Raw genomic sequence first — 57,123 nt, 5'->3', positions numbered from 1 at the left:
CAGGCCGATGGCGTTGACCTCGTCGAGCAGGCGGCCGGCATCATTCTGGAGATCGCCGACATCAAGCTTGATCAGTGAAAAAGGATCCTTCAGGTCGACACCGGTCTTGCCGGCCACCTGCCCTGCCCGCTCGGAAACAAGACCGCGATCCGGACCGTAGATGACGAAGAGGCGGTAGTTGCGCGCGGCGTTTTGAAGAAATCCGTCAAACTCGTGGGATTTGATTTCCGACATACCGCGCGCTCAAATCAGCGGCTAAGTGCGGCGGCGATGTCGGCGGCAACCATCTCGGAAACTTCGCGCGCAGCGCGGTCTTCCGAATCGCGAATGGCGCGCTGCTTGGCGAATTCCTGGGTCGGGAAGTCCACCAGCGAGGTGACCGAGCGGCTGCCGGATTTCAGCACTTTGCCATCGCTGGCATTCTTCAGCGTGAAGGATGCCGTGACCGTGGTGCGGCCGGCGCCCGAGGTTGCCGACGACGGCAGGTAGAGAACACCCGCCGTGCCGGAGCTGACGCTCAGATCGACCGTATATTTCGGTGTCTTCGTCTCGCCCGCGCCGCGACCGGCGATGAAGATCAGCTGATTGCGCACTTCCTGGCCGACGCGCGTACCCGCGTCTGAGAAGGAAACCTCGGCAAGCTTCTGGGTAACACCCGTGCTCACGGCGTAAAGCGGCCGAACCTGACAGGAGGACAAGAGACCCGTAACGGCAATCAGAGAGGCCACGCCCGCGAGGCGAGCGAGTTTGAAGAGCTTATCAGACGACAATGTTTACGATCCTCTGTGGAACGACGATGATCTTCTTTGGCGCCTGACCATTCAATGCGCTTGTAACGGCATCCAAGGCGAGTACTGCCTGCTGCACGGCATTCTGATCCGCATCGCGCGCAATTGTCAATTCGGCGCGCTTCTTACCATTGACCTGCACCGGATAGACGATCTCGTTTTCGACCACGAGCGCTTCATCATAGGTCGGCCAGGCGCTCATGGCGACGAGATGGGTGTTGTCGAGCGCTACCGAGCATTCTTCCGCCAGATGCGGTGTAATCGGCGCGACCAGCGCGATCAGAATCTCAACGGCTTCGCGAACGGCGGAGCGGTAAGCGGCATTCGTGCCGCCGGCGGTGACCTTGGCCAAGGGAGCTGCCAGCGCATTGACGAATTCGTAGATGCGCGCGACTGCTTTGTTGAAGGCAAGCTTGTCGTAATCGCCTTGAACGGCCTTCAACGTGCGGTGGGCAACTTGCGAAATGGCTAGAGCCTCGCCGTCTTTAGCCGGAGCCGAAACAACGGCTTTCAGCTCGTCGGCGGCTTCCGACACCAGGCGCCACATGCGCTGGGTGAAGCGATGCGCGCCTTCGACGCCGGCTTCCGACCATATGACGTCACGGTCCGGCGGCGAATCGGAAAGCACGAAGAAGCGGGCGGTATCGGCGCCGTAGGAGGCGATGATATCGTCGGGATCGACGACGTTCTTCTTCGACTTCGACATCTTCTCGATCGCGCCGATGGCGATGTCCTCGCCGGTCGACAGCAAGGTCGCGCGGCGCTCGCCGTCGGTTTCCTCGATACGGATATCGGTTGGCGACACCCATTCGCGCGTCAGGCCATGGCCACGGCTATAGGTCTCGTGAACCACCATGCCCTGCGTGAACAGGCCCTTGAAGGGTTCCCTGGCGTCGACATGGCCGGTCTCGCGCATGGCGCGGGTGAAAAAGCGCGAATAGAGCAGATGCAGGATCGCATGCTCGATACCGCCGATATACTGATCGACCGGCAGCCAGTGGTCGGCGGCGGCCTTGTCGGTAGGCTCCTCAGCCCAGGGGGCGGTGAAGCGGGTGTAATACCAGCTTGAATCGACGAAGGTGTCCATGGTGTCGGTTTCGCGACGGGCATCCTTACCGCATTGCGGGCAGGCGACATGGCGCCAGGTCGGATGGCGGTCGAGCGGATTGCCCGGCAGGTCGAAGGTGACGTCATCCGGCAGCTTGACCGGCAGATTCTCTTTCGGCACCGGCAAGACGCCGCAATCATCGCAATGGATAACCGGGATCGGGCAACCCCAATAGCGCTGACGGGAAATGCCCCAGTCGCGCAGGCGGAAATTCACCTTGCGTTCGGCCTGCGGCACATTGCCGAGGCTTACCGCCGACAGTTTCGTCGCCACCGTCTCAAACGCTTCTTCCGGGTTCATACCGTCGAGGAAGCGCGAATTGATCATCACGCCGTCGCCATCATAGGCGACATCGCCAATGGTAAAGCTTGCGGCGTCGCCGTCTTTCGGCATGACGACGGGAATGACCTGCAGGTCATACTTGCGGGCGAAATCCAGGTCGCGCTGATCGCCCGAAGGGCAGCCGAAGATGGCGCCCGTGCCGTAGTCCATCAGCACGAAGTTGGCGACATAGACCGGCAGTTCCCAGGATGGATCGAGTGGATGGCGAACACGGATACCCGTGTCCATGCCCTTCTTCTCGGCGGTCTCCAACGCCGCCAGCGAGGTGCCGGCGCGGCGGCACTCCTCGCAGAAGGCGTCGATGTCAGGATTGAGGGCCGAGGCTTCCCTGGCCAGCGGATGATCCGCTGAAATCGCCAGGAAGGAGGCGCCGAACAGCGTGTCCGGGCGCGTCGTATAGACGGCGATCTCGCGGTCGGCGTTTGGCGAGGTCTCGGGCACGATTTCCCAGCGGATCGTCAGCCCCTCGGAGCGGCCGATCCAGTTCTTCTGCATCAGTCGCACTTTTTCCGGCCAGTGGTCGAGCGTATCCAGCGCGTCCAGCAGTTCCTGGCTGAAATCGGTGATCTTGAAGAACCACTGCGTCAGCTCGCGCTGCTCGACCAGTGCGCCCGAGCGCCAGCCGCGACCGTCGATGACCTGCTCGTTTGCGAGCACGGTGTTGTCGACCGGATCCCAGTTGACCTTGGATTTCTTGCGGTAGATCAGTCCCTTCTGCATCATGTCGATGAAGAGCATCTGCTGGCGATGATAATATTCGACGTCGCAGGTGGCGAATTCGCGGCTCCAGTCCAGCGACAGGCCCATGGCCTTCAGCTGCGCCTTCATCGAGGCGATGTTCTGGTAGGTCCATTCCTTCGGATGTACCTTGTTATCGCGGGCGGCGTTTTCCGCCGGCATGCCGAAGGCGTCCCAGCCCATGGGATGCAGGACATTGTAGCCGCGAGCGCGCTTGTAGCGCGCGACGACGTCGCCCATGGCGTAGTTGCGCACATGGCCCATATGGATGCGGCCCGACGGATAGGGGAACATCTCTAGGACGTAATATTTCTCGCGCGGATCGGCGTTGTCGGTGAGAAAGACGTTCTCATCGTTCCATTTCTGCTGCCAGCGAGGCTCAGCATCGCGCGGATTATAACGTTCGGTAGCCATCTGATCTTGTATTCCGGAAAATCATGGGGAGTTGGCCGTGACCTTCATCACGAAACCAACCAAGCGTCAAGTTTAGCGGGTGCGGCAAGTGCTTTATCTTGCAAAGCAAAGCCGGATTCTGTGGCATTCGCCCTTGGCAAAGGCCGCTTGCCTCATTACTGCAAAGTCTTGGGAATAAGCATACATATCGAGGCGAAACGATGGAACTTCAAGAGCGGTTGAACGAGGTTCGCTCCCATATCGCGGCGACGGAACGCCAGGCCGGCCGGCCCGATGGCGCCGTGCAGCTCGTTGCCGTTTCCAAGACCTTCGATGCCGATGCGATCCGCCCGGCGATCTCGGCCGGCCAGCGGGTGTTCGGTGAGAACCGCGTGCAGGAAAGCCAGGGCAAATGGCCGGCGCTGAAAGCCGAGACGCCCAACATAGAACTGCATCTGATCGGGCCGCTGCAATCGAACAAGGCGGCCGACGCGGTGGCGCTGTTCGATGTCATCGAGACGGTCGACCGCGAAAAGATCGCTCGCGCCTTGGCCGACGAAATCAAGCGGCAGGGCAAGGCCATCAGGCTTTACGTGCAGGTCAATACCGGGCTGGAGCCGCAGAAGGCCGGGATTGCGCCCGACGATACCATCGCCTTCGTCGACCTCTGCCGCAACGAGCTTGGGCTTCCGATCGAGGGCTTGATGTGCATTCCGCCGGCGGACGAGAATCCGGGACCGCATTTCGCGCTTCTCGCCAAGCTCGCGGCCAAGGCCGGCGTAGACAAGCTCTCGATGGGCATGTCGAGCGATTACGAGATCGCGGTTGCCTTCGGCGCCACCAGCGTTCGCGTCGGTTCGGCGATTTTCGGGGCGCGATAGGCTCCGGACAGCAAAAAAAAATAAAGCCCCGGTCGGGAAACCAGGGCTTTGAAAACATGCGACCAGCCGGCTCTCAGTACTGATCGTCGTCGTCGTCCGGCGTGTTGGACTTCAGCGACTTCAGCTTGGCAAAGACGGCGTCGGCGTCGATTTCCTTTTCCTTGGGCTCGTCGCGCTCGTAGCTGTAGCCGAGCTTCTCGGTTTCCTGCGCCGGCTGCAGCGTCGCGCCGAGTTCGGCGGCGGTCGGCAGTGGACGGCCCTTGGAGGCCTTTTCAACTTCCATGTCGAGATCGATCTGGCTGCAGAGGCCGAGCGTCACCGGGTCCATCGGCGCCAGGTTCGTCGAGTTCCAGTGCGTGCGGTCGCGGATCTGCTCGATGGTCGACTTGGTGGTGCCGACGAGGCGGGAAATCTGCGCGTCCTTCAGTTCCGGATGGTTGCGCACCAGCCACAGAATGGCGTTCGGGCGGTCCTGGCGCTTGGAGACCGGCGTGTAACGTGGGCCGCGGCGCTTGGATTCCGGCACGCGGACCTTCGGCTCGGAAATCTTCAGCTTGTGGTTCGGATTGGCTTCGGCCCGCCCGATTTCGTCGCGCGACAGCTGCCCGGTGGCGATCGGGTCGAGGCCCTTGATGCCCTGGGCCGCTTCGCCATCGGCAATGGCCTTGACTTCGAGCGGATGCAGCTTGCAGAACTGCGCGATCTGGTCGAATGACAAGGCTGTATTATCGACAAGCCAGATGGCCGTTGCCTTCGGCATGAGCAATTGTTGAGCCATAGATATAGTCCTTCTGTCAGTCCGCGCCGGTGTCGCGGTCCGGGGTGTAACACCACATTTTTCCGGGAAATATGGCCCTATATAACCGCAGCGTCGTGGAATTGCAATTCTTTGCCGATGAAATGCGCTTTGTCCAATTGCTGTCGTAACTTGAGCTGCTATTGATTGCTTGGAAATGGTGCCCATAATTGCGAAAAGGGTGCCAGGATTCGAGGAGGAAACCATGTCGGAAAAGATTCATCCGGTGACGAAACCGGTCAAGGCGCGCGCTCTGATCGACGAGGCGAAATATCAGAAATGGTACAGGCAGAGCGTCGAGGATCCCGACAAGTTCTGGGGCAAGCATGGCAAGCGGATCGACTGGTTCAAGCCCTATACCAAGGTCAAGAACACGTCGTTTACCGGCAAGGTCTCGATCAAATGGTTCGAGGACGGGCTGACCAACGTCTCCTATAATTGCATCGATCGTCATCTGAAGAAGCATGGCGATCGCGTCGCCTTCATCTGGGAAGGTGACAACCCCTATATCGACAAGAAAGTCACCTATAACGAGCTTTACGAGCATGTTTGCCGGCTGGCGAATGTCCTGAAGAAGCACGGCGTCAAGAAGGGCGACCGCGTCACCATCTATATGCCGATGATCCCGGAGGCGGCTTACGCGATGCTCGCCTGCGCCCGCATCGGCGCGGTGCATTCCGTCGTCTTCGGCGGCTTCTCACCGGAGGCGCTGGGAGGGCGTATCGTCGATTGCCAGTCGACCTTCGTCATCACCTGCGACGAGGGCATTCGCGGCGGCAAGTCGATCCCGCTCAAGGAAAACACCGACAAGGCGGTCGAGATCGCCGCCAAGCAGAAGGTCAACGTCAAGAATGTCCTGGTCGTGCGCCGTACCGGCGGCAAGACTGGTTGGACGCCCGGCCGCGACCTCTGGTATCACGAGGAAACCGGCAAAGTGAAGGCTGAGTGCCCGCCAGTAAAGATGAAGGCGGAAGATCCCCTCTTCATCCTCTACACATCAGGGTCGACCGGCAAGCCGAAGGGCGTGCTGCACACCACGGGCGGCTATCTCGTCTATGCGTCGATGACGCATGAATATACCTTCGACTATCACCCCGGCGATATCTACTGGTGCACGGCCGATGTCGGCTGGGTGACCGGCCATTCCTATATCGTCTACGGGCCGCTCGCGAACGGCGCGACATCGCTGATGTTCGAGGGCGTGCCGAACTTCCCGGATCAGGGCCGCTTCTGGGAGATCATCGACAAGCACAAGGTCAATATCTTCCACACCGCGCCGACGGCGATCCGCTCGCTGATGGGGGCCGGAGATCATTTCGTCAAGCGCTCCTCGCGCTCCAGCCTGCGCCTGCTCGGCACGGTCGGCGAGCCGATCAATCCGGAAGTCTGGGAGTGGTACTACAATGTCGTCGGCGACGGCCGTTGCCCGATCGTCGATACCTGGTGGCAGACGGAAACCGGCGGCCACATGATCGCGCCGCTGCCGGGCGCCACCGATCTCAAGCCCGGTTCGGCGACGAAACCCTTCTTCGGCGTCATACCGGAGCTGGTGGATGGCGATGGCCAGGTGCTGGAAGGGGCGGCCAACGGCAATCTGGTGATTGCCGATAGCTGGCCGGGGCAGATGCGCACGGTCTATGGCGACCATGAACGTTTCATCCAGACCTATTTCTCCACCTACAAGGGCAAGTATTTCACTGGCGACGGCTGCCGGCGCGACGAGGACGGTTATTACTGGATCACCGGCCGCGTCGATGACGTGCTCAACGTCTCGGGCCACCGTCTCGGCACGGCCGAGGTCGAATCGGCGTTGGTCTCGCACCAACATGTTTCGGAGGCTGCCGTCGTCGGCTATCCGCATGCGATCAAGGGTCAGGGCATCTATTGCTATGTGACGCTGATGGTTGGTCAGGAAGGCTCGGACGCACTGCGTCAGGAGCTTGTGAAACATGTGCGCGCGGAAATCGGCCCGATCGCGTCGCCGGACAAGATCCAGTTTACGCCCGGCTTGCCGAAAACCCGCTCCGGCAAGATCATGCGCCGTATCCTGCGCAAGATCGCCGAAGACGATTTTGGCGCACTCGGCGATACCTCGACATTGGCCGATCCGGCCGTGGTCGAGGATCTCATCGTCAATCGGCAGAACAAGGCCGATGCGGCTTAGGTTGAAGATTGGATGAGTCGCAGAATGTAAGGAGCGGCAATCCGGATGAGACGATCTCATCCTTGATTGCCGCTCCGCTTCACTCTTCAATTTAGCTGAAGGTCACTTCGCGGGTCACTCTGGAATCCCATGGGCACCAATGGTTGCCGGGGAGAAAGGCGCCGCCGGCCTCGTCGAGATGATCCTCGACATACATCATATTTGCGTCGCAGACTTCGATTGCCATGGCGAAGAAGCGTATCGTCGTCGGGTCCAGGTAGAAGCTAAACTTCGGATTGTATGGCACGGTTCTCTTTATGATTCTGCCATGAACATGAATCTCCGTCTGTTCCTCGCCGGAAATGATCCGCAAGGCATGATTGATCGTATTTTCATCTGTGAGCTCGATTATGAACTCCACACCTGGAGACGATGGTTGTTCAAAGGCAAAATAACGAGGCATGGTGCTTGCTTCCTATCGAGTTGAAATCATGTGGTTTGTTTCATGGAAACTCCCGTGAATTAGTGTTTACTAATTTTAAGTCAAGTCATTGATCCCCAGCATATTTATGGGTATCAGGCAATTTTTTTAAATTGAAATCGCGTCCGAGTTCCGCCGCGCGCTGCTTCGGCGAAAAGGCACAAATGGCCTTTGCCCGCGTAATTAGGTGCGAGTTTTTTTGTGAAGCCGAGCGCGACATTCATTGGGTGGAGCGATAGCATCCACGTCGCCACCGCAGGGGGTATCAGCGACCAGAGATATTGGCGTCAAAGGGCCAGTGGCTGGCTCTTTCCTTCATGACAAACCGGATAGGCACGTCCAGACATCGATCTCAAAAATCGATCGTCCGGCCGTTGATCTCCCAATCGCCGAAGCGTGAGGGGTCGGCGCCGCCGCGGCCGCCGATTTCGGGGGGGAGGTCGGGTTGAATCTCAGCCTTGCGACGCTCTTCCGCTTCGGCAAGTGCGCGCCTGGCGGCGGGCGAGAGCGGTTTGCGGGGCACTTCGCCGGCTTCGATGTCGGTTTTATTGTCGTTATCTGCTGTCTGCATGGCTTGGAGCGGCCTGGAGCTGTTGAAATAGCCGGGTGAATAGCCAAATCATAGTGCGTCCGGCCGCAAAGAGAAAGGTTCGGACTGTCGATCGTGTTGGAGACCCGAATGAATATCATGCGTACCGCCATGCTGCTTGCCTTCATGACCGCCCTGTTCATGGGCGTTGGCTATCTGATCGGCGGGCAATCCGGCATGATGATCGCGTTGGTCGTGGCCGCCGGCATGAATTTCTTTTCCTACTGGAATTCCGATCGCATGGTGCTCTCCACCTATGGCGCACAGGAAGTCGATGAGCGCAGCGCGCCGGAATTCTATGGCATCGTTCGCGATCTCGCCCGCAATGCCGGGCTGCCGATGCCGAAGGTCTATCTCTATGACAATCCGCAGCCGAACGCCTTTGCCACCGGCCGCAATCCGCAAAATGCCGCCGTCGCTGCCTCGACCGGTCTTCTGCATGCCCTGACGCCGGAGGAAGTGGCGGGTGTCATGGCACATGAGCTGGCGCATGTGCAGAACCGCGACACGTTGACCATGACGATCACGGCGACGCTTGCCGGCGCCATCTCCATGCTCGGTAATTTCGCCTTCTTCTTCGGCGGCCGCCGCGACAGCAACAATCCGCTCGGCGCCATCGGCGTGCTGGCGGCAATGATCGTCGCGCCTTTGGCTGCCATGCTGGTGCAGATGGCGATCAGCCGGACGCGCGAATATTCGGCCGACCGCCGCGGCGCGGAGATCTGCGGCAATCCGCTGTCGCTCGCCTCGGCGCTCGGCAAGATCGCCCGTGGTGCGGCACATATCCCGAACGAGGAAGCCGAGGGACATCCGGCGACGGCGCATATGTTCATCATCAATCCACTTTCCGGCGCGCGCATGGACAATCTGTTTTCGACGCACCCGAATACGGAAAACCGCATCGCCGCGCTGCACGACATGGCGCGGCATGGCGGCGGCGGCGCCGGCCCTTCCGCCGGCATGTCGACCCGCTCCGGCTCGACGGGACCGGCCATGACTGCTAATCCGGTGCGCAAATCGCGCTCCGTGCCGAATACGGGTCGCGGTGGTTCGCAACCGCCGAAGGGACCCTGGTCTTGAGTTCTGATAATAAAAACAAGCATTTCAACAAAGACGGAAAGCAAGCAGGCAACCGCTCCGGACAGGGGCGGCCGCGTGATTCGGTTTCCTCCAAGCCCGGATTTGCGGCGCGTGCCGCAGCAACCAAGATTCTTTCGGCCGTGATCGACCGCAAGACGCCGCTCGACGGCATGCTGGATGCCGAAGGCGGAAACCCCGCCTACAAGGCGCTTGGCGACAACGACCGGGCGCTGGTGCGCGCCATCCTCAATTCGGCCTTGCGGCATCTGCCGCGCATCGAGGCGGCGATCGCTTCGCTCTTGGATTCGCCACTGCCGGAAGGTGCGCGGGCCCTGCATCATGTGCTGGTGGTGGGTGCGGCGCAGATGCTCTATCTCGACGTGCCGGATCACTCCGCCGTCGATATCGCCGTCGAACAGGCCAACCAGGACCCGCGCAATCGTCGCTTCGCCAAGCTGGTCAATGCCATCCTCCGGCGGATTGGGCGCGAGAAGCAGGAGATTTTGGACCAGGGTGCCGATGTGCCGGCCATGCCCAAATGGTTCCTGACCCGTCTCGAGGCTGCCTATGGCAGGCAAGCGGCGCTGAAGATTTCGGATACGCAGCTGGAGCCAGCGGCGATCGATGTCACGGTGAAATCGGATGCCGAGGGCTGGGCGAAGCGCCTGAACGGTGTGGTTCTGCCGACCGGCGGCGTGCGTCTTGCCGCTTTTGAAGGCTCCATCCCGTCTCTGGATGGATTTACGGACGGCGAATGGTGGGTGCAGGACGCCGCCGCCAGCATTCCGGCAAAGCTGTTCGGCTCGCTTGCCGGCCAGCGGGTCGTCGATCTCTGTGCCGCGCCCGGCGGCAAGACGGCGCAGCTTATTCTGGCCGGCGGCAAGGTGACTGCGCTCGACCAATCCGCCAATCGTCTGAAGCGGCTGTCCGGCAATCTGGCGCGGCTTGGGCTGGAGGCAGAAACCGTTGTTGCCGACATGGCGAAGTTCCAGCCCGACGAACTCTTCGACGCCGCCCTTCTCGATGCTCCCTGCTCGTCCACGGGCACGACCCGCCGTCATCCCGATGTACTCTGGACCAAGGGTCCGGAGGATATCGCCAAGCTGGCCGCCTTGCAGGAGCGCCTGCTTCGCCATGCCCTGACCCTGGTCAGGCCCGGCGGGCTGGTGGTCTTTTCCAACTGCTCGCTCGATCCTGAAGAGGGCGAGGATCTTGTCGCGCGCGTCCTGGCTGAGACCGATACGGTCGAGCGCGTGCCGATCAGCCCCGAGGATTGGCCGGGTCTCGAAGCGGCGATCTCTCCGCTCGGCGCCTTCCGCACCACGCCCGACATGCTGCCGCTCTCCGGTGGTTTTGCCTCCGGCCTCGATGGGTTTTTCGCCGTGGTGCTTCGTCGCACGCAATAGTGGCGGAGCTTGAACGATTACCCCCATCTTGATGAAAAACTGGGCATAATGTCTCGATTTGGCATACTCCTAACCTCTTCTTAACCACCGAGCGTTGAGAGTAAGCACAAGCAAATATGCAGTTCTGCGGCAGGATTTAGTGAAGTTACACATGCGGGAAGCATGGCGGCGGATGTCTCGCCGCGCGGCGTTGGCGCGATTGCGTCTCACCCGCCACACGATGCGTGTGCCGGAACGGCTGATCGTGGCTCCGACGGATCTGCGCAGCATCGATCCCTTTTTCGCGGAAGAGCTGATCAATGGCCGCATCCTGCTGGCGGGCCGCGTGCTGGAAACCGAAGGCGGGTCGCCCTTTGCCCTGGAGTTTCCATCGCAAGTCTTTGCCGCGCGGCTGCACAATTTCCGTTGGCTGCGGCATTTGCGGGCGGAAAAAAGCGATCAGGCGTCGGCGCTGGCGCGCTCCATTCTCAATGACTGGATGGCCGTCCACGGCCGCCGGCTGCAGGGCATCGCCTGGGCGCCCGATACCGCCGCCCAGCGGCTGATCGCCTGGCTGTCGCATTCGCCGGTTCTCCTACAGGGCACGGATAGCGGCTTTTACCGCCGTTTCATGCGTATGCTCGTCCTGCATGTGCGCTATCTCCGCCGGGTTGCGGCAACGACGCGAGACGGAACGACACGATTCCGGGTGCGGATTGCGCTTGCCATGTCCTCGGTCGCCATGCCGAACGGTGCCTCGGCGCTGAAGCGTGCCGGCCAGGCGCTCAATCGGGAAATCGACCGGCAAATCCTGTCCGATGGCGGCCATATCTCACGCAATCCGCGCATAGCGTTGGAGCTGCTTCTTGATCTGCTGCCGCTGCGTCAGACCTATGTCAATCTCGGCCACGATGTCCCGTCGCGGCTGATCCCCGGCATTGACCGCATGTATCCGGCCCTGCGCTTCTTCCGGCATCAGGATGGCGATCTCGCTCTGTTCAATGGCGCGACCTCGACGCTTGCCAACGAGCTGATGTCGGTGCTGCGCTATGATGAAACCGCCGGCCAGACGTTCAAGGCGCTGCCGCACGCGAAATACCATCGACTGGCCGCCGGCCAGGCCGTCATCATCGTCGATACCGGCTGTCCCGCCTCCGCCGACCTCAGCCGCACGGCCCATGCCGGCTGCCTGTCTTTCGAGATGTCCTCGGGCAAGGCCCGCTTCATCGTCAATTCCGGCGCACCGGAATTCGCCGACGATCGCTACCTGCAGGCAGCCCGGGCGACGGCGGCGCATTCGACCGTAACGCTCAACGACACCTCGTCCTGTCAATTTTCCAAGTCGAAGACCCTTGGCCCCATTATGGTCGGGGGAGTGAAAAAGGTCATCGTCGAGCGCGCCGAGACTGAAGACGGCCGCGATTATGTGAGAGCCGCGCATGACGGCTATCTCTCCACCTTCGGCTATGTCCACGAGCGTGAGATCAGCCTCAATGCGGCCGGCACCATCCTTGCCGGCCGCGACCGTTTCTTCGTTCCCGAAGGCAAGAAGCATACGCCGAGGGGCGAAAACATGGCCTCCGCTCGTTTCCATGTCCATCCCTCCATCAGCCTGTTGCAAACCGAGACGGACAGTGCCCTGCTAATCGCGCCGGATGGGGAGACCTGGGTCTTCTCCTCGCCGGGCAACGAGGTGCTGGTGGCCGAGGATATCTTTTTCGCCGATGCCTCCGGTATGCGCTCCTCCGACCAGCTCGAGATTGTTTTCCCGATCGCCGAAAAGCCGGAAATCCGCTGGTTTTTGTCCCAACGGCCATAGGCTAACAGCGTCAGCTATGCTAACGGGGCGGGCATATCGTCCCGCGCCGTTTTCGCCGGACATCTCCTCATGCCAGAGCGGTTCCCGCTCTGTTTTTGTTATCTCGCAATTCCGGACGGAAAACCGCTGCACACTTTTCCTGGAATTGCTTCAGACCGGAGAAAGCCCATGGCCGTCGTTTCCAAGAAAATTCCCGCTCCCGACAAAGTTCAGGTGAAAACCGCGCTTCTGTCCGTTTTCGACAAGACTGGTATCGTCGAGCTAGCCCGCGCGCTCAGCGAACAAGGCGTGCGGCTGCTGTCGACAGGCGGCACGCACAAGGCGATTGCGGCTGCGGGCCTTGCCGTGACCGACGTCTCCGAGGTCACTGAGTTTCCGGAGATCATGGACGGCCGCGTCAAGACGCTGCATCCGAAGGTGCATGGCGGCCTGCTTGCCATCCGTGACGATGCCGAGCATCAGGCGGCGATGAAGGAACACGGCATCGAAGGCATCGACCTCGCCGTCATCAACCTCTATCCCTTCGAAGACGTGCGCAAGGCTGGCGGCGATTATCCGACGACGGTGGAGAATATCGATATCGGCGGCCCGGCGATGATCCGCGCCTCGGCAAAGAACCATGCCTATGTGATCACCCTGACGGATCCGGCCGACTATCCCGAGCTGCTGGAGCAGCTTTCCACGGATGCCGGACAGACGAGTTACGACTTCCGCAAGCGCATGGCCGCGAAGGCTTTTGCCCGCACCGCTGCCTATGATGCGATGATCTCCAACTGGTTTGCAGAAGCCCTCGATATCGCCACGCCGCGTCATCGCGTCATCGGCGGCGTATTGCGTGAAGAGATGCGTTATGGCGAAAATCCGCATCAGAAGGCGGCTTTCTACGTCACCGGCGAAAACCGTCCCGGCGTCTCGACCGCAACGCTGATCCAGGGCAAGCAGCTGTCCTACAACAACATCAACGACACCGACGCGGCCTATGAACTCGTGGCCGAGTTTCTGCCGGAAAATGGTCCGGCCTGCGCGATCATCAAGCATGCCAATCCCTGCGGCGTTGCCACGGGCCCGAGCCTGGTCGAAGCCTACAAGCGGGCGCTCGCCTGCGATTCCGTTTCGGCCTTCGGCGGCATCATCGCGCTGAACAGCCTGCTCGATGCGGCAACGGCAGAGGAAATCGTCAAGCTCTTCACCGAGGTCATCATCGCGCCCGACGTGACCGAGGAAGCCAAGGCGATCATCGCCCGCAAGCCGAACCTCCGGCTTCTCTCGGTCGGCGCCCTGCCCGATCCGCGTGTAGCCGGCCTGACCGCCAAGACCGTCTCCGGCGGCCTGCTCGTTCAGAGCCGCGATAATGCGCTCGTCGAGGACATGGAGCTGAAGGTCGTCACCAAGCGTGCGCCGACAGCGCAGGAGCTGGAGGACATGAAGTTCGCCTTCCGCGTTGCCAAGCATGTGAAGTCGAATGCTGTGGTTTATGCCAAGGACGGCCAGACGGCCGGCATCGGCGCCGGCCAGATGAGCCGCGTCGATTCGGCCCGCATCGCCGCGATCAAAGCGGAAGACGCCGCCAAGGCCATGGGGCTTGCCGAACCGCTGACGCGGGGTTCCGCCGTTGCCTCCGAAGCCTTCCTGCCCTTCGCTGATGGCTTGCTGTCGGCGATTGCCGCTGGTGCTACGGCTGTCATCCAGCCGGGTGGCTCGATGCGTGACCAGGAAGTCATTGACGCCGCCAACGAGCACAATGTCGCGATGGTCTTCACCGGCATCCGCCATTTCCGCCATTAATGGGCGGATATACCAGATCCTAATTTTAGATATCCCGGTTGGCCAGCCCAGCCGGGATTTTCTTTTGCCTATCTCGCCTTGTCGGCGGGATAAGGTGTCCGCAGCAGGAGAAGCAGGCCGCCGGCGAGGAAGACGACCAATGTCGCCATGCCGAGGCGGGCCGAACCGCTCCAATAGGTCATCAGCGAGAAGAACAGTGTCGCCATGAAGCTGGTGGCGCGGCCAGAGAGCGCGTAGATGCCGAAATAACGGCCCGCCTCCGCGACACTAACACTGCGGGCGAGATAGGAGCGCGAGGAGGCCTGCACCGGGCCGAAGGCGATACCGATCAGCAGGCCATAGCCGATATAGGCCTTCTCGGCCGCCGTCCCGAACAGGCCGCCGGAATCGGCGATGGAAAGCGGCACGAAGCCGAAGAGCGTGAAGCCCGGTCCTGTGGAGACGATGCCGAGCGTGGCGACGAGCAGTAGCGTGAGGCTGATGACGACGGTTATCTTTGAGCCCAGCCAGCGGTCGACATAGCCGGCGATGAAGCAGCCGAAAATGGCGATGATGTTGAGGATGATGCCATAGATGCCGATTTCGATGGTCGCCCAGCCGAACATGCCCGCCGCGAAGGTGCCCCCGAGGATCAGCAGGCCGTTGACGCCGTCCTGATAGATCATGCGGGCGATCAGGAAAAGGCTGATGCCCCGCCGGCGCTTCAGCTCGCCGAGCGTCGTTTTCAGTTCACGCAGGCCGGAGCGAACAGCAGCGGCCAGCGGTAGGCCGCGCGCGGCATCCGGCGTGAAGAAGAACATTGGCAGGATGAAGAGGAAATACCAGACGGCGGCGATCGGCCCGGTGATACGGGCGTCCTCGCCGAGCGCTGCGTCGAGACCGAAGAGTGGTGTCAGGCCGAGAATGGTTTTGCCGGTCTGCGGATTGCCGGCCAAAAGCGCCACGACGGCGATCAGCACGATCATGCCACCGAGATAGCCGAGCCCCCAGGCAGCATTCGAGACGCGGCCGACATCGTCCTTGCTGACAAGCCGGGGCATCATCGAATCGTTGAAGACGATCGAAAACTCCGCCGAGATTGAGGCGAGGATCATGAAGATGACGGGATAGATGATTGGCGAGCCGGGGGCAGCACCCCAGAGGCAGAAGAGGCTGGCGATCTTGATGACGGCGAAGAAGGCGATCCAGGGTTTGCGCCTGCCCGACTGGTCAGCGATCGAACCGAGGACCGGCGACAGCACGGCGATAATCACCGAGGAGATCGTCGCTATGTTGCTCCATGTCGTCTGTGCGGCCACCGGATCGGCGGTCAGCCGCGCGACGAAATAGGGACCGAAGATGAAGGTGGTGACGACGGTGAAGAACGGTTGCGCCGCCCAGTCGAAGAACATCCATCCCCAGATGCCTCGCGCCGGCACTTTTGCCGGCGCTTCGTCCCTTATCTCGGTGGCCACCAAATTCCTGTTCCCGATTCCGCCGGTCGGCTATTGAGTCGGGCGGACTGTCTCACCTCACCCGGTCATGCGCAAGGTCGGTCAGGAGGCCGGCGGCAACCGTGATACGCGCCAGGTTCGGATCGCCGCTTTCGCTGAGGCTCGCAAGCTCCTCAGCAATGCGGTTGATGCGGATTCGATCCCCGGCATGCCATGCCTGCACCGGCTGCTTGTCCTTCGGATGGTTCGATAGCGCCGAGATGACGATATCGCGGCGGGCGCCGGCGATCTGGTCGAGGCTGCGTGCCAGGGCCAGGCTCTCATAGTGATCGCCGGTGAGAATGCGGCTGCCGGCCAGCAGCAGACGACCGACGCGGAAGGTCTGCGACACGGTGAAGTAGCTTTCGGCGGCGCGGTTGAGCGTGTCGCCGGTGCGCTCGGCGATCTGCATGATCTCCGGCACGAGAACGAGCGCGTAGATCATGGCGATCTCGCCGGCGAGTTTTTCCGGCAGACCGGCGGCCTGATAGTCCGTCTGGCGAGCGGCGATCTCGGCGGCGAAATCCGCCGGGATATGGCTGAGGAAGAGCGGACGCAGCTTTTTCAATGCTGCCTGAAGCCGGCTAATTGTTTCCTCGATGTTGCCCTTGGCCGCGCCGGTTTTCAGCAGCAGGCGGGTGAGCGCCGTATAGACCTCGGTGATCTCGCCGTAGACGCGGTTCTGCATCTGTCCGCCGACCTTGCCATCCAGCGCATCGGTTTCATTCCAGAGCCGGTCGAGATCGAAGCCGTCGCGAGCGAGCACGGCAGCCTTGACCACTTCGGCGGCCGACGCCGCCGTCGCATCCATCATGCTGACGGCAAAGCCCGGTCCGCCACGGTTGATGACTTCGTTCGCCAATACGGTCGCGACGATTTCACGCTTCAGCCGGTGGCCGGTGATATCTCCGGCATTCGAGCGCTGCATCTTCCCCGGGAAATAGTGGCTGAGCGTCGCGGCGAAATAGGGATCGTCCGGCAGGTCGCTTGCCGCCAGCGCGTCAAAGAGGACGATCTTGGCGTAGGAGAGTAGAACGCCGATTTCGGCGCGCGTCAGCGGCCGGCTATTGGCATAGCGCTCAGTGAAGGTCTGGTCGTCCGGCAGCGTCTCCACCTTGCGGTTGAGCTGCTTGGCGGCTTCCAGAACGCTCATGAAGCGGCTGAGCTCCAGGGCGTTGCCGGTGCCCTTGCGTTCCGTCAGCGAGATCGCCAGCGATTGCAGGTAGTTGTTGCGCAGCACCAAGGTGCCCACTTCGTCGGTCATCGACGCGAGCAGTGTATCGCGTTTCGCCCGCGTCAGGCGGCCGTCATGCATGGCAGATGCTAGCGCGATCTTGATGTTGACCTCGACGTCGGAGGTGTTGACGCCGGCCGAATTGTCGATCGCATCCGAGTTGCAGCGTCCGCCCTTGAGACCGTAGGCGATGCGGCCCTTCTGGGTAACGCCGAGATTGGCGCCCTCGCCGATCACCTTGGCGCGAACTTCTTCGGCCGTGATACGGATCGGATCATTGGCGCGGTCGCCGACTTCCGAATCCGTTTCGGACGGAGCCTTCACATAGGTGCCGATGCCGCCGAACCACAGCAGGTCGACGGGAGCCTTCAGGATCGCCGTGATAATTTCGAATGGCGTTGCCACCGTCTTATCGATGCCGATCGCGGCGGCGGCTTCAGCCGTCAGCGTCACCGATTTCGCCGAGCGCGAGATAATCATCGCGCCCTTCGACAGGACGGACTTGTTGAAATCCTGCCAGCTCGAGCGCGGCAGGTCGAAGAGGCGCTGCCGTTCGGCCAGCGTCTTTGCCATGTCCGGATCGGGATCGATGACGATGTCGCGATGGTCGAAGGCGGCGATGAGGCGGATTTTTGGTGACAGCAGCATGCCGTTGCCGAAGACGTCACCGGACATGTCGCCGACGCCGACGACAGTGAAGGGCGTTGTCTGGATGTCGATATCCATTTCGCGGAAGTGCCGCTTGACGGTCTCCCAGGCGCCGCGGGCGGTGATGCCCATCTTCTTGTGGTCGTAGCCGGCCGAGCCGCCGGAGGCGAAGGCGTCGTCCAGCCAGAAGCCAGCTTCCTGCGCCAGCGCGTTGGCGGTGTCGGAGAAGGTCGCGGTGCCCTTGTCGGCGGCGACGACGAAATAGGGGTCGTCGCCGTCCAGCCGCACCGTGTCCGGCGGCGCGATAATATCGGCGCCGGAGATGTTGTCGGTGATCGACAGCAGCGTGCGGATATAAGTCTTGTAGGCCTCGCGGCCGGCATTGAAGATCTCGTCGCGGCTGCCGCCGACCGGCAGCTTCTTCGGATAGAAGCCGCCCTTGGCTCCAACAGGCACGATGACGGCGTTCTTCACCTGCTGCGCCTTGACGAGGCCGAGCACTTCGGTGCGGTAATCCTCGGCACGGTCAGACCAGCGCAGACCGCCGCGCGCCACCTTGCCGAAGCGCAGGTGCACGCCCTCGACTTCGACGCCATAGACGAAGATTTCTCGGAAGGGCCGCGGTTCCGGCAGGCCGTCCAACAGTTTCGGGTCGAGCTTGAAGGCGAGCATGGCCTTCGGCGTGCCATCGGGGTTTTTCTGGAAATAGTTGGTGCGCAGCGTTGCGTCGATGGCGTTGACGTAGCGGCGAAGAATGCGGTCGTCGTCGAGGCTTGGAACGTCGGCCAGCTCGGTCTCGATGGTCGCATGCAGCTCGGAAAGCTTCTTTACGCGGTTCTTGTCGCTGAGCTTGGGGTTCAGCGTCTCGTAGAACAGCCGGAAGATCGCGGCGGCAATGCGCGGATATTTGTCCAGCGTCGCGGCGATATAATCCTGCGAATAGGCGATGCCGGCCTGGCGGAGATAGCGGGCATAGGCGCGCAGCACATTCGTTTCGCGGGCGGAGAGATCGGCGGAGACGATCAGCCGGTTGAAGCCGTCATTGTCGATCGTGCCGCCGAAGGCGGCAAGGAAGGCTTCCTCTAACGCCGCGCCATGGTGGGCGAGATCGATCGCCGTGCCGCTGCGGGCTTCCAGCTCCATGTCATGGAGCACCACATGACGGCCGGTCGTATCATCCTTGGTCGTGACATAGATGTCGAAAGTCCGCTCGCTGATGACGTTGAAGCCGAGATTTTCGAGCAACGGCACGCGACGCGACAGCGCCAGATTGCCATCGCCATGGAAGATCTTCAGCGACAGGATATCGGTGCCCTCATCCTTGCGGACATAGAAGGCGATGCGGATCGGCTCGGCTCCGGCGGTGGCCGTGATATCCGGCAGGTCGGCGACGGCGTCTTCCGGGGTGAAAGCTTCCTGGAAGGCCTGGCTGACGGAGATGCGTGGTGCTTTCGGCCCGGCCAGCATGACGAAACGCTCGTCCCAACGGGCGGTGATGGCGCGGATCGCCTCTTCGAGCTTGACTTGGGGAATATGCGGCGTCTTGCCACCACTGCGGCCGATGATGAAGTGCACGCGCGCCACGCCGCCTTCCGGGAAGGCCGGATAATAGGCGGAAACACGACCGTCATAGACGGTCTTCAGGTAATTGCCGATCTTTTCGCGCACGAGAGAATCGTATTCCTCGCGCGGCACATAGACGATGACCGAGACGAAGCGGTCGAAATGGTCGATGCGCGGCAGCGCACGGACATGCGGCCGGTCGGTGAGGTCGTTGATCTGTTCCGCGAAGCTCGCGAGCAACGCCGTGTCGATCTGGAAGAGATCGTCGCGCGGATAGGATTCGAGCGTGTTTTCCAGCAGGCGGCCGGAATGGCTGGCTGGGTCGAAGCCGAAGTAATCCTTGACCTTCTGCACCTTCGAGCGCAGCAGCGGCACGTCGACGGCGGCACTGGTATAGGCGGTCGAGGTGAAGAGGCCGACGATGCGCAACTCGCCCGTCACGTTGCCATCGGTATCGAAGCGCTTGACGCCGACATAGTCCATGTAGGCGCGACGGTGGACGATCGACTTGACGTTGGCCTTGGTGACGATCAGGAAATCCGGCCCGTTGAGGAAGGCGAGGATCTCCGGCGTGGTGGTGACGGCGTCCTTGCCCTGGCGGAGAACGAGGACATCCGGATTGGAGAGGATGCCGAGGCCGGTGCCACGATCGCGCTCCACCTTGGCGCTGGCGCCCTTGCCGGAATAGACATATTCGCGCATGCCGAGGAAGGTGAAATTGCCGTCGCGCAGCCAGGAGAGGAAAGCCAGCGCCTCGTCGCGGTCCGCCTTACGGCGGCCGGTCGCCTCATAGATGGAAAGCTCAGAGATCACCGTATCGAGCCGCGCTTGCATCGACTTCCAATCGGAAACAGTCAGATGCGTCTGGTCGAGCACGGTCTGGACGCGCTTAATCAGGTCCGTTGCCTGTGCTGCGGTCAGCGGTGCCAGATGCAGTTGGATATGGCTGACGCGATGGGCCGGATCGCTCGGATGATCGGCGGAATAAAGGCTTGGCTGTTTGCCATCCTCGATGATCAGGATCGGGTGCACGGCCATATGGAGGTCGCGGTAGCTGCTCGTCACCTCGCCCATGACCGATTCATAGAGGAAGGGCATGTTGTGGTCGGTGATCGACAGGATCGAGACGGGCACGCCATCGGGATCGATATCAGCCACCTGCTCGATCGAAACGCGGGGGGACGTGCCGCTCCAGGCTGCGAGCTCCCTTGCTGCGTGTACGGCGGCAAGGGCAAGCATTTCCGGGCTGTAGCGCTCCATGTCGTCATTGCTCGCCCGGCCGAACAGGATCTCCGGATCGAGATGCGTCTCGCCGGTCGCGGCAGCGATCTTTCGCGCCGCCTCGATCTGTTTTTCCCGTTTCGGATTGGTCCTGGACGCCATGAATTTCCTCCAAATTTCAAGATTTTGACCACAGTATCAGAAGATTTATCGAAAAAACTGGCAAAATGAATGCGGATCTGATCGCTTTTCGACGGATTTTGTCTCAAATCGTGAAGAATCTTGCCGAACGTCGTGATCCCGTTGCAAAGCGCATGATAGGGGCGCTGAATTGTCACCATAAGCTCCGCAACAGACGTTTTCATGACTCTGTGAAGCGCGGTTGACAGAGTGACGATAAAGGGATCATCACAACCCCATCGAAGTCGGAAGATCATAACCGGAAGCAAGCATCATGTCGGACAATTCGGCGGGCGCCGTTATCGTCATCTCCAGCCATGTCGTCAGAGGCTCCGTCGGCAATCGTGCCGCCGTCTTCGCGCTGGAAACCCTCGGTCATCCCGTCTGGGCGCTGCCAACCATCGTTCTTCCCTGGCATCCAGGCCATGGTCGTTCGACGCGGCTGACCTTCAATGAAGCTGATTTCGACCATGCGATCGACGATCTTATCGCCGCACCCTGGCTGTCCGAGGTAAAGGCGGTGCTGTCGGGTTATTTCGGCAATGCCGCGCAGGCACATTCCGTGGCACGGCTGGTACGGGCGCTCAGGGAAAAGAACCCCGATCTCTTTTATGCCTGCGATCCGGTCATCGGCGATGCCGGCGGTCTCTATGTGCCCGAGGCGACGGCGGAAGCGATTCGCGATCAGCTGATCCCGCTGGCGTCATTGGCGACACCGAACCGCTACGAGCTTGCCTGGCTCGCCGGAGCGCCGCTGGAGGACAATAACGCCGTGATGGAGGCAGCGCTCGCGCTCGGACCGTCGCGCATGCTGGTGACCTCGGCCGTGCCGATGATGGCCGGTGGCATCGGCAATCTCTATCTCAGTGGCCGCAACGCGCTGCTTGCCGAACATCGCAGCATCGACAATGCCCCGAACGGGCTCGGCGACCTGCTCTCGGCGGTGTTCCTGTCACGGCTCCTGTCCGGCATGGACGAGGAACGAGCCCTGCAAATGACGACGGCGAGTGTCTACGAGGTGCTGGCAAGGGCGGTCAAGCGCGGCAGCGACGAACTGACGCTGGCCGCCGATGCCTCCAGCCTGTCAACGCCGATGGCGATGGTGCAGATGCGCCGGCTGATGCATCCGGCGCAGCGGAAGAAGTAGCGATCGAGCCTGTCAGGAGCTTTTTGCAGTGCAATAGTTGCCATCGGCAGCGGCGCGCTGTAATTCAATCTGCATGGACAGCTTTCCTACTTCCCTTCTGAGCGGCTACCGCAACTTCATGAGCGGGCGTTATGTCGATGAGCGTGAGCGCTATCGCAGTCTCGCCGAGGGCGGCCAGAGCCCATCGACCCTTGTGATTGCCTGCAGCGACTCCCGCGCGGCGCCGGAGATTATCTTCGACGCCGGCCCCGGAGAGCTTTTCGTCATCCGCAATGTTGCCAATATGGTGCCGCCCTATGAGCCGGACGGGCATTTCCATGCGACGTCGGCAGCACTTGAATTCGCGGTGCAGTCGCTGAAGGTCTCCGACATCGTCGTCATGGGCCATGGCCGCTGTGGCGGTATCCGCGCGGCGCTCGATCCCAATGCCGAGCCGCTGTCGCCGGGCGATTTCATCGGCCGATGGATGGGGCTGCTGAAGCCCGCCGCCGAGCAGATCCAGAGCAACGACATCATGACGCAGGCCGAGCGGCAGACGGCGCTGGAGCGCATCTCGATCCGCAATTCGCTCGACAATCTGCGCAGCTTTCCGGATATCAAGGCGCTGGAAGAAGAAGGAAAGTTGAACCTGCACGGCGCCTGGTTCGATATCTCGACCGGCGAGCTGTGGGTGATGGACGCAAAGACCCGCGACTTTATTCGTCCCGAAGCCTGAAAACGCGATAGATCAAACAAAAAAGCGCTCCTGACCATGTGGTCGGAGCGCTTTTTGATGCGTTATTGTGATTATTCGCCGTCGATTTTCTTAGCCATATAGGCAAGAGCCTGCTGATAGACGCTTGAGTCGTTCCAGCCGCCAATCGCCGCGAAATTCGGTTCGCCCGGTTGGTAACCGGCACCGGGGCGCCAGCCATGACCTTTCAGCAAATTGGCTGCGGACGCCAACGCGTCAGCACGCGAGCCAATCAAATCAACCTTGCCATCGCCATCGGCATCGACGCCATACAATACGACGTTCTTCGGCATGAATTGCGTCTGGCCGATTTCGCCATGGGCTGCACCTTTTGCAGACGGGCTGAGATAACCTTCACCGACGAGCTTGAGAGCGGCATAGAGCTGTTCGGTAAACATTGCGCTGCGGCGGCAATCATAGGACAACGTTGCCAATGCCGAGAGCGTATGTTGATTGCCTGTGAAACTACCGAAACCGGTTTCCATACCCCAGATGGCGAGGACCATGCCTGGCGGTACGCCGTAGCGCTGTTCGATACGCCCGAGCAATGCCCTGTTGGCGGCTTTCCTGCTCTTTGCCTGGGCGATGATTGATTGCGCGCCACGCTTCTGTATGAATTCATCGAAGGAAAGCTTGAAGCTCTTCTGACCGCGGTCGGCGCGGATGGTCGGCTGATTGTAGTGGACGTTGGCGAAGGCGCGATCGAGTGTGGATTGGCTGATGCCCTGGCCCTGCGCTTCCTGCTTGAATTCGCGCACCCAGTTGTCAAAACCGGCTGATGTGTTGCTACAGGATGCCGCGTTTGCCGCAAGCGGTGTCACCAACAACAACCCGCCCGCCACGAGAGCTGCCATTCCAGACTTAGTGATGCGCATTCAGAGTCCCCGAATCTCACCGCGCAAACGCGGTAACGTTTTTGAATAGCGCGGCGCCCCCCAATTTCCGGGCCCTTGCGCGGTCTTGTCGTCACCGGACCATGCCAGTATCCGACGGTTCTGTCATTACTACATTTTAGCGATCGATGTTTTTCACTTCACGTGAAACATGCTCGCTCAAGTATATTTTGCAAAAGCCCCGCCTTTCAGTGCGAAATGGCGAGGCTTTTCCTCAAATCCTGCTTAGATGAACAAGGTTTATAAACCGTAAATTGGTTTACAGACGCTTATGCAGCCTGCTTGCGCGGCTTGATCAGGCCACGGTTGATCAGCAGTTCGGCGATCTGGATGGCGTTCAGCGCGGCACCCTTGCGCAGATTGTCGGAGACGACCCAGATGTTGAGGCCATTTTCGACCGTAGCGTCCTCACGAATGCGGGAAATGTAGGTCGCGTCTTCGCCGGCGCACTCATAGGGCGTGATGTAGCCGCCCGGTTCGTGCTTGTCGATGACAAGGCAACCCGGCGCTTCACGCAGGATGTCACGGGCTTGGTCGGCGGAGATCTCGTTTTCGAACTCGATATTGACCGATTCCGAATGGCCGATGAAGACCGGCACGCGCACGGCGGTGCAGGTGACCTTGATCTTCGGGTCGAGGATCTTCTTGGTTTCGGCCAGCACCTTCCATTCTTCCTTGGTGTAGCCGTCTTCCATGAAGGTATCGATGTGCGGGATGACGTTGAAGGCGATGCGCTTCGGGAACTTCTTGTTCTCCATCGGATCGGCGACGAAGACGGCGCGGGTCTGGTTGAAGAGCTCGTCCATGCCATCCTTGCCGGCGCCGGAGACGGACTGGTAGGTGGAGACGACGACGCGCTTGATCTTGGCGAAGTCATGCAGAGGCTTCAGGGCCACGACGAGCTGCGCGGTCGAGCAATTCGGATTGGCGATGATGTTGCGCTTGGTGAACTGCGTGATGGCATCCGGGTTCACTTCCGGCACGATCAGCGGCACGTCGGCGTCATAGCGCCATGCCGAGGAGTTATCGATGACGACGCAGCCCTGGGCGCCGATCTTCGGCGAGTACTTCTTCGAAGTCTCCCCGCCGGCCGACATCAGGCAAATGTCGGTGTCGGAGAAATTGTAGTTCTCCAGGTTCGAAACCTTCAGCGTCCGGTCGCCAAAGGAAACTTCGGTACCCTGCGAGCGGGCCGATGCCAATGCCACGACTTCGTCAGCGGGAAAACCGCGTTCGGACAGGATGTTGAGTATTTCGCGGCCGACATTTCCGGTCGCGCCCACCACTGCAACTTTGAAACCCATTTCACAAGCTCTCTTTCTCTTCTCTCCTCTTGGACGAGGGGGGAACCGCGGTCATAACGACCGGTTCCTGTCCCCAGCCGAGCCGGGGAGAGAGCGGCAGGCCAGAGACGTCAGACGGTTTTCGTCGTCGTTTTGGCCTTGGTTTTGGAAGAAACCGGAAAATAGACATCCCGCCCGGCAGATTGCGCCAGGTGAGCGAAGCTATCGATCTGTTCGAAGCGAAGCATGGAGGTCTTCCTTTTCCGTCGCCGGTTCTAAGAGGTTTTCCACAGGAGTCAAGGATTTTGCGCTCCCACCCCAGTGGGAACGCGGAAATCGGAGCGAAGTTTCAACGATTGGTGTCGCGCGTGGATTCGAACAGGAACCAGGTGCGGCGCTCCGTCTCGTAGAGAATTTAGCGGCGGAACCGGCTGCGATGATCTGCGGAAAGGCCGAACAGGATAATATGAAGACGGGAAAGGTTTGGCAATTGCTCGCTAATATAGCGGATCGGCACTGGGAACATGCGCAATGATGCCGCCTCCCTCGCGGGAGGGAAGCGGCCGGAGGGATGGCGGTTACTTCAGGCCGCCGCCGGCATAGAGGGTTTCGCCGGTGAGCCAGGCGGAATCCTTCGATGCGAGGAAAACGGCGACCGGGGCGATGTCCGTCGGCTGGCCGAGGCGGCCGAGCGGCGTTTGTGAAACCAGATGCTTTTCGAAATCGCTGCCGATGACGCCGGCCGCATGCACGCCTTCGGTCTCGACGCCGCCCGGCGAGATGGTGTTGACGCGGATGTTGCGGGGGCCGAGTTCCTTGGCGAGGATCTGGGTGATGGTGGTAACGGCCGCCTTGGTTGCCGTATAGACGGCGGTGGTCGGCAGGTTCAGGGTGACGGCGTTCGAGGCGATGTTGATGATATTGCCGCCTTCCGGGCCGAAATATTTCACCGCTTCCTGCGTCGTCAGCAATGTGCCGAGGACATTGATGTTGAACTCACGATGGAATTCCTCCTCGGTGATCTCTTCCAGCGCCGCGAATTTGTAGACGCCGGCATTGTTGACGAGGATGTCGACGCCGCCGAAAGCCTCCTTCGCTTCAGCGAAAAGGCGCTTCACGTCGGCGGATTTAGAGACGTCGCCATGCGCGGCGATCGCCTTGCCGCCCTTGGATTTGATCTCGGCCACGACCCGGTCGGCGCCTTCGCGGCTGGATGCGTAGTTGACCACGACGGCGGCACCCGCCTCGCCAAATGCCTTGGCGATGCCGGCGCCGATGCCCTTGGATGCTCCGGTCACGATTGCGACCTTGCCTTCTAGCTTGCTCATGTCATCTCCTGTCGAGATATTGTTAGATGATTTTACAACTATCGAATTGTTGGCGCGAACAAGGCCCCGAAGCGGCAACCGTCATCCCGTCACTTTGATATTTAGATAATCATCTAACTGATACAAGAGCAGACGCATGTGACATGCAAAGAATTGTCAGATGTTGGCGAGCTCGGCCATATAGGAATTGAGCACGTCGCGCCGGAGCAGCAGGTTTGCAAACTTGCCGTCCCGCAGAATTTCGATGAGACCGGCGTTCTCGAGTTCCTTGAGATGATGCGAAATCGTGGCGGCGCTGACAGCGTGACATTGGGTCAGCACGCTGCAAGGCATGGGATCGGCGGTACCGCCGATCTCCTTCAGTATCTGCACGCGACGCGGCTCGGCAAGCGCCCGGGCAATCAATCCCATCTGCCTCTCGCTCAATCGTGTCTGCCCGGCATCCGTCATCGTCTTTACCACATCGCAAGCGGGATGGATTTCCCGCGGATTCACCGCCCCAGATATATGAATGCGAGGGATGCTTGGCAACATGCGGGGTGGGGCGGATGGGGGCAAAATCCCCTACTTCCCCTTCAGCAGCGGTAGTCTCGGCACCGGCCAGCCGGTTTCGCCGATGCGGAAGAGCAGGCCGTAGCGGGAATAGACGATCGCCATCATGAAGGAGAACCAGCCGCCGAGCGCCAGGCCGGCGATGACGTCGCTCGGATAATGTGCGCCGATCATCACGCGCGTTGCGGCGAGCCAGAGGGCACAGGCGATGAAGATGTAGCGATAGCGCGGGAAAAGGAAGGCCAGCGCCACGAAGAAAGCGCCGATGGTGGTCGCATGGCCGGACGGGAAGCTTTCAAAGCCAGCATGGCCATTGAAAGGCGAGAAGCCGAAAGGACCCCAATCCTGGAAATGCGTGGGGCGGGCACGGCCGATGGCGCGTTTCAGCAGATTGGCAAGGATGCCTGAAAGCGCGATCGTCGTCAGCAGATAGCCGCCGATCTGACAGATGCGCAGTGCCTGGCAACGACAGCGCGGCGATTGCAACAGCCGGCTACCGGCCCAGCCCTCGAAAAATAGAAAGGCGCTGATCAGGATGAGCCAGCCGGATTCGCCGAAGTTGGTAAGCATTTTGCCGAAGAAATGGATCGGCGGCGCCATGTTCCTGATGTTGGCGCCCACCGGCCAGTCGAAGAGCAGGGCCGCGAGCAGGACGATATTGGCGGTCAGGAACAGGCAGATTTTCCAATGCGACGGCGCGAAGCCGCTTCTGTTCCGTCGCCAACGCCTGTCGAGAGACGTCAAGATCGCCTGCATGCCCCACCGCCTGTCGCCGATATGTTTGATCCCAATCCGGAATCAGGCGTAGCAGGCTCCTGCTACAGTTTTTTTACGGATTTGAGACGGTCGACAGGCAAATCGAATCGCGGGCGCGGCAGGGGCCAGCCGGTTTGTGTGGCGGAGAAAATTAGGCCGAAGCGGGAGAATAAGATCGCGATAGCAAAGGCGATCCAGGCGCCAAGCGCCAGGCCGGCGGCGACATCGCTTGGGTAATGCACGCCAATGATGATGCGGGTTACCCCGAGCCAGAGACCGATGCCGACAAACAGCAGCCGGAAGCGCGGAAAAAGCAGAGCGAGTGCGGCAAAGAGCGCGCCCACATGCGCTGAATGGGCCGAAGGAAAGCTTTGGAACAGGAAATCGCCGCGAAACGGTTCGAAGCCGAAAATGCCGTACTCACCGTAAAGCGGCGGCCGCGCCCGGCCGATCGCATATTTCAATATATGCACGACGATGCTGGCGGAAAGAACGGAAAAGCCGACATAGGTCACCTTCCGGATGAGATGGGCGGCATGATAGCGGCCCTGCATTCGTGAAAATCGCCGCGTAAGCGGGAGACCGATGGCAAGCGCTACGATGGCGGCGGCAAGAATCCAGACGAGCCTACCGATGTCGGTGACGGCGCCCGCAACCGCGATCAGTCGTGGCGAAAGGTTCTTTGCCGTCTCGCCGAGCGGCGCATCGAAAACCAGGAAAGCAAGAACGACGACATTGACGGTGGTCAGCGCATAGCCGAGCCAGGGAAGGCGTCGATGCCGGCCGCGGCGAAGCTCATAGCGCCGCGCCAGTCTCCGCCATGGCGATGATTGCCTTCGGATCGTGTTCGGCGGCGGGGTGATTTCCGTGCTCATGCGACCGGACATAGGAGGCGATGGTGTTGAGTTCAACAAAAAGCCCCCGCTCCGTGGGTCGGGAGCGAGGGCTTTCATGTTTCACGGGAAATATAGCCGGCGATTTATGCCGAAAGTGCCTTGAATTCGGCGAGGATGGCGTCGCCCATTTCGGTGGTGCCGACCTGGCGGCTGCCCGCCGACATGATGTCGCCGGTGCGGATGCCGCTGTCGAGCACGTTGGCGATCGCCTTTTCCAGCGCGTCGGCTTCGGTGACGAGGCCGAAGGAGTAGCGCAGGCACATGGCGAAGGAGGCGATCATGGCGATCGGGTTGGCGATGCCCTTACCGGCGATATCGGGAGCTGAGCCGTGCACCGGCTCATAGAGCGCCTTGCGCTTGCCGGTCTTGGCGTCGGGCGCGCCGAGCGAGGCTGATGGCAGCATGCCGAGCGAGCCGGTCAGCATGGCGGCGACGTCGGAGAGCATGTCGCCGAAGAGGTTGTCGGTGACGATGACGTCGAACTGCTTCGGCTGGCGCACGAGCTGCATGCCGCCGGCGTCCGCCAGCATATGCTCGAGCTGGACGTCGGCATATTTTTCCTTGTGCGTCGCGGTGACCACCTGGTTCCAGAGCACGCCCGACTTCATGACGTTGCGCTTTTCCATCGAGCAGACGCGATTGCCGCGAGTGCGCGCCAGTTCGAAGGCGACGCCGGAAATGCGTTCGATCTCATAGGTATCGTAAACCTGCGTGTCGATGCCGCGCTTCTGACCGTTGCCGAGGTCGATGATCTCCTTCGGCTCGCCGAAATAGACGCCGCCGGTGAGTTCGCGCACGATCAGAATATCAAGGCCTTCGACCAGCTCGGGCTTCAGCGAGGAGGCCGACGCCAGTGCCGGGTAGCAGATGGCCGGGCGCAGGTTGGCGAAAAGCTGAAGATCCTTGCGCAGGCGCAGCAGGCCGGCTTCGGGGCGGACCTCGTAAGGCACATCATCCCACTTCGGGCCGCCGACGGCGCCGAAAAGAACGGCGTCGGCCGCCATCGCCTTGGCCATATCGGCATCGGAGATCGCCGCGCCGTGCGCGTCATAGGCGCTGCCGCCGACCAGACCCTCGTCGGTAACGAAACCGGCACCCTTCGCCTCGTTCATATAAGTGATGATCTTGCGGACTTCGCCCATGGCTTCAGGGCCGATGCCGTCACCCGGCAGAAGGAAGAGATTGCGCACTGTCATGGGGAAGAGCCTCCGCAAAAGAAACAAGTTGCGCGGTTCTTAGACCTGCAAATGCGGCTTTTCAAGCGAGGAAGGGCGGGAAACGGTACGGTTTTGCGGCTTTTGCGGCCAATCACCCGCATCCCGGCCTTTCCGTGATGCTTACTCAGCCAGACCCAGCGAAGCCAGATAAGCAGCCGATGCCGGGATCTTCGACTTGTCCTTGATCTCGATGACCAGGCGCGGATTGCTGTCGAGCTTGGCAAGGGCGGCAAAGACGGCACGCCAGTGGATGTTGCCTTCGCCGAGGCTCCAGTGGCGGTCGGCATAGCCGTCGGCATCCTGCAGGTGGACGTGCTGCAGGCGATTGCCGGCGGCGTGGACGTAGTAGTCGACCGGCGGTGCGCCGGTGTAGCCGTGAGCATAATGGGCATGGCCGGTATCGATCGATACGGCAACGGCGGGCGAATTGAAGCTGTCGGCGAGGCCGACGCGGATATGCGGGTCCTTGTCCTCGATGTTTTCGATGACCATGGTGAGCCCGATATCCTCGGCGCGCTTGACGGCCTCTTTCAGCGTCTGATGCGTGTATTCGATGATCTTTTCGCGCTCGCCCTTGTTGTTGTCGAGGTTGTTGTAGGACCAGGACGTATAGGGGCTATGGATGACCATCTGCGTGGCGCCGATATTGGCGCAGACGTCGAGCGCCTGCAGGAGGCGCCTGGAAACGACGGCGCGGATATCGGGGTCCTGCGAGGCGATGATGAAACCCCAGAACGGGCCGTGTATGCCGAGACGACCCTGATGACCGTCGAGCAGTTTTCTGGCGCGCTCGGCGAGCGGCGCCCAGTCGCCGTTCAGGATTTCGGCGTCGACGAAGCTCTGCAGTTCCAGGTCGCGCGGCTTTTCGAGTAGCCAGCCACGATGAGTTTCGACGTCGGAAAGCGTCATGGCGGCGCCGACAATAGGAAGGGAGGTCATGGAATGCTCCGATAGGGAGGAGGGGAATTGTTGAGGGCGGGAGAGGCCCGAAGGGCTCCGCTGAATCTGTATGACCCCCGTTTTTGACGGGCATATTACAGCCGGCCGGATCGCATGACCTTTATACGTAGCGGCATAAGAAAAAGCCGGGCTTTTCAGCCCGGCTTCGACACGCAAATGTGATGATGAAATCGATCAGGCAGCCCAGGGATGAGCGGCGGCGTTCGACTTTTCGAACGTGTCGATCGCGGATGCCTTTTCCAGCGTCAGGCCGATATCGTCGAGACCGTTCAGCAGGCAGTGGCGCTTGAATTCGTCGAGTTCGAACTTGAGCGAGCCGCCGTCCGGGCCGGTGATCTCGAGGTTTTCCAGATCGATCGTCAGGATGGCGTTGGAGCCGCGCGAGGCGTCGTCCATCAGCTTGTCGAGATCTTCCTGGCTGACCTTGATCGGCAGAATGCCATTCTTGAAGCAGTTGTTGTAGAAGATGTCGGCAAAGCTGGTCGAGATGACGCAGCGGATACCGAAGTCGAGCAGTGCCCAGGGAGCGTGTTCGCGCGAGGAACCGCAGCCGAAATTGTCGCCGGCGACGAGGATCTTGGCGTTCTGATAGGCCGGCTTGTTCAGCACGAAATCCTGGTTCAGCGAGCCATCTTCATGGTAGCGGGCTTCGGCGAACAATCCCGTTCCGAGACCGGTGCGCTTGATGGTCTTCAGATAATCCTTCGGGATGATCATGTCGGTGTCGACGTTGACGACCGGGAGGGGTGCCGCGACACCGGTCAACTTCACGAACTTGTCCATAGGTCCTGCCTTCAATTTTCGTCTATGCGCGATTATCCTGCCAATAGCGCAAATCCGGCCCAAAATGAAGGGGAATCTTGGACATGCTCCGCAGGTGGGCGCATCCGTCGCGGTGCTGCAATTTAAGGATTGCGCGCACACACCCGCATCGGGAGCGGCAAGTGCCGCCCTGCCCGATATCAGAGGTCGATGATCGTGCCGCGACCGTCGTTCCAGACGCGCATCTCGCGCTGACCGTTGTTCGCCCTGGCGCGCACCGGAACAGGCTTCATCCGCAGCGAAATCGCGCGGCCCACCATAAGCGCGGTGAGAATGCCGCCGACGGTGAGCGTCAGCGAAACGGTAAACAGCGCCATTGCCGCAAACACGGTGATGCCGGCAAGCGCGATGAACAGGGAACGAATGTTTTTCATGGTCGAGACCTCTCTACTCATGGAAATGTGGTCCTCTCTTCTCTCATCTGCAAGAGGAGCGTGGCTTTTTGTTGTCGCGCCATTGTCATCTTGCCTGAAGATCGAAAGCGCGGCAAAACTGGAAGATGAGTAGAGTTGCCCCTCCCCGTTCCGTCTGCCTGCGCCGTTCGGTGCTGAGCGTTCCCGCGATCAACCTTCGCGCGCTTGAAAAGATTGCCAGCCTCGATTGCGATGCGGTCATCTTCGATCTCGAAGATTCCGTGGCGCCGGAGAAGAAGGCGGAGGCGCGCGAGAATCTGCGGCGCTTTTTCGCCGGCCCACCGCTTATCGGCAAGGAACGGATCATCCGCATCAATACGCTGTCATCCGGCCTTGGTGCCGATGACCTGGATCTGGTGCTGGCGCTCGAACCCGATGCCGTTCTCCTGCCCAAGGTCGACGAGCCGCAGGATGTGACTGTTGTCAGCGACAGGCTTGCCGAGGCGGATGCGCCGGAGAGCCTACGCATTTGGGCGATGATCGAGACGCCGCGCGGCATCCTGAATGCCGCTGCCATCGCCGAGGCCGGACGCACGCCGGGAAGCCGGCTCGATTGCTTCGTCGTCGGCCTCAACGACCTGCGCAAGGAGACCGGCGTGCTGCCGCAGCCGGGCCGCGCCTATCTCGTGCCCTGGCTGATGCAGGTGGTTTTGGCCGTCAGCGCCTACGGGCTCGACGCCATCGACAGCGTCTTCAACGATTTCAAGGATATAGAGGCGCTGGACACCGAATGCGGCGAAGGCCGCGCCATGGGCTTTGCCGGCAAGATGCTGATCCACCCGAACCAGATCGAGGCCGCCAACCGGCATTTCGGGTCGGACGAGACGGCAATTGCCGAGGCGGAGGCGATCATCACGGCCTTTGCCGATCCGGCCGCCGCCAGCCTCAATGTCGTCAATCTCGGCGGCCGCATGGTCGAGCGGCTGCATCTTGTCCAGGCAGAAAGACTGGTTCATAAAGCTCGCCTGATTGCAAAACGCCATCGCCCTTCGACAAGCGAAGGGTGAGGCCGATATCTTACGAAAGACGCTTCGATGAAACTCTATCGCCTCCTCACCGGACCGGACGACGCTTCCTTCTGCCACAAGGTCACCGCCGCGCTGAACAAGGGCTGGGATCTCTCGGGCTCGCCGACCTATAGCTTCAATGCCGCAACCGGCGTGATGCAGTGCGGCCAGGCCGTCGTCAAAGAGGTTGTTGGCAAGGATTATGATCCGGAGATGAAGCTTTCCGAGCAGTAAGCGTGCGGCAATAGGACCGCTTTTCTAGCGGTCCGTCGCTTCTTCCGCGCTTTCCTCGATGCGCTCCATGTCCTCGTCGCTCAGGCCGAAATGATGGCCGATCTCGTGGATCAGGACATGGGTGATGATATCGCCGAGGGTTTCCTCGTTTTCCGCCCAGTAATCGATGATCGGCCGGCGGTAGAGGCGGATCTTGTTCGGCATCTCCCCGGTCTGGGCGGTGAAGCGCTCGGATATGCCGCGGCCTTCGAACAGGCCAAGCAGATCGAAGGGCGTTTCCAGCGCCATGTCCTCGAAGATGTCGTCGTCGGGAAAATCCTCGATCAGAATGATGAGATTGCCAGTGAGCGAGCGGAATTCATCCGGCAGGTGGCTGTAAGCCTCCGTGGCCAGCGATTCAAACGTGCTGATTGAGGGCGCGTGGCGGTCCCGCCAATCCTCGCTCTGGTCAATGCGGGCCATGAATGCTTCCTTCCGTAGCTGGTCATATAGAGCCTTTGTTCGGGTTTTTCGAGAGCCGATTGTGGCAGAGGAATATTTTCTCATAGAATCATGTTGACTCTTTCCTCGACCTCTGGAATCCATAAGAACATAACAGGAACATAATTGATCTGGAGCTAACGTCATGGCCGAGACCGCCGTGGCGCGGGAAACGCTTTTTGCCCTGCGTGAAACCATCGCCCGACTTGAAGGCAGGCCGATACCGGCGCTGGCGGCGGCGGCGCATGAGACGCAGGCGGTGGAGCCTGATGCCGGTTCGGCGGATGCTGCCCAGTCGCTGCTTGCGACCGGGGTTTCCGACCTTGACGAGGCGCTGCAGGGCGGCGTGCCGCTCGACGCGCTGACGGAGATCCGCTCGCTGGCCTTGCGCGATGCCGGCGCGGCCAGCGCTTTCACGCTTGCTCTTGCCGCGCGGCTTGGAGCTTTTGCAGGGCGGCTTGGGGCGCAAGCCGCCGGCAAGACCGCGATCGTGTCACCGGTTCTATGGATCGGCGACACGGTCGCGGCGATGGAGGCGGGTCTGCCCTACCCCATCGGTCTCAGGGATTTCGGATTGGAGCCGGCCGGATTTCTGCAGGCCTCGCCGCGCAAGCTGGACGAGGCGCTGTGGCTGGCGGAGACGGCGCTTGCAAGTGCTGCCTTTGCGGTCGTCATCCTGGAAGTGCGCGGCAATCCGGCCCGCTTCGGCCTGACCGAAAGCCGGCGGCTGGCGCTTCGGGCCAAGGCGGCGGGGCGGCCTTTGTTTTTATTGCGGCAGGGGGGCGAGGAGGAGGCAAGCAGCGCCCTCTTCCGCCTCTCCGTCGAACCCGCGCCGGCTTTGGCGCGGCCTCTACCGGACGGATCGATGCTTGGCGGTAGCATCGGTCATCCGGCCTTTCGTCTCACCCTGGAAAAGAGCCGCAACCCGGTGCCTTTTTCCATAACCCTGGAATGGAATGCACATGACCGCCAGTTTTCCCCTGTCCCCGACGCTCAGCGCCCTGCCTTTCCCGGCGAACACGCAGCGCATTCTGGCGTTGACCTTCCCGCATCTGCCGACCGACCGGATCGCCCGCAAGCGCTGGGGCCTATCCTGGCGTACAGCCGGCCGGTTTGAAGCGCCGCCGCTTGCCTGCGCCGGCAAGCTCAGCAATGCCATGCGGCTGACCGCGCTCAACGAGCGGGCAGAGATGCTCGGCCTGAAACTCGGCCTGGGCGTTGCCGAGGCGAAGGCGATCTGTCCCGCTCTCGACGTCGTCGAGGAGGATCTAGGGGCGAACCGTAAGCTGCTGGAGGCGATTGCCGACTGGTGCGATCGTTATACGCCGCTGGTGGCGATCGACGGCAAGGATGGGCTTTTCCTCGACATTACCGGCTGTGCTCATCTCTTCGGCGGCGAAGAGGCGCTGCTCGAGGACATACTGATCCGCATTTCCGGGCTGGGGCTCGATGTCCGCGGCGCCATCTCCTCAGCACCTGGCCTGTCCTGGGCGATTGCCCGTTTTGAGGACAGCCGCGTCGTGCCGCCGGACACCATGGAAGAGGCGCTGGCGCCACTGCCGGTCGCTTCGCTGAGGCTCGGCGAGGAAACCGTCGCCGCCTTGCAGAAACTGGGGTTGAAGCAGGTGGGCGATCTCCTCGCCGCACCGCGGGCGCCGCTCACCCGCCGTTTTGGCGCGCAATTGCTTTTGCGGCTCGATCAGGCCATTGGCCTCGCCGAAGAGCCGATCTCGCCGCGCCGGCCGGTGGCGCAATTGTCAGCCGAGCGGCGGCTTGCCGAGCCGGTGCAGGCGGAGGCCGATATCCTGCAGCTTGCCCGCGAGCTTGCCGAAACCCTGAAGCCGGGGCTGGAAGCGCGGGGCGTCGGCGGCCGCCTGTTCGAGCTCCTGCTGTTTCGGGTCGACGGCGCGGTGTTCCGCATTGCCGCCGGCGCATCGCAGCCGCTGCGGGAGCCAAGGCGGATCGCCGGCCTGTTTACCGAGCGCTTTACCGCCATTCATGACGATCTCGATGTCGGATACGGCTTCGAAATCGTCCGTCTCAATGTTTTGCAGCATGCGCCCTTCGACGCGATGCAGGGCGATTTCGTCGAGGAAGACCGGCAGGGCACGTCGCTCGCCGCCTTCGCCGACCGGGTCGCGGCGCGGCTGGGGCCGGACTGCCTGCAGGGTTTCGAACTGCGGCAAAGCCATATCCCCGAACGGGCCGTCCGACCGGTGCCTGTGATGAACATCCTCGCTACTCGCAGGCGAACAGGCAGCGAATATGCCAGCCACGGCTTTTTCCGAGGCGAACGGCCGCTCCGGCTGTTTCGCATGCCGGAGCCGATCGAAGCCTTTGCCGCTGAAGTGCCTGACGGCCCGCCCCGGCAGTTTCGCTGGCGGCGGATGATGCACCGGGTCCTGCGGGCCGAAGGGCCGGAGCGGCTGGCGGCGGAATGGTGGGTCGAGGAAGAGGAAGATGTCCCGGAGCGCGATTATTTCCGCATCGAAGACGAAGGCGGTCATCGCTACTGGCTGTTTCGCAAGGGACTCTATGGCCGAGGTGAGACGGCGCCGAACTGGTATATGCACGGGGTCTTCGCGTGAGCGGCCAACCGTCCTTTTCCGGGTCGATCCCCTTTTTCGAGATCGGGGCACGGTCGAACTTCTCCTTTCTCGAGGGTGCCTCGCATCCGGAGGAGATGGTGTTGGGCGCGAAGATCGCCGGCCTTGCCGGCCTCGGCCTTGCCGATCGCAACAGCGTCGCCGGCGTGGTCAAGGCGCATGTCATTGCCAAGCAGCATGGCTACCGCTTTCAGCCCGGCGCGCGTCTGATTTTTTCGGACGGCACGCCCGACATTCTTGCCTATCCGCAGAACCGACGGGGCTGGGCGCATCTCTGCCGGCTGCTGAGTGCCGGTAATTTGCGCGGCGAGAAGGGCATTTGCATCCTGAACGAAAGCGATTTGCTGGAATGGGGCGACGAGATGATGCTCGCGCTCGTTCCGAATGCGGTAAGCGTGGAGACGCCGGAAGGGCAGGCAAAGCTGGAGGAATGCCTTGCGCGGCTATGGATGCGCTTCGGCAGGAAGCTCCATATGGTCTTGTCGCCCGCCTATGACGGGCGGGATCGACTGGTCTTTGCGAGTCTTTCCATTCTAGCGCTTCGAAACGGCGTGCGGCTGATCGCCAGCAATGAGCCGCTTTATCACGCAACCGAACGCAAACCGCTTGCCGATATCGTCGTTTCGATCCGCGAGCATGTGCCGATCGCCGAGGCCGGCTTCAAGCTTGCCGCCAATGCCGAACGCTATCTGAAGGGCGGGGGCGAGATGGCGCGTCTTTTCAGGGACTATCCGAAGGCTATCGCCAATACGCAGAAGTTTTTCAGCCGGCTGTCTTTCTCGCTGGATGAGCTGAAGCACAATTATCCTGATGAAAGCGTTCCGGGCGAGACCGTATCGGAAACGCTGGATCGGCTGGCACGGGAAGGCGCGAAACGGCGCTATCCCGATAAGATTCCCGAAAAGGTCGCCAGGCAGATCGATTATGAACTCGAGCTCATCCGAGAACGGCAATACGAGCCTTATTTCCTGACGGTGCATCGCATCATGGACTATGCCCGCAGTCGGAATATTCTGTGCCAGGGTCGCGGTTCCGCCGCCAATTCCACGGTCTGCTATTGCCTTGGGATTACCGAGGTCAATCCGGAGATCACGACGCTCTTGTTCGAGCGCTTCATTTCCACGGAGCGCGAGGAGCCGCCGGATATCGACGTCGATTTCGAGCATGAGAAGCGCGAAGAGGTCATCCAGTTCATCTATGAGCATTATTCCAAGGAGCATGCCGGCCTGACGGCGGCGGTTACCAGCTATCGGGCGCGCTCGGCCGGCCGCGAGGTGGCGAAGGCCTTCGGCCTGTCGGAGGATGTGCAATCGGCCCTGGCGAGCGGCGTCTGGGGCTGGTCGACGGAGGAACTGTCCGAGCGCGAGGCACGGCTTGCCGGCCTCGATCTCAAGGACAAGACGACGAAACGCGTGCTCTCCCATGCCTCGACATTGATGGGGTTCCCGCGCCATCTGACCCAGCATGTCGGCGGTTTCGTCATCACCCGGGATCGGCTGGATGAGGTGGTGCCGATCATGCATACGGCGATGAAAGATCGCTATATGATCGAGTGGAACAAGGACGATCTCGACAGTCTCAATATCCTGAAGATCGACGTTCTGGCACTGGGCATGCTGACCTGCCTTGCCAAGGCTTTCGACCTGCTTCTGCTACACTATGATGTGAAGAAGGCGCTCGCCGATCTTGGAAGTGGCGAGTATCCCGACCGCATACCGGTCTATGACATGATCTGCCGCGCCGATACGATCGGCGTCTTCCAGATCGAAAGCCGGGCGCAGATGAGCATGCTGCCGCGTCTTCGGCCTCGCAAATTCTACGATCTCGTCATCGAGGTGGCGATCGTCCGGCCCGGCCCGATCCAGGGCAATATGGTGCATCCCTATCTCAAGCGGCGGGAGGCCGATCGGGCGGGAAAGGATCTCGACTATCCGAGTCCTGAGCTGAAGGAGGTTCTGAAGCGAACGCTGGGTGTCCCGCTGTTTCAGGAACAGGCTATGCAGATCGCCATTACGGCCGCAGGCTTTACCCCTGCGGAGGCTGACAAGTTGCGCCGGGCGATGGCGACGTTCAAGCGAACCGGAACTATCCACACCTTCGAGAAGAAGATGATCGAAGGCATGGTCGCGAAGGGATACGAGCGCGAATTCGCCAAGAACTGCTTCGAGCAGATCAAGGGCTTCGGCGAATATGGTTTTCCCGAAAGCCACGCGGCGTCCTTCGGCTTGCTTGTCTATGCCTCCTCCTGGCTCAAGACTTACTACCCCGATGTCTTTTGCGCGGCGATCCTCAATGCCCAGCCGATGGGTTTTTATGCGCCGGCGCAGCTCGTGCGTGATGCGCGCGAACATGGCGTCGAGGTGCGGCCGGTGGATGTCAACAGCTCGCAATGGGATTCGCTTCTGGAAGAGGCGCGCTTCGACAGGAATACGATCGAGCCGCGCCATGCGTCGATGCGGGAAGTGATCCGGACGAACCGGGCCGTCCGTCTCGGCTTCCGGCAGGTCAAGGGGCTGTCGGAAACTGATATGGGTGAACTCGTTGCCCGTCGCGGCCTTGGCTATGTCTCCGTGCGCGATCTCTGGCTGCGCTCCGGTCTTGCCAAGTCCGTCATCGAGCGGCTGGCCGATGCCGATGCCTTTCGCTCGATCGGGCTTGAGCGCCGCGAGGCGCTGTGGGCCGTCAGGGCGCTGGATGCGCAAAGTGCCGCCGAAAAGCTTCCCCTCTTCGATCTGGTAGATCGCGCCGACCTGCAGGTCGAGCCCAGCGTGTCCCTGCCGGATATGCTACCCGGCGAGCATGTGATTGAGGATTATCGTTATCTCTCGCTCTCCCTGAAGGCGCATCCGGTTTCCTTCCTGCGTGGGGATTTCGCCCGCATGGGCATCGTAGAGAACCGGGATCTGCCCACCATAGCCAATGGACGGATGGTGACTGTGGCGGGATTGGTGCTGGTGCGCCAGCGGCCAGGCTCGGCGAATGGGGTGATCTTCATGACGCTGGAGGACGAGACCGGTGTTGCCAATGCAATCGTCTGGCCGAAAATGTTCGAAAAATACCGTGCCATCGTCATGGGCGCCCGGCTGGTCAAGATCCGTGGCCGCCTGCAGAGCGAGAGCGGCGTCATCCATGTGGTGGTCGATTACATCGAGGACATGACCCCGGCGCTTGGCATCCTGCAACGCGAAGCCCGGCGTTTCGGCGTCAGCGACCGGTCGGACGAGGCTCTGCGCCCGACCATGGACCATCGGCAAGGCAAGCGGCGTGCAAGCCCGGATCAGGGGCAGGCTGATACCGCGACGGATGGCCGCGGTGATGTCGCCGGGACGGCCCGAGTCATGCCGCGAGGCCGTAATTTTCATTGAAACCCGGAGAAAAACGGGATGCCGCCCTCTCGCCGGGCGATATCCTCGGCTTTGCCCAATGAAAAATGAATCGATTCTTTACTTGACAAGAACCGTCTTCTTTCGCAGATAAACAGGATAGCAAATGTCATGTTTGACGGACTGAGCGAAGAATGCTGGTTTGTAGCTGTAATTACATCACCGACAAGGAAATCCGGGACGTCATCAACGAGTTCCTGGATGAGGACTGTTGGCAGCTCATCGTCCCCGCCAAGGTGTATCACGCCATGTCGAAGCGCGGCCGTTGCTGCGGCTGTTTCCCGAATGTCGTTGATATCATTATACAGACAACCGAAGACTATCATGCCCGTCGCCACTCGACGGAAGCCGAAATATTTGATTTCATGTCCCGCCTGAAAAAATTCCATGAAGAAAACAGGAGAGCGGACATTGAAAGGCGACAAAAAAGTCATCGAGCGGCTTAACGAGGCTCTGTTCCTCGAGCTCGGCGCAGTCAACCAATATTGGGTTCATTACAGGCTTCTCGAAGATTGGGGCTACACCAAGCTTGCCAAGAAGGAGCGTGCGGAATCCATCGAGGAGATGCAGCACGCCGACCGTCTCGTCGCCCGTATCATCTTCCTTGAAGGCCATCCGAACCTGCAGACGCTGGCACCGCTGCGCATCGGCCAGAATGTCAAGGAAGTGCTGGAAGCGGATCTCGCCGGCGAATACGACGCCCGCACCGCCTACAAGAAGTCGCGCGACATCTGTCATGACGCCGGCGACTATGTGTCGATGAAGCTGTTCGAACAGCTGCTGATCGACGAGGAAGGTCACATCGACTTCCTGGAAACCCAGCTCGAACTGCTCGGCAAGATCGGCGAAGCCAAATACGGCCAGCTCAACGCCGATTCGGCTGACACCGCCGAATAATCGCATTCAGATCCGGCCGCTTTTCGAGGCGGCCGGATCTGAACTTGCGTCAGTCTTCGGCCTTCAGACCCGCCAGGTGCTGAAATTCAGCCACTACTTGGTCATAGACCGGGCGCTTGAAGGCGACGATCAGGCCGGGCAGTTCCACCATCGGCTTCCATTCCCAGGCGTCGAATTCCGGCTCGTGGCCACCCGGCGGCGGGTTGATGGCGATTTCGCTCTCGTCGCCATCGAAGCGGAAAGCGAACCAGCGCTGGGTCTGGCCGCGAAATTTCCCCCTGAGGCCGATGCCGATCAGTTGCGGCGGCAGATCGTAGTTGATCCAGTCTTTTGCCTCGGCGAGCAGCGTCACCGTCTTCATGCCGGTCTCCTCATAGAGCTCGCGATAGGCGGCCTCCAGCGGATCCTCGCCTTTATCGATGCCGCCCTGCGGCATCTGCCAGAGCTGCGGCGAGCCGTCATATTCGGAGTTGCCGATCGGAATGCGCTTGCCGGCCCAGACCAGCCCCTCGCGATTCAGCACCATAATGCCGACGCAGGGACGATAGGGCAGGTCTTCGGCTTTGACGGGTGAGTGAGGCTTGCTCATCTTCGTTCTCCAGCGGTCAGGGATATCTACTGCGCAATTCCGGACGGAAAACCGCTAACGCACTTTTCCTGGAGTTGCTTTAGGGTCGTCAGCCAGCGCCGAGATGGCGACGATCTCGATGCCACGCATGGATGCCTCCTGGCTCCATTTGCTGATGGCGTCGATGCTTTCGTCGAAGGCGGAGGCCACGCCGATCGCCGTGCCATTGCGGCGTGCGACGCGCTCCAGCTCGTCGAGCTTCTTCATGATCGCATCTTGCTGCAATTCGCCATCAAGCTGCATGTCGGCGAAAGCATGCGGCGTTTCCAGTGCCTTGGCGACAGTGCCGGACTTGGACTGCGCGGACGATCCGTCGTCGAGGAACAGCAGGCCGCGCTTGCCTATATCGCGCATGACGGGCTGGATAGCGTCGGTGTTCGACAGAAAACGCCCGCCGAGATAGTTCATCACGCCGGTATAGTTGGTGATTTTGCCCATCGCCTTGTGCAGGTTCTCGATGTTCCTGGCGGCGGGCTGCGAGGTCAGAAGCGTCTCAGGCCCGGGGTTGTTGCCGGGATAATCGAAAGGCTCGAAGGGCACCTGGATCAGGATCTCGTGGCCGCCGCGCCGAGCCTCCTGCATCCAGCGCTGCAGGCTGTTGCCGCTGGCGGCAAAGGCAAGCGTGATCTCTTCCGGCAGCTTCTCGATGGCGCGCTGCGTGCCCGTCTGGCTGAGACCGAGGCCGCTGACGACGATGGCGACCCGCGTACCACGGGCGCCAGACCAGGGCCGCGCATATTGGTCCATTGGTCTCAGCCCACTCGGTGCCGTGATCGGCAGCTTGCCGAAGGGCGAATCCTCCAGCAGGCTTTCGTTCGGCGTTGCCGCCATGCGCGGATCTTGGCCGATCTGGTTGGCATTGATCAGTACCGGACCGCTGCCGTCGCGCGCGGTTGGGCTGAACATGGTCACGACCGAGCCATCACTGGTGACGATGCGCGAGGTATTGGCGCCGGATTGCGGATCGACTTCGGTCAGGCTCGGCTGATCGGTTGCGGTGGGCTTGCCGTCGGCTGGCGGCGCGGGCGCCGTCTTCTCGGCTGTCTCGACCGGCGGCGGCGTTTTCTGGAGAGTGTCGCGCAGCAGCGCCGAATAGAGGGAAAAGCTGGCGATCGCGATCAGACAGAAGCTGGCAAGGAGGCGCCCGAAGGGCGGCCGCCGCCGCTTGCGGTCCTGTCCGCGGTTCTGGCCGAGCGGTGCATGCAAATCCGTTCCCAAAGTCCGTATCCACCCCAAGCGGGAAACTGTCTGCCCCAGACTCAAAACACGAAAGCATGATCCGAATAGATTTCGAATGAGATCGCGCTCATTCAGGCGGCGAGAGCGAGATGAGATCAGTCACCTCGCTCCGGATATGAAAAGCGCCGGGTCTGTTTCCAGCCCGGCGCTGTTTCCTTATTTGGAGGAAACCGCCTTTTCCGGATTCGGCGGGAAGGCCGGATCGGTCTTGGCGCCGCGCAGAAGGTCAAGCGCGTAGTTGAGCTGGAGATCGTCCTTCGGATCCGGCGGCACATAGGCGGCCGAGCCGGAGCCCTGGTCGGTCTCGCTCTGGCCCTTGATGTGGCCCGGCAGGCTGGATTCGCCTTCGGTCACCAGCTTGCCCTTCAGCTCGTCCGGCAGCGGTTGGTCGACCTTGATGTCCGGCGTGATGCCGGTACCCTGGATCGAACGGCCCGACGGCGTGTAGTAAAGCGCCGTCGTCAGGCGCAGCGCGCCGTTGCCATCGCCAAGCGGGATAATCGTCTGCACGGAGCCCTTGCCGAAGGACTGGGTGCCAACGACGGTGGCGCGGCGCAGATCCTGCAGGGCGCCGGCGACGATTTCAGAAGCAGAAGCCGAGCCGCCGTTGATCAGCACGATGATCGGCTTGCCGTCGGTGATGTCGCCCGGACCGGCATTGAAGCGGCGGGTTTCGTCCGGATTGCGGCCGCGGGTGGACACGACTTCGCCGCGCTCCAGAACATCGTCGGCAACATTGATCGCCTGGTCGAGCAGACCGCCCGGGTTGAGGCGCAGGTCGAGGACATAGCCCTTCAGCTTGTCGGCCGGGATATCCTTCTTGATCTTGGCAATCGCGGCCTCGAGATCCGGCGTGGTCTTTTCGGTGAAGGAGATGATGCGGAGATAGCCGACATCGCCCTCTTCGCGCGACTTCACGGCGGCAACGGCGATCACGTCACGGATGATGGTGAGTTCGATCGGCTTGTCGGCGCCCTTGCGCATCAGCGTCAGCTTGATTGGTGTCTTGACCGCGCCGCGCATCTTTTCGACGGCGTCTTCCAGCTTCAGGCCACGCACGGACTGGCCATCGATGGCGGTGATATAGTCGCCGGCGAGAACACCGGCCTTGGCGGCGGGCGTGTCGTCGATGGGGGTGATGACCTTGACCAGATCGTTGTCCATCGTCACTTCGATGCCGAGACCGCCGAATTCACCCTTGGTCTGGGTGCGCATGTCGTCGGCATCCTTGGCATTCATGTAGCTCGAATGCGGGTCCAGCGAGGTCAGCATGCCGTTGATGGCGGCTTCGATCAGCTTGTCTTCCTGGGGCGGCGTCACATACTGCGCGCGCACACGTTCAAAGACATCGCCGAAAATCGACAATTCCTTGTACGTGGAAGAACCAGCGGCTTCCGCCGGCACTACCGCCGTGTAGATAACGCTCATCGCGGTCGCACCCATCAATGCGCCAACGAGAACAAGAGAAGCCCTACGTATCATTGCGTGCCTTTCCAGTATCCTTTGAGGTCCACCAGGGTCGAGAATCGACCGGCTTCCCATCTTTTCGAAATTCAATGTAAAGCGTTGGCCGATCTGTTTCCAGCGCCAATGCAGTCGCACTCGCGACTCTTTTTTGGCCCATCACCGCGAGCGGCTCGCCGGCGAAAACAAATTTGCCCAGACGCGTCTTGATCGCGTCCATACCCGACAGCACCATATGGTAGCCGTCGCCCGTGTCTAGAATGACCATCTGGCCGTAGCTGCGAAACGCGCCGGCGTAAACGACTGTCCCATCGGCAGGAGCGGTGACGAGTGCATCGGGGCCGGTTGCGAGCGTGACGCCCATCGCCGTATGTCCCGTACCGTCGTCGTCGCCGAACTGGCGGAGAATATCGCCCGCCACAGGCAGCTCCAATTTCCGTTTAAGATCGGAGAACGGATATGCGGGCGCAATGCGGTTTTTATCGGGCACTCCGCTTTCGGCCAGGGCCTTGGCCTGCTCGCGCTGCTGATCGGTCAATTGTTCCCGGCGGGCCTGTTCCGCCCGCGCCGCGGCGGCGGCGTCGCGCACCGAGCCGATCTGGCTTTCCAGCGAGGCGACGAGGCCTTCGAGGCTGGTCGCCTGGCCCGCCAGTTCCTCCGAGCGCTTGCGCTCTGTATCGAGTTTTGTGGCGTTCTCGTGGCTCAGCTTGTCGTTCTCGCTGAGCAGCAGGTCCATGCGCCGCTCCTCCTCCAGACTGTTGGTCATGGTGGTGGTGAGGTCGGTCTTCTCGGTGACGGTGGCGGCGTGCAGCTTGCTAAGATCGGTCAGGTCGGCGATGAGCTTGTCCGTCTCCTTGCGCATGCCGGGAACGACGGCGCCGAGCAGGATGGCGCTGCGCACCGAGGCAAGCGCATCGTCGGGCGTGACCAGCAGCGCCGGCGGCGGGTTGCGGCCCATGCGCTCCAGTGCTCCCAGAACCTCGGCCAGCAGCGCGCGGCGGTCATGCAGCGACTTGCGGATCTTGTCTTCCTTGACCGCGAGATCGGTCAGCGTCTTTTCGCTCCGCTGAATCTTGCGGTCCAGATCCCTGCGACGGGTGGCGCTGTCGATCAGTGCCTGGCGCAGGCTGGTGGTGCTCTTGTCGAGCGCGGCGATGCTGTCTGTCAGGGCTTTCGTCTTGTCGGAGGAAAGGTTGATCGTCTTCGACAGATCCTCCAGTGCCGCGCGGGTCTCGTCGCGCTTGCGGGAAAGCTCGGCGGCCGGATCCGGCGCCTGTTCCGCTGGTGGTGGAGCGGCGGCAGGCTGGTCGATCGTCGCCTGCGAGCCGCCGTCTTCTTGTGCCAGTGCCATGTCCCGGAACTGAAATGGCCCCGCCACATAGGCACCGACGCCAAAGCACACCGCCAGGGACGGCAGCAGCAGGCGGGAAAACGTGGGCGGGGTTTTTCTCATCCAGTCGGTTCGGGCTTGGTCCCTTTAGATCGCGTGAAATTAAGCTGATTTGCCGCGATTACCTAGGAAGCATCATCATTTTTCCGGCGGGAATCAAAACACGCCTGTGTGAGCGTTCCGTTAACGCAAAACGGCGGAAAGCCAAACTGTTTTCGAGGAGCCGGATCTGCGGCGGCGGACGGTCAAACCCGGTGGTAGGGGTGTCCCGACAGAATGGTGACGGCGCGGTAGAGCTGTTCGGCGATGAGAATGCGCACGAGCTGGTGCGGCCAGGTCATCTTGCCAAGGCAGATGGTGGCGTCGGCTTTGTCGTAAAGAGAGGGATCGAGGCCGTCGGCGCCGCCGATGGCGATCGTCAGGTCGCGCTTGCCCTGATCGCGGAAGGTGCCGAGCAAAGCGGCGAAGGCTTCGCTGTCGAGCGCCTTGCCCCGCTCGTCGAGGAGAATGAGGATACCGCCGTCCGGATGCGCTTTTTGCAGCAGAACCGCCTCTTCGCGCTTGCGTGTCTCGCCGTTGGAGGCACGACTTTCGCCGACCTCGGTCATCCGTGCCAATTCCAGGCCGATCGCCGGACCGGCCTTGGCGAAACGGTCGAGATAACGGGCCGCAAGATCCTTTTCAGGGCCGGTTTTCAACCGTCCCACGGCAAAAAGACCTATTCGCATTCCCACTCCCAAGCATATCCGCCGTTATGGCGGCACGCATATAGACTGTTGCCGGACAATCATGTCCGGCGCTTCAAAATAGCCTGCCGGGACCGGGAAATGCTTCCGGGAACCGGTTAGTGCAACGTGCCCTCGTCAAGGTCAGGCGCGGCCCACATCTTTTCGATGTTGTAGAACTCGCGGATCTCGGGACGGAACACATGGATGATGATGTCACCGGTGTCGATCAACACCCAGTCACCGCCTTCGAGGCCTTCGACGCGGGGAGAGCCCAGGCCTTCGTCCTTGATGTCGGTGGTCAGGTGGTCGGCAATCGCCAGGACATGGCGGCTCGAACGTCCGGAGACAACAACCATGTGGTCTCCAAGCGCGGATTTGCCAGCAATGTCGATGGTGACGATATTTTCGGCCTTGGAGTCCTCGAGGCTAACGAGGACGGCTTGCAGGGCTCGGGCGGCGGCATCGACGCCACGTTCCGGGCTCTTCGGGATAACGACTGGCGTTCTTCCCTTGGCGTGTACTGTTGTCAGTGCTTTTCCTTCCTTGAGTAACAGAACATGCACACAGGTGATCTGAGTCGATCACACTACAAAGATAGGCATCAAAGCATAAAGGTTTCAAGACGCCGGCTGGTATCTATTGGCCGTGAGGGCAAGCTTTTGTGTCAAAGGCCGCTTCTTTCGCACCATATATGGGCAATTGTTCGCTCAAGGAGCCGATTAAAGCTTCCAGTGATGTAATATCCGTCGAATTTGCGTGGCATGTACAGGCGCGCGAAGGCCGCGTATACACGAGAGCAGACCGAAACGCTCCGATGCCATGACCAAAGCTCCGCAACCATCTCTGAAGCCTATCCTCCGTGTCCATTTTTCGGGGCAGGACAGGCTTGGGCGCGGCAAGATGGAACTTCTTGAGCATATTCGCGAAACCGGCTCGATCTCGGCCGCCGGCCGCGCCATGGACATGTCCTATCGCCGCGCCTGGCTGCTCATCAGCGAATTGAATCACATGTTCCGGCAGCCGGTGGTCGAATCGCAGCGTGGCGGCCAGAAGGGCGGCGGCGCGGTGCTGACGCCGTTCGGCGAGGAGCTGTTGCAGCGGTTCCGCTCCATGGAAGGCGCGGTGCGCGCGGCAATCGCCGGCGATCTCGCATGGCTGGAGGCCAATCGCAGCGATGGCGACGAGGCTTCGGAGCCCTGATCGATCTTACGATTCGAGCGCCACGGTCTTGATGACCACATGGATGGGCAGTCCAACACGCAGATTCATGCGTTCGGCGGAAAATTGGGTGATGCGGGCGAGTACGATGTCGCCGCCGCAATCGACCTTCACCTCCACCGTGCCGTCGGCGGCAGCGCCCATCGCCAGCATGTAACCGTCGAGAATGTTGAGGGCGCTCAGGCCCTCCGGCCTGGCTGTCGCCAGCATGACGTCGCGGGCGGGAATATGGACGCGGACGGTCTTGCCGATACCGGCCGCTTCGCCGGGCACGAAGAGCTTTGCCGCCTTCAGCGCCACGATGGTCAGGCGATGCTGGTGGTCGATATGCTCGACGCGGCCTTCGAGCAGGACACCGGCGTCACGACGATCGCTCGCCTGCGGGCCGGAAAGCTCACTGAAGATCTCGACCGCCGGTCCCATCGCCTCCACCTTGCCGTCGCGCATGACGACGACGCGGTTGGCAAGCCGCGCCACCTCGGAGATCGAGTGGCTGACATAGATGATCGGCACCCTGGTTTCGTCGCGCAGACGCTCAAGATAGGGCAGGATCTCGGCCTTGCGGGCTTCGTCGAGTGCAGCCAGCGGCTCGTCCATCAACAGCAGCCGTGGCGACGATAAAAGCGCGCGACCGATGGCGACGCGCTGTTTCTCGCCGCCGGAGAGCTTTCCCGGCCGCCGATCGAGAAGCGCTTCGATGCCCAAGAGATCGACGACACCGTCGAAGCTTTCGCCGCGTTCCTTCTTCGGCGCGAACCAGCGGCCGTAATTCAGGTTCTGCCGTACGGATAAATGTGGGAACAGTCGTGCCTCCTGGAAGACATAGCCGAAGCGGCGGCGATGGCGCGGCACGAAGAGATGCTTGTCGCTATCGGCGAGTACGTCGCCGTCGAGTCTGACGCGGCCATGGTCGGGGCGGATGAGGCCGGCGATGATGCGGATCATCGAGGTCTTGCCGGAACCGGACCGGCCGAACAGCGCCGTAACACCGCCGTCAGTCGTGAAGGTGGCGTCGAGCGAGAAGGCACCCAACCGGTGGCGGATATCGACGGAGAGCGTCATTCGAAATCCACCCTCTTGCCGGCGAGATAGGCGAGGAATTCCGAGGCGAGCAGCGCCGCCATGGAGATGATGATGGCTATGATCGTCAGCCGCATCGCGCCGGCATCGCCGCCTGGCACCTGCGTGAAGGTGTAGATCGCCGAGGACAAGGTCTGCGTTTCGCCGGGAATATTGGAGACGAAAGTGATGGTGGCGCCGAATTCGCCCATGGCCTTGGCGAAGGACAGGATCATGCCGGCGATGATGCCGGGCAGGATCAGCGGCAGGGTGACGGTGAGGAAGATCCAGAGCGGGCTGGCGCCGAGCGTCCCGGCCGCCTCTTCCAACTTGCGGTCGACTGCCTCGATCGACAGGCGGATGCTCCTGACCATCAGTGGAAAACCCATGATGCCGCAGGCAAGGGCGGCGCCCGTCCAGCGGAAGGACAGCACGATACCGAGATACTGATCGAGCAATGAACCGATCGGGCCTTTGCGGCCGAAGAGGATGAGCAGGATGAAGCCGGTGACAACAGGCGGCAGGATCAGCGGCAGATGGATGAGGCCGTTGAGGATCGACTTGCCCCAGAATCTGCCACGGGCGAGCAGCAATGCTGCGACGATGCCGAAGGGCAGGCTCACCAGCATGGCGACGGTCGAGACGCGCAGGCTGAGCTCGATCGCCGTCCATTCGTCATTGCTCAAACTAAATGCGTCCAAGTCCCGCCTCGTAAAAACATGTCAGGCTCGCCCTCAGTTGGCGAGCCTGTGGTGATAAGCTCTTTGCCTATGGTCGAACGATGAGGCTCATCGCTTTAGGACTGTGAAGCCTTCATGCTCGAAGAACGGAACAGCCTTAGCCGATTTCAGATAGTCGACATAGGCCTGCGTATCCGGGTTGGTGCTGGTGGCCGTGATGGCGATCGGATAGACGATCGGCGGATGGCTGTCTTCCGGAAAGGTGCCGACGACGGCGACGCCCGGATCGGCGGCAACGTCGGTCTGGTAGACGATGCCATAGGGGGCTTCGCCGCGCGACACTAGGGAGAGGGCGGCGCGTACGCTTTCAGCGCCGGCGACCTTCTTTTCGACGGACGGCCAGATGCCGAGCTTTTCGAGCGCGGCCTTGCCATACTTGCCTGCGGGCACCGATTCCGGCTGCCCGATCGCCAGGCGTCCGTCGCCGAGAAGGCCGGCAAGGTCCAAGCCCTTTTTGATTTCGACCGGTGTGGCCTTGTCCTTGGCGGCCACGAGAACGAGCTTGTTGCCGAGCAGGTCGACGCGGCTGTCATCCTTGATCAGCTTTTTCTCGGCGACATAGTCCATCCAGTTCTTGTCGGCGGAAATGAACACGTCGGCGGGAGCGCCGTTCTCAAGCTGCTTGGCCAACGGTCCGCTTGCCGCGTAGGAGACGGTGACCTGCTTGCCGGTTTCCTTGGTGAAGGCGGCGTCGAGGTTATCGAGCGCATTTTTCATGCTGGCGGCGGCAAAGACGGTGATCTTGTCGGCGGCGAGCGCCGGTGCCGAAATGGCCGACAGGCCGAGCCAGGCGGCAGAGAGGGCGGCAGTTGCAAGTTTAAACCATTGGCGGCGACCGGTGGCCATCATATTTCTCCCAGAGATTGTCGAAATATCTTGAGAGATATAACGGCCGATGAAGCTTGGCTAGGGGATATATTCATAAAAATATAGCGCTACTGCGAGCTGTAACCACACGAATTTTATGGGTTTTCTCCGCAAGGTGCATATTGAGGGCACTTGCCCTTGCGCAAATGCATGGCTAGAATTGCCCAAGACGATAGCGAACGCTCACACCGTAAGACATATCGTAATGAATCGTGCAATTTCGCCATTATTTGCGAAGGCATGATTCTTGGAAAACGGCTGACTGTATGTGTGAATGATGTAAAATAAGCGTTTTTTGGGCAGGAATTTTTCATAGCTATGATCTAGGTGCATTGCTGCATTGCGCTATCGGCGATTTATCTTTCGGTCAAATCTGCTAGAACTTAAGCATCGGAACGGCGATCTCCTCCTCCCAATGCCTTCCGATATGGGTCAGCAACTCTCCTCCTCCCTGTTGCTGATCAGGTTTGAAAGCCCGACGGATCTCCTCCCCCGTCGGGCTTTTCATTTTTGGAGGTTTTTCCCGAAATCCTGCTTGATGCTGTGCCGATGCCGTTATTGCGCGGCGCGCAGGGCCGTCGAGCTTAGCGTCGAACGCCGACCGTGGATGAAGGTCCAGGCCGGTGCCCGCTTTTTCCAGAGCACGCGGGCATCGTCTTCGTCGACACGGGCATATTGAAACGTCTTGGCCATCTTCGCGGAGAGGTAGGAGAGGGTCGATCCCGGCCGGTCGATGACGGCGATCGGGAAGGTGCGGGCGATTTCTTGCCATTTCTGCCAGCGATGAAATGTGTTGAGGCTGTCGGCGCCCATGATCCAGATGAAATGAATATGGGTGTTGCGCGCCTTGATGTAGGCGAGCGTGTTGGCCGTGTAGCTCATGCCCAATGTCTGCTCGAAAGCCGTCACCTTGATGCGTGGATCATGGGTGATCGCCTCGCTGAGCGCGATGCGCTCGGCAAGCGGCGCCAGGTGATTGCGGCTCTTCAGCGGATTGCCCGGCGTTACCATCCACCAGAGCTGGTCGAGACCAAGCCGACGGATGGCGACTTCGGCCACCAGCGCATGGCCCTGATGCGGCGGGTTGAAGGAGCCACCGAAAAGACCGACCACCATGCCGCGTTCGGCATGCGGCATGCGCAGATGGCGGTAATCGATCTCTTCTTTCAGCACGTCAGGACCGTATCTGTCCGGTGCCGCGCACGCGGTATTTGAAGGAAGTCAGCTGCTCGACGCCAACAGGCCCGCGCGCATGCATCTTGCCCGTGGCGATGCCGATTTCCGCGCCCATGCCGAACTCGCCGCCATCGGCGAACTGGGTCGAGGCATTGTGCAGCAGGATTGCCGAATCGATCTCCGTAAAAAAGCGCTCGACCACGGCAGGGTCCTCGGCAATGACAGCTTCGGTATGATTGGACGAATATTTGGCGATATGGGCAATCGCGCCGTCAATGCCGTCGACGATGGCGACGGAGATGATGGCGTCGAGATATTCCGTCGACCAGTCCTCTTCCGTCGCAGCTTTCAGGCCCGGCACCAGCCGGAGCACCTCGGCGGAGCCGCGGATTTCGCAACTGGCTTCAGTCAGCCCATCGAGCAGGGGCTTCAGATGCGTTGCCACGACCTTGGAATCCACCAGCAGCGTCTCGGCCGCGCCGCAAATGCCGGTGCGGCGCATCTTGGCGTTGACGACGATCGCCTTTGCCATGTCGAGATCGGCGGAGGCGTCGATATAGACGTGGCAGAGGCCCTCGAGATGGGCGAAGACCGGTACGCGCGCTTCGTTCTGCACGCGCGCCACCAGGCTCTTGCCACCGCGCGGCACGATGACGTCGATCGTGCCTTCCAGTCCACGCAGCATGGCGCCGACGGCGGCGCGGTCGGTGACGGGCACCAGCTGGATCGCATGTTCCGGCAGGCCGGCGACCTTCAAGCCTTCGACCAGGCATTCGAGGATCGCCTGCGACGAGCGGCGCGAATCGCTGCCGCAGCGAAGAATCACGGCATTGCCAGCCTTCAGGCACAGTGCGCCGGCATCGGCGGTGACGTTCGGGCGGCTTTCGAAGATGACGCCGATGACACCGAGCGGTGTGCGGACGCGCTCGATCTTCAGCCCGTTCGGCCGATCCCAGGCGGCGATGACTTCGCCGACCGGATCCGCCAGCGCGGCAATGGCGCGGATGCCCTCGGCCATCTCGGCGACGCGCTTGTCGTTGAGCGTCAGGCGGTCGACGAAGGAGGCGAGAATGTCAGTGCCTTCGATATCCTTCAGATCCTTGGCGTTCTCGGCGAGGATATGATCCTTGCGGGCGAGGATGGCGTCGGCCATGGCATTCAAAGCCCGGTTCTTGCTCTCCGTCGAAGCAAAGCCTAACGGTCGCGACGCAGCCCGGGCCTTGCGGCCGATATCGTTCATCAGCGCGTCGATGTCGGGGCTTTGTGCGACGGTATCAAGCATGAGCTTCATCCTTCTTCAGTTTTTCGGCCTTCGTCTTGACGGACGCGGTCATGACGAGGTCGTCGCGGTGCACCATGGCGGCGCGGCCGGCATAGCCGAGAATTGCCTCGATCTCCGCCGATTTGCGGCCGGTAATCTGGCGGGCTTCCTCGGCATCGTAGCCGACGAGGCCACGGGCGATTTCCCGGCCGGAGGGACCGATGACGGCAATGGTGTCGCCACGGCCGAAATGACCGGTGACCTTGCGCACGCCGGCGGGCAACAGGCTCTTGCCGGCGCCGAGCGCGGTGACGGCACCCTCGTCGACATGCAGTTCGCCCGCCGGCTGTAGCTGCCCGGCAATCCAGGTCTTGCGGGCGGTAACGGGCGTGCCCGATGGCGCAAACCAGGAGGAGCGCGCGCCATTTGCAATGGCGTTCAACGGGCGCTCGGTCTTGCCCGACGCGATGATCATCGCGCAACCGGCACCCGTGGCGATCTTGCCGGCATCGATCTTGGTGCGCATGCCGCCACGCGACAGTTCCGAGGCGGCACCGCCGGCCATCGCCTCGATTTCGGGCGTGATGTCGGCGATCGTTTCGAGGAATTTCGCCTGGGGATCGAGATGCGGCGGGGCGGTGTAGAGGCCGTCGATGTCCGACAGCAAGATCAGCAGGTCGGCGCCAGTCATGGTGGCGACGCGGGCGGCGAGGCGATCATTGTCGCCATAGCGGATTTCGCTGGTGGCGACCGTGTCGTTCTCGTTGATGATCGGCACGGCGCCGATCTTCAACAACTGGTTGATGGTGGCGCGCGCGTTGAGGTAGCGGCGGCGCTCCTCGGTGTCGCCGAGCGTCAGCAAGATCTGGCCGGCGACGATATCGTCATGCGACAGACTTTCCGACCAGGCGCGCGCCAGCGAAATCTGGCCGACGGCCGCAGCCGCCTGGCTTTCTTCCAGCTTCAAGGCGCCGGAGGGAAGGTCAAGCACCGAGCGCCCAAGCGCGATGGCGCCGGAGGAGACGACGAGGACATCGACGCCCTTGGCCTTCAGCCCGGCGATATCGGCGCACATGCCATCGAGCCAGGTCTTCTTCAGGCCGGTCTTGCGGTCGACGAGAAGCGCCGAGCCGATCTTGATGACGATGCGGCGGTAGCGATCGAGCGACTTGCGGGCAGTCATCCCTGCTGCTCCCCGCCGTCACTACGGCGCTCGTGATCGCCGTCACGATCGTCATTGTCCTCACTTTCGTCTTCATTGCCGGAGGACGGCATATCGCGATGGCGCACCTTCAGCGCTTTCATCGGCGCTTCCTGCCCGGTATCGCCATTGGCTTCGACGATGATGTCGCGCAGAGCACGCAGCACTTCGGTCATGCCGCTGCCGGTAATGGCGGAGATGCAGAACGGCGTCTTGCCGCAGGCCCGCGCCAGTTCGCGCGTCTTCTTCTTCAGCGTTTCCGCGTCCACCACGTCGATCTGCGACAGCGCCACGATCTCCGGCTTGTCGGGGATGTCGTTGCCATAGGCCTCGAGCTCGTGCTTGACGGTCTTGTAGGCCTTGCCGACCTTCTCTTCCTGGGCGGAGACCAGATGCAGCAGCACGCGGGTGCGCTCGACATGGCCGAGGAAGCGGTCGCCGATGCCGACGCCCTCATGCGCGCCCTCGATCAGGCCGGGAATGTCGGCTAGCACGAATTCCTGGCCGTCGATGGTGGCGACGCCGAGATTGGGGTGCAGCGTGGTGAAGGGATAGTTGGCGATCTTCGGTCGGGCGCGGGTGACGGCGGCAAGGAACGTGGACTTGCCGGCATTCGGCAGGCCGACGAGACCGGCATCGGCGATCAGCTTCAGCCGCAGCCAGATGGTCTTCTCTTCACCCGGCAGGCCGGGATTTGCCCAATCCGGCGCCTGGTTGACCGAGGACTTGAAATAGGCGTTGCCGAAGCCGCCATTGCCGCCGGCGGCGACGCGGTAGCGCTGGCCCTCCCGCGTCAGGTCGCAGATCAAGGTTTCCTCGTCTTCCTCGAAGATTTGCGTGCCGACCGGAACCTTCAGCGTCACATCGGCGCCCTTGGCGCCGGCGCGGTTGCGGCCCATGCCGTGCGTGCCGATGGTGGCCTTGAAATGCTGCTGAAAGCGGAAATCGATCAGCGTGTTCAGCCCGTTGACGGCCTCGACCCAGACGTCGCCGCCGCGGCCGCCATCGCCGCCATCGGGGCCGCCGAACTCGATGAATTTCTCGCGCCGGAAGGAGACGCTGCCCGCGCCGCCGTCACCAGACTTGATATAGACTTTTGCTTGGTCGAGAAATTTCATGTTGCGTCCGTCACTCGGTATCGGCGCATGACTTTCCCGGATCGAACGGGATTGGGGAAAGCCTACGCGCGCTTTTCAATTGTTACCGCACCCTTTGCATATTCATCAGCATATGCAGCGCGGTCATTTGCCCGTCATGTCGCCTTCGATATAGGCGGTTCAGCCGGAGGTCAAAGATTATCGTGCGGTCGATGACCCATAACATCAAGGATCAAGCGATCAATTCTGTCGATGCTTCCGATCTTACATCCCGCGGATCAAGATTGAAGGCCGACAACGTCATCGCCGGCGGAACCGGCGATGACTGATTTTGAGGCTTCACATTGTCCGTGAGAGCCGCAGCGCGCCTGGTTTCAGCACGGTTTCGATATGCGGAACCATGGTGTTGCGGGCGAAGCTGTAGACCTCCGAGCAGCCGATGATCTCGAAGCCAAGCTTCTGTTGCAGCTTCAACGAGGCCGGGTTGTCGGCAAAGATGCCGGAAAACACCGCAACGTCGGGCATGCGTCGGGCAAAACGCTCGAGGGTGGCCCCGACCGCCTCGCCCATGACGCCGCGCCGCCAGTAGTAGCGGTTCAGCCAGTAGCCGAGATGCCAGCGGCCATGCCTGAGATCGATGCCGACCATGCCGATATGGACATCGTCTTTCTCGGTGACGGCTAAGTCCCATCCGGTGTCGAGGCCGGCTGTGTGCTGGACCAGCCAGTCCAGCGCATCCTGCCGGTCATAGGGCGTCGGCACGCGGGCGAGCATCCGCGTCACGGCGAAATCGGAGAGCGTTTCCGTCATGGAGTCGGCATCGCTCAGGCGGTGCGGCCGCAATGTCAGCCGTCCCGTCTGGATGACCGGTGTCGGTCCGGGCGTCGGCATCCTGGTGTCGCGGCGGTTGAGGGCGAGGGCGTTCATCTCAGACCTCCCCAGCTACGCAGCGATATCCAGGTCTTGCGGTCGAGCCGGTACCATTCGACCGATACCGTGCTGCCGAGCGCCAGCGACGCGGCCAGGCCGGATCCCTGGAACTGGAAGCCGCACTTCTGCACGACCCGTCTCGAGGCGACGTTCATGACCCGGCAACGGGCATCGATCTGGGCGATGTTTTCGCGCGTGCGGAAGACCATGTCGATCAGGGCATGGGCGGCTTCCGTCGTATAACCCTGGTTCCAGTGGGGTTCGCCCAGCCAGTAACCGATCTCGACGGTCTCCGGGTCGGCCGTTGGCTCGACGCCGCAGCAACCGAGAAAGGCGCCGTTTTCGGCTTTGGTAATCGCATAGACGCACTTGCCAATCTCGCCAAGTTTCGTGCGTCGCACGAAATCGGCGGCATCATTGGTCGTATACGGATGCGGCATACGCGATACCATAGTGGCGACGTTGGCATTGTTGGCAAGATGGGCAAGGGCGTCGATGTCTTCTTCGTGGGGCGCGCGCAGAACGAGCCTTTCCGATAACAAGACAGGGCAATCGGTCCTTAACCGCTCCGGCCTCAGCCGTTCTTCGGGAGACCTTGATTGGTCTTCCCTTAACAATTCGCCTTGCATGGTGCAGTCCTCCTTGAGGGTAAAGAAAAAGGGGAGATGGTGTCCCATCTCCCCTTTTCTTGACTGAACCTGATGCGTCAGCCGGGTCAATGAGACACCGGCTGTTTTCGAGCGCTACCGGTTATTCCGCTGCTTCCGCTTTCGGCATGACAGACACGTACACGCGGCCATTGGCCTTGGTACGGTAGTTCACATTGCCGGCCGTAAGCGCAAAAATGGTGTGATCCTTGCCGAGACCGACATTGGTGCCCGGATGCCACTCGGTACCGCGCTGACGCACGATAATGTTGCCCGCGATGACGTTCTCGCCACCGAACTTCTTCACGCCAAGGCGCTTGGATTGCGAATCGCGACCGTTGCGCGACGAACCGCCAGCTTTTTTGTGTGCCATTGGAGTTCTCCTTTAAACCTTGTCCCGTGATCTTACTTGGCAGCCACGATGTCCGTGATGCGGACAACCGTGTGATGCTGGCGATGGCCGCGCGAACGCTTCGAGTTCTGACGACGGCGCTTCTTGAAGGCAATAACCTTCTTGCCGCGGTTGTGCTCGACCACTTCGGCCTTGACGGAAGCGCCCTTAACGAAGGGAGCACCGATCGCAGCGTCGGCGCCTTCGCCGATAACGAGGACTTCGGTGAATTCTACGGTGTCGCCGGCGACAACTTCCAGCTTTTCGATGGTCAGCACGTCGTTGGCTGCCACACGGTACTGTTTACCGCCGGTCTTGATGACTGCGAACATTTTTTATCCTTTCATGTTCGTTCCGGCTCTCTTGCCCCAAGGGACAAATGGCCGTCTTTTTATCAGTCGAAACTTGGCAGGAATTTCAAAGGCTTGCGGCCTCAGGAAAGATCTGCCGGTGAAGCCCCGCACAAATCGGGGCGGCCAAGGCACGGACTTATCCACACCTATTGCGTTGCGGGGATACATAAGGGCCTCATATCTGTCAAGGCAAAAGGATGAAAAGCCTGAATATTCACCCTTGCCATCCCCCCCGTCTCTCGCTATGTAGCCCTCCGCGCTCAACGGCGCCGACCAGCATAACCGGAGAGGTGGCAGAGTGGTCGAATGCACCGCACTCGAAATGCGGCATGCCTGCAAGGGCATCGTGGGTTCAAATCCCACCCTCTCCGCCATAAACATGTGTATTATCATATATTTACGATGTTTATGCTTGCGATAGGTGTCGCGGGTTTTGGCTGGCTGCGATCACAATCGATCACAGGGCCACGCTGAAGGCGCT

At 61.2% G+C, this 57,123-nt stretch carries 51 protein-coding genes, 1 tRNA gene and 1 pseudogene (1 of these 53 only partly in view); 17 read left to right on the top strand and 36 right to left on the bottom strand.

Annotated elements, in window-relative coordinates:
* The 3 genes in view from holA to leuS are tightly spaced (at most 14 nt apart) and all read right to left on the bottom strand, a layout consistent with a single transcriptional unit that may run on beyond the window.
* Window positions 1-234: the 5' end (the start) of a DNA polymerase III subunit delta gene (gene holA / locus EX00_RS02520; RefSeq protein ID WP_047453816.1), read on the bottom strand. 804 nt of this gene lie to the left of the window's left edge; the window shows 234 of its 1,038 coding nt (coding positions 1-234); its start codon is at window positions 232-234; its stop codon lies off the left edge, out of view.
* A 14-nt stretch (window positions 235-248) separates the two neighbouring features.
* Entirely contained in the window at window positions 249-770 is a 522-nt protein-coding gene (lptE, locus tag EX00_RS02515; protein ID WP_047453814.1) for an LPS assembly lipoprotein LptE, read from the bottom strand.
* Window positions 760-3,390 (bottom strand): leucine--tRNA ligase, encoded by a 2,631-nt coding sequence (gene leuS, locus EX00_RS02510; RefSeq protein ID WP_047453812.1) that lies wholly within the window; start codon window positions 3,388-3,390, stop codon window positions 760-762. Before leuS ends, lptE begins: the two co-directional genes overlap by 11 nt.
* A 200-nt stretch (window positions 3,391-3,590) precedes the next feature.
* Between leuS and EX00_RS02505 the strand changes: the two genes are divergently transcribed.
* Window positions 3,591-4,250 (top strand): YggS family pyridoxal phosphate-dependent enzyme, encoded by a 660-nt coding sequence (locus tag EX00_RS02505; protein WP_047453810.1) that lies wholly within the window; start codon window positions 3,591-3,593, stop codon window positions 4,248-4,250.
* A 73-nt stretch (window positions 4,251-4,323) separates the two neighbouring features.
* Here the strand turns inward: EX00_RS02505 and EX00_RS02500 are convergent, their stop codons facing one another.
* Complete coding sequence (locus EX00_RS02500) at window positions 4,324-5,028, bottom strand: DUF1013 domain-containing protein (RefSeq protein WP_047453808.1); 705 nt, start codon at window positions 5,026-5,028, stop codon at window positions 4,324-4,326.
* A 223-nt stretch (window positions 5,029-5,251) separates the two neighbouring features.
* On the opposite strand from EX00_RS02500, the gene acs reads away from it, so the two are divergent.
* Entirely contained in the window at window positions 5,252-7,210 is a 1,959-nt protein-coding gene (gene acs, locus EX00_RS02495) for an acetate--CoA ligase (RefSeq protein ID WP_047453806.1), read from the top strand.
* Between the two features lie 91 nt (window positions 7,211-7,301).
* Here acs and EX00_RS02490 read toward each other — a convergent pair whose 3' ends face one another.
* Both EX00_RS02490 and EX00_RS02485 read right to left on the bottom strand, forming a co-directional pair.
* Window positions 7,302-7,652: a BP74-related protein gene (locus EX00_RS02490; protein ID WP_047453804.1), complete on the bottom strand. Its 351-nt coding sequence runs from the start codon at window positions 7,650-7,652 to the stop codon at window positions 7,302-7,304.
* A 370-nt stretch (window positions 7,653-8,022) separates the two neighbouring features.
* The gene (locus EX00_RS02485) at window positions 8,023-8,241 is read right to left on the bottom strand and encodes a DUF1674 domain-containing protein (RefSeq protein WP_047453802.1); all 219 of its coding nucleotides are present in this window, start codon (window positions 8,239-8,241) and stop codon (window positions 8,023-8,025) included.
* A gap of 108 nt (window positions 8,242-8,349) precedes the next feature.
* Here EX00_RS02485 and htpX point away from each other — a divergent pair, with 108 nt between their 5' ends.
* The 4 genes from htpX (at window position 8,350) to purH (ending at window position 14,328) form a co-directional block, all read left to right on the top strand.
* Window positions 8,350-9,339: a zinc metalloprotease HtpX gene (htpX, locus tag EX00_RS02480; protein WP_047453800.1), complete on the top strand. Its 990-nt coding sequence runs from the start codon at window positions 8,350-8,352 to the stop codon at window positions 9,337-9,339.
* Complete coding sequence (locus EX00_RS02475; RefSeq protein ID WP_404944003.1) at window positions 9,330-10,745, top strand: RsmB/NOP family class I SAM-dependent RNA methyltransferase; 1,416 nt, start codon at window positions 9,330-9,332, stop codon at window positions 10,743-10,745. Before htpX ends, EX00_RS02475 begins: the two co-directional genes overlap by 10 nt.
* Window positions 10,746-10,896: 151 nt before the next feature.
* Complete coding sequence (locus EX00_RS02470) at window positions 10,897-12,543, top strand: heparinase II/III family protein (protein ID WP_047453796.1); 1,647 nt, start codon at window positions 10,897-10,899, stop codon at window positions 12,541-12,543.
* A 168-nt stretch (window positions 12,544-12,711) separates the two neighbouring features.
* Window positions 12,712-14,328 (top strand): bifunctional phosphoribosylaminoimidazolecarboxamide formyltransferase/IMP cyclohydrolase, encoded by a 1,617-nt coding sequence (purH, locus tag EX00_RS02465; RefSeq protein WP_047453795.1) that lies wholly within the window; start codon window positions 12,712-12,714, stop codon window positions 14,326-14,328.
* A 68-nt stretch (window positions 14,329-14,396) separates the two neighbouring features.
* Here the strand turns inward: purH and EX00_RS02460 are convergent, their stop codons facing one another.
* Window positions 14,397-15,785: an MFS transporter gene (locus EX00_RS02460; RefSeq protein ID WP_052210639.1), complete on the bottom strand. Its 1,389-nt coding sequence runs from the start codon at window positions 15,783-15,785 to the stop codon at window positions 14,397-14,399.
* Window positions 15,786-15,834: 49 nt separating this feature from the next.
* Window positions 15,835-20,628, bottom strand: a complete 4,794-nt coding sequence (locus tag EX00_RS02455) for an NAD-glutamate dehydrogenase (protein ID WP_047453793.1) — start codon at window positions 20,626-20,628, stop codon at window positions 15,835-15,837.
* Window positions 20,629-20,920: 292 nt separating this feature from the next.
* On the opposite strand from EX00_RS02455, the gene pdxY reads away from it, so the two are divergent.
* Window positions 20,921-21,793, top strand: a complete 873-nt coding sequence (gene pdxY / locus EX00_RS02450) for a pyridoxal kinase PdxY (RefSeq protein ID WP_047453791.1) — start codon at window positions 20,921-20,923, stop codon at window positions 21,791-21,793.
* A 73-nt stretch (window positions 21,794-21,866) separates the two neighbouring features.
* Window positions 21,867-22,508 (top strand): carbonic anhydrase, encoded by a 642-nt coding sequence (locus EX00_RS02445; protein WP_047453789.1) that lies wholly within the window; start codon window positions 21,867-21,869, stop codon window positions 22,506-22,508.
* A 71-nt stretch (window positions 22,509-22,579) separates the two neighbouring features.
* On the opposite strand, the gene EX00_RS02440 is transcribed toward EX00_RS02445, so the two are convergent.
* The 10 genes from EX00_RS02440 to EX00_RS02395 all read right to left on the bottom strand — a co-directional run bounded on the left by EX00_RS02440 (window position 22,580) and on the right by EX00_RS02395 (window position 31,607).
* The gene (locus EX00_RS02440; RefSeq protein ID WP_047453786.1) at window positions 22,580-23,401 is read right to left on the bottom strand and encodes a lytic murein transglycosylase; all 822 of its coding nucleotides are present in this window, start codon (window positions 23,399-23,401) and stop codon (window positions 22,580-22,582) included.
* Between the two features lie 287 nt (window positions 23,402-23,688).
* Window positions 23,689-24,723, bottom strand: coding sequence for an aspartate-semialdehyde dehydrogenase (locus tag EX00_RS02435; RefSeq protein ID WP_047453785.1), 1,035 nt, complete (start codon window positions 24,721-24,723; stop codon window positions 23,689-23,691).
* 557 nt (window positions 24,724-25,280) lie between these two features.
* A complete protein-coding gene (locus EX00_RS02430; RefSeq protein WP_047453784.1) occupies window positions 25,281-26,030 on the bottom strand; it encodes a glucose 1-dehydrogenase in 750 nt (249 codons plus the stop codon).
* Between the two features lie 156 nt (window positions 26,031-26,186).
* Window positions 26,187-26,441, bottom strand: coding sequence for an ArsR/SmtB family transcription factor (locus tag EX00_RS02425; RefSeq protein ID WP_234708955.1), 255 nt, complete (start codon window positions 26,439-26,441; stop codon window positions 26,187-26,189).
* Between the two features lie 153 nt (window positions 26,442-26,594).
* Window positions 26,595-27,338, bottom strand: coding sequence for a lipid A 1-phosphatase LpxE (gene lpxE / locus EX00_RS02420; protein WP_047453778.1), 744 nt, complete (start codon window positions 27,336-27,338; stop codon window positions 26,595-26,597).
* Between the two features lie 62 nt (window positions 27,339-27,400).
* Window positions 27,401-28,213, bottom strand: a complete 813-nt coding sequence (locus tag EX00_RS02415) for a phosphatase PAP2 family protein (protein WP_052210640.1) — start codon at window positions 28,211-28,213, stop codon at window positions 27,401-27,403.
* A gap of 104 nt (window positions 28,214-28,317) precedes the next feature.
* Window positions 28,318-29,430, bottom strand: a complete 1,113-nt coding sequence (leuB, locus tag EX00_RS02410) for a 3-isopropylmalate dehydrogenase (protein ID WP_047453776.1) — start codon at window positions 29,428-29,430, stop codon at window positions 28,318-28,320.
* A gap of 141 nt (window positions 29,431-29,571) precedes the next feature.
* Window positions 29,572-30,390: a sugar phosphate isomerase/epimerase family protein gene (locus EX00_RS02405; protein ID WP_047453774.1), complete on the bottom strand. Its 819-nt coding sequence runs from the start codon at window positions 30,388-30,390 to the stop codon at window positions 29,572-29,574.
* 195 nt (window positions 30,391-30,585) lie between these two features.
* Window positions 30,586-31,194, bottom strand: coding sequence for a 3-isopropylmalate dehydratase small subunit (gene leuD, locus EX00_RS02400; protein WP_047453772.1), 609 nt, complete (start codon window positions 31,192-31,194; stop codon window positions 30,586-30,588).
* A gap of 179 nt (window positions 31,195-31,373) precedes the next feature.
* Complete coding sequence (locus tag EX00_RS02395) at window positions 31,374-31,607, bottom strand: hypothetical protein (RefSeq protein WP_047453770.1); 234 nt, start codon at window positions 31,605-31,607, stop codon at window positions 31,374-31,376.
* A 125-nt stretch (window positions 31,608-31,732) separates the two neighbouring features.
* On the opposite strand from EX00_RS02395, the gene EX00_RS02390 reads away from it, so the two are divergent.
* Window positions 31,733-32,653: an HpcH/HpaI aldolase/citrate lyase family protein gene (locus EX00_RS02390; protein ID WP_047453768.1), complete on the top strand. Its 921-nt coding sequence runs from the start codon at window positions 31,733-31,735 to the stop codon at window positions 32,651-32,653.
* A 27-nt stretch (window positions 32,654-32,680) separates the two neighbouring features.
* A complete protein-coding gene (locus tag EX00_RS02385) occupies window positions 32,681-32,887 on the top strand; it encodes a DUF1737 domain-containing protein (RefSeq protein WP_047453766.1) in 207 nt (68 codons plus the stop codon).
* A 24-nt stretch (window positions 32,888-32,911) separates the two neighbouring features.
* On the opposite strand, the gene EX00_RS02380 is transcribed toward EX00_RS02385, so the two are convergent.
* Window positions 32,912-33,349: a metallopeptidase family protein gene (locus tag EX00_RS02380; RefSeq protein ID WP_047453764.1), complete on the bottom strand. Its 438-nt coding sequence runs from the start codon at window positions 33,347-33,349 to the stop codon at window positions 32,912-32,914.
* Between the two features lie 163 nt (window positions 33,350-33,512).
* Between EX00_RS02380 and EX00_RS31900 the strand changes: the two genes are divergently transcribed.
* The 5 genes from EX00_RS31900 (at window position 33,513) to bfr (ending at window position 40,253) form a co-directional block, all read left to right on the top strand.
* Entirely contained in the window at window positions 33,513-34,484 is a 972-nt protein-coding gene (locus EX00_RS31900) for an ImuA family protein (protein WP_047453763.1), read from the top strand.
* Between the two features lie 40 nt (window positions 34,485-34,524).
* Window positions 34,525-35,955: a Y-family DNA polymerase gene (locus EX00_RS02370; protein ID WP_047453937.1), complete on the top strand. Its 1,431-nt coding sequence runs from the start codon at window positions 34,525-34,527 to the stop codon at window positions 35,953-35,955.
* Window positions 35,952-39,338 (top strand): error-prone DNA polymerase, encoded by a 3,387-nt coding sequence (locus EX00_RS02365; RefSeq protein ID WP_080761191.1) that lies wholly within the window; start codon window positions 35,952-35,954, stop codon window positions 39,336-39,338. Before EX00_RS02370 ends, EX00_RS02365 begins: the two co-directional genes overlap by 4 nt.
* Window positions 39,339-39,490: 152 nt before the next feature.
* Window positions 39,491-39,802, top strand: coding sequence for a (2Fe-2S)-binding protein (locus tag EX00_RS30915; RefSeq protein ID WP_007698781.1), 312 nt, complete (start codon window positions 39,491-39,493; stop codon window positions 39,800-39,802).
* On the top strand, window positions 39,768-40,253 hold the full coding sequence (bfr, locus tag EX00_RS02355) for a bacterioferritin (RefSeq protein ID WP_007698784.1): 486 nt from the start codon (window positions 39,768-39,770) through the stop codon (window positions 40,251-40,253). The genes EX00_RS30915 and bfr overlap by 35 nt, the downstream gene beginning before the upstream one ends.
* Window positions 40,254-40,302: 49 nt before the next feature.
* On the opposite strand, the gene EX00_RS02350 is transcribed toward bfr, so the two are convergent.
* From EX00_RS02350 to rsfS, 6 genes and pseudogenes are all read right to left on the bottom strand, one after another.
* The gene (locus EX00_RS02350) at window positions 40,303-40,842 is read right to left on the bottom strand and encodes an RNA pyrophosphohydrolase (RefSeq protein WP_047453760.1); all 540 of its coding nucleotides are present in this window, start codon (window positions 40,840-40,842) and stop codon (window positions 40,303-40,305) included.
* A gap of 54 nt (window positions 40,843-40,896) precedes the next feature.
* Entirely contained in the window at window positions 40,897-42,099 is a 1,203-nt protein-coding gene (locus tag EX00_RS02345) for a divergent polysaccharide deacetylase family protein (RefSeq protein WP_047453758.1), read from the bottom strand.
* A gap of 177 nt (window positions 42,100-42,276) precedes the next feature.
* Complete coding sequence (locus tag EX00_RS02340) at window positions 42,277-43,602, bottom strand: S41 family peptidase (protein ID WP_047453756.1); 1,326 nt, start codon at window positions 43,600-43,602, stop codon at window positions 42,277-42,279.
* Entirely contained in the window at window positions 43,592-45,007 is a 1,416-nt protein-coding gene (locus EX00_RS02335; RefSeq protein WP_047453932.1) for a murein hydrolase activator EnvC family protein, read from the bottom strand. Before EX00_RS02335 ends, EX00_RS02340 begins: the two co-directional genes overlap by 11 nt.
* Window positions 45,008-45,219: 212 nt before the next feature.
* Window positions 45,220-45,702, bottom strand: a complete 483-nt coding sequence (rlmH, locus tag EX00_RS02330) for a 23S rRNA (pseudouridine(1915)-N(3))-methyltransferase RlmH (protein ID WP_047453753.1) — start codon at window positions 45,700-45,702, stop codon at window positions 45,220-45,222.
* A gap of 116 nt (window positions 45,703-45,818) precedes the next feature.
* Window positions 45,819-46,261, bottom strand: a pseudogene (gene rsfS, locus EX00_RS02325) (ribosome silencing factor).
* A 260-nt stretch (window positions 46,262-46,521) separates the two neighbouring features.
* Here rsfS and EX00_RS02320 point away from each other — a divergent pair.
* On the top strand, window positions 46,522-46,902 hold the full coding sequence (locus tag EX00_RS02320; protein WP_047453749.1) for a winged helix-turn-helix domain-containing protein: 381 nt from the start codon (window positions 46,522-46,524) through the stop codon (window positions 46,900-46,902).
* Between the two features lie 6 nt (window positions 46,903-46,908).
* On the opposite strand, the gene modC is transcribed toward EX00_RS02320, so the two are convergent.
* The 11 genes from modC to rplU form a co-directional block, all read right to left on the bottom strand.
* Entirely contained in the window at window positions 46,909-47,982 is a 1,074-nt protein-coding gene (modC, locus tag EX00_RS02315; protein ID WP_047453747.1) for a molybdenum ABC transporter ATP-binding protein, read from the bottom strand.
* Window positions 47,979-48,680 (bottom strand): molybdate ABC transporter permease subunit, encoded by a 702-nt coding sequence (modB, locus tag EX00_RS02310; protein WP_047453745.1) that lies wholly within the window; start codon window positions 48,678-48,680, stop codon window positions 47,979-47,981. The genes modC and modB overlap by 4 nt, the downstream gene beginning before the upstream one ends.
* A gap of 87 nt (window positions 48,681-48,767) precedes the next feature.
* Complete coding sequence (gene modA / locus EX00_RS02305; RefSeq protein WP_047453743.1) at window positions 48,768-49,565, bottom strand: molybdate ABC transporter substrate-binding protein; 798 nt, start codon at window positions 49,563-49,565, stop codon at window positions 48,768-48,770.
* A 576-nt stretch (window positions 49,566-50,141) separates the two neighbouring features.
* Window positions 50,142-50,723, bottom strand: a complete 582-nt coding sequence (locus tag EX00_RS02300; protein ID WP_234708957.1) for a nicotinate-nucleotide adenylyltransferase — start codon at window positions 50,721-50,723, stop codon at window positions 50,142-50,144.
* 37 nt (window positions 50,724-50,760) lie between these two features.
* Window positions 50,761-52,044 carry a glutamate-5-semialdehyde dehydrogenase gene (locus EX00_RS02295; RefSeq protein ID WP_047453738.1) on the bottom strand — a complete coding sequence of 428 codons (1,284 nt, stop codon included), beginning with the start codon at window positions 52,042-52,044 and terminating at the stop codon, window positions 50,761-50,763.
* Window positions 52,037-53,206: a glutamate 5-kinase gene (proB, locus tag EX00_RS02290; protein WP_047453736.1), complete on the bottom strand. Its 1,170-nt coding sequence runs from the start codon at window positions 53,204-53,206 to the stop codon at window positions 52,037-52,039. Before proB ends, EX00_RS02295 begins: the two co-directional genes overlap by 8 nt.
* Window positions 53,203-54,342, bottom strand: a complete 1,140-nt coding sequence (obgE, locus tag EX00_RS02285) for a GTPase ObgE (RefSeq protein WP_047453735.1) — start codon at window positions 54,340-54,342, stop codon at window positions 53,203-53,205. The genes proB and obgE overlap by 4 nt, the downstream gene beginning before the upstream one ends.
* Window positions 54,343-54,660: 318 nt before the next feature.
* Window positions 54,661-55,248: a GNAT family N-acetyltransferase gene (locus EX00_RS02280; protein ID WP_047453734.1), complete on the bottom strand. Its 588-nt coding sequence runs from the start codon at window positions 55,246-55,248 to the stop codon at window positions 54,661-54,663.
* Entirely contained in the window at window positions 55,245-55,880 is a 636-nt protein-coding gene (locus tag EX00_RS02275) for a GNAT family N-acetyltransferase (RefSeq protein WP_047453732.1), read from the bottom strand. The genes EX00_RS02280 and EX00_RS02275 overlap by 4 nt, the downstream gene beginning before the upstream one ends.
* A 121-nt stretch (window positions 55,881-56,001) precedes the next feature.
* Window positions 56,002-56,271: a 50S ribosomal protein L27 gene (rpmA, locus tag EX00_RS02270; RefSeq protein WP_047453730.1), complete on the bottom strand. Its 270-nt coding sequence runs from the start codon at window positions 56,269-56,271 to the stop codon at window positions 56,002-56,004.
* A 32-nt stretch (window positions 56,272-56,303) separates the two neighbouring features.
* The gene (gene rplU / locus EX00_RS02265; RefSeq protein ID WP_007698856.1) at window positions 56,304-56,621 is read right to left on the bottom strand and encodes a 50S ribosomal protein L21; all 318 of its coding nucleotides are present in this window, start codon (window positions 56,619-56,621) and stop codon (window positions 56,304-56,306) included.
* Between the two features lie 305 nt (window positions 56,622-56,926).
* Here rplU and EX00_RS02260 point away from each other — a divergent pair.
* A tRNA-Ser gene (locus EX00_RS02260) sits at window positions 56,927-57,016 on the top strand.
* Window positions 57,017-57,123: the final 107 nt, after the last annotated feature.

It is taken from the genome of Martinezella rhizogenes (assembly GCF_000799715.1).
GTDB classification, from domain to species: domain Bacteria; phylum Pseudomonadota; class Alphaproteobacteria; order Rhizobiales; family Rhizobiaceae; genus Rhizobium; species Rhizobium rhizogenes_C.
The sequence above is the reverse complement of the archived record's forward strand: the minus strand, read 5'-3'. Positions and strand labels throughout refer to the sequence as shown.

What these genes read in the sequence shown, in the direction of transcription:
- leuS (WP_047453812.1), bottom strand. Translation starts at nt 3,390, where the DNA reads ATGGCTACCGAACGTTATAATCCGCGCGATGCTGAGCCTCGCTGGCAG.
- EX00_RS02505 (WP_047453810.1), top strand. Translation starts at nt 3,591, where the DNA reads ATGGAACTTCAAGAGCGGTTGAACGAGGTTCGCTCCCATATCGCGGCG.
- EX00_RS02500 (WP_047453808.1), bottom strand. Translation starts at nt 5,028, where the DNA reads ATGGCTCAACAATTGCTCATGCCGAAGGCAACGGCCATCTGGCTTGTC.
- acs (WP_047453806.1), top strand. Translation starts at nt 5,252, where the DNA reads ATGTCGGAAAAGATTCATCCGGTGACGAAACCGGTCAAGGCGCGCGCT.
- EX00_RS02490 (WP_047453804.1), bottom strand. Translation starts at nt 7,652, where the DNA reads ATGCCTCGTTATTTTGCCTTTGAACAACCATCGTCTCCAGGTGTGGAG.
- EX00_RS02485 (WP_047453802.1), bottom strand. Translation starts at nt 8,241, where the DNA reads ATGCAGACAGCAGATAACGACAATAAAACCGACATCGAAGCCGGCGAA.
- htpX (WP_047453800.1), top strand. Translation starts at nt 8,350, where the DNA reads ATGAATATCATGCGTACCGCCATGCTGCTTGCCTTCATGACCGCCCTG.
- EX00_RS02470 (WP_047453796.1), top strand. Translation starts at nt 10,897, where the DNA reads ATGCGGGAAGCATGGCGGCGGATGTCTCGCCGCGCGGCGTTGGCGCGA.
- purH (WP_047453795.1), top strand. Translation starts at nt 12,712, where the DNA reads ATGGCCGTCGTTTCCAAGAAAATTCCCGCTCCCGACAAAGTTCAGGTG.
- EX00_RS02455 (WP_047453793.1), bottom strand. Translation starts at nt 20,628, where the DNA reads ATGGCGTCCAGGACCAATCCGAAACGGGAAAAACAGATCGAGGCGGCG.
- pdxY (WP_047453791.1), top strand. Translation starts at nt 20,921, where the DNA reads ATGTCGGACAATTCGGCGGGCGCCGTTATCGTCATCTCCAGCCATGTC.
- EX00_RS02445 (WP_047453789.1), top strand. Translation starts at nt 21,867, where the DNA reads ATGGACAGCTTTCCTACTTCCCTTCTGAGCGGCTACCGCAACTTCATG.
- EX00_RS02440 (WP_047453786.1), bottom strand. Translation starts at nt 23,401, where the DNA reads ATGCGCATCACTAAGTCTGGAATGGCAGCTCTCGTGGCGGGCGGGTTG.
- EX00_RS02435 (WP_047453785.1), bottom strand. Translation starts at nt 24,723, where the DNA reads ATGGGTTTCAAAGTTGCAGTGGTGGGCGCGACCGGAAATGTCGGCCGC.
- EX00_RS02430 (WP_047453784.1), bottom strand. Translation starts at nt 26,030, where the DNA reads ATGAGCAAGCTAGAAGGCAAGGTCGCAATCGTGACCGGAGCATCCAAG.
- EX00_RS02425 (WP_234708955.1), bottom strand. Translation starts at nt 26,441, where the DNA reads ATGGGATTGATTGCCCGGGCGCTTGCCGAGCCGCGTCGCGTGCAGATA.
- lpxE (WP_047453778.1), bottom strand. Translation starts at nt 27,338, where the DNA reads ATGCAGGCGATCTTGACGTCTCTCGACAGGCGTTGGCGACGGAACAGA.
- EX00_RS02415 (WP_052210640.1), bottom strand. Translation starts at nt 28,213, where the DNA reads ATGAGCACGGAAATCACCCCGCCGCCGAACACGATCCGAAGGCAATCA.
- leuB (WP_047453776.1), bottom strand. Translation starts at nt 29,430, where the DNA reads ATGACAGTGCGCAATCTCTTCCTTCTGCCGGGTGACGGCATCGGCCCT.
- EX00_RS02405 (WP_047453774.1), bottom strand. Translation starts at nt 30,390, where the DNA reads ATGACCTCCCTTCCTATTGTCGGCGCCGCCATGACGCTTTCCGACGTC.
- leuD (WP_047453772.1), bottom strand. Translation starts at nt 31,194, where the DNA reads ATGGACAAGTTCGTGAAGTTGACCGGTGTCGCGGCACCCCTCCCGGTC.
- EX00_RS02395 (WP_047453770.1), bottom strand. Translation starts at nt 31,607, where the DNA reads ATGAAAAACATTCGTTCCCTGTTCATCGCGCTTGCCGGCATCACCGTG.
- EX00_RS02390 (WP_047453768.1), top strand. Translation starts at nt 31,733, where the DNA reads ATGAGTAGAGTTGCCCCTCCCCGTTCCGTCTGCCTGCGCCGTTCGGTG.
- EX00_RS02385 (WP_047453766.1), top strand. Translation starts at nt 32,681, where the DNA reads ATGAAACTCTATCGCCTCCTCACCGGACCGGACGACGCTTCCTTCTGC.
- EX00_RS02380 (WP_047453764.1), bottom strand. Translation starts at nt 33,349, where the DNA reads ATGGCCCGCATTGACCAGAGCGAGGATTGGCGGGACCGCCACGCGCCC.
- EX00_RS31900 (WP_047453763.1), top strand. Translation starts at nt 33,513, where the DNA reads ATGGCCGAGACCGCCGTGGCGCGGGAAACGCTTTTTGCCCTGCGTGAA.
- EX00_RS02370 (WP_047453937.1), top strand. Translation starts at nt 34,525, where the DNA reads ATGCGGCTGACCGCGCTCAACGAGCGGGCAGAGATGCTCGGCCTGAAA.
- EX00_RS30915 (WP_007698781.1), top strand. Translation starts at nt 39,491, where the DNA reads ATGCTGGTTTGTAGCTGTAATTACATCACCGACAAGGAAATCCGGGAC.
- EX00_RS02350 (WP_047453760.1), bottom strand. Translation starts at nt 40,842, where the DNA reads ATGAGCAAGCCTCACTCACCCGTCAAAGCCGAAGACCTGCCCTATCGT.
- EX00_RS02340 (WP_047453756.1), bottom strand. Translation starts at nt 43,602, where the DNA reads ATGATACGTAGGGCTTCTCTTGTTCTCGTTGGCGCATTGATGGGTGCG.
- rlmH (WP_047453753.1), bottom strand. Translation starts at nt 45,702, where the DNA reads ATGCGAATAGGTCTTTTTGCCGTGGGACGGTTGAAAACCGGCCCTGAA.
- EX00_RS02320 (WP_047453749.1), top strand. Translation starts at nt 46,522, where the DNA reads ATGACCAAAGCTCCGCAACCATCTCTGAAGCCTATCCTCCGTGTCCAT.
- modC (WP_047453747.1), bottom strand. Translation starts at nt 47,982, where the DNA reads ATGACGCTCTCCGTCGATATCCGCCACCGGTTGGGTGCCTTCTCGCTC.
- modA (WP_047453743.1), bottom strand. Translation starts at nt 49,565, where the DNA reads ATGGCCACCGGTCGCCGCCAATGGTTTAAACTTGCAACTGCCGCCCTC.
- EX00_RS02300 (WP_234708957.1), bottom strand. Translation starts at nt 50,723, where the DNA reads ATGCCGCATGCCGAACGCGGCATGGTGGTCGGTCTTTTCGGTGGCTCC.
- EX00_RS02295 (WP_047453738.1), bottom strand. Translation starts at nt 52,044, where the DNA reads ATGCTTGATACCGTCGCACAAAGCCCCGACATCGACGCGCTGATGAAC.
- proB (WP_047453736.1), bottom strand. Translation starts at nt 53,206, where the DNA reads ATGACTGCCCGCAAGTCGCTCGATCGCTACCGCCGCATCGTCATCAAG.
- obgE (WP_047453735.1), bottom strand. Translation starts at nt 54,342, where the DNA reads ATGAAATTTCTCGACCAAGCAAAAGTCTATATCAAGTCTGGTGACGGC.
- EX00_RS02280 (WP_047453734.1), bottom strand. Translation starts at nt 55,248, where the DNA reads ATGAACGCCCTCGCCCTCAACCGCCGCGACACCAGGATGCCGACGCCC.
- EX00_RS02275 (WP_047453732.1), bottom strand. Translation starts at nt 55,880, where the DNA reads ATGCAAGGCGAATTGTTAAGGGAAGACCAATCAAGGTCTCCCGAAGAA.
- rpmA (WP_047453730.1), bottom strand. Translation starts at nt 56,271, where the DNA reads ATGGCACACAAAAAAGCTGGCGGTTCGTCGCGCAACGGTCGCGATTCG.
- rplU (WP_007698856.1), bottom strand. Translation starts at nt 56,621, where the DNA reads ATGTTCGCAGTCATCAAGACCGGCGGTAAACAGTACCGTGTGGCAGCC.